The organism is Streptomyces roseochromogenus subsp. oscitans DS 12.976, from assembly GCF_000497445.1.
Classification (GTDB): domain Bacteria; phylum Actinomycetota; class Actinomycetes; order Streptomycetales; family Streptomycetaceae; genus Streptomyces; species Streptomyces oscitans.
Genome location: NZ_CM002285.1, coordinates 6,536,459 through 6,590,615, shown reverse-complemented (window position 1 = coordinate 6,590,615; position 54,157 = coordinate 6,536,459). Strand labels below are relative to the sequence as shown.

66 protein-coding genes, 1 tRNA gene and 1 pseudogene (1 of these 68 only partly in view) are annotated in these 54,157 nt (G+C 69.2%); 8 read left to right on the top strand and 60 right to left on the bottom strand.

The window, feature by feature from the left end:
• Positions 1-517, bottom strand: the 5' portion of a protein-coding gene (gene hrcA / locus M878_RS78270; protein ID WP_023550890.1) for a heat-inducible transcriptional repressor HrcA. It extends 500 nt beyond the left edge of the window; the window shows 517 of its 1,017 coding nt (coding positions 1-517); the start codon lies at positions 515-517; the stop codon falls past the left edge of the window.
• 170 nt (positions 518-687) lie between these two features.
• Here hrcA and M878_RS78265 point away from each other — a divergent pair, with 170 nt between their 5' ends.
• Positions 688-1,410: an MBL fold metallo-hydrolase gene (locus M878_RS78265; RefSeq protein ID WP_023550889.1), complete on the top strand. Its 723-nt coding sequence runs from the start codon at positions 688-690 to the stop codon at positions 1,408-1,410.
• Between the two features lie 34 nt (positions 1,411-1,444).
• Positions 1,445-2,257 (top strand): DUF3097 domain-containing protein, encoded by an 813-nt coding sequence (locus tag M878_RS78260; RefSeq protein WP_023550888.1) that lies wholly within the window; start codon positions 1,445-1,447, stop codon positions 2,255-2,257.
• Here the strand turns inward: M878_RS78260 and M878_RS78255 are convergent.
• From M878_RS78255 to lepA, 5 genes are all read right to left on the bottom strand, one after another.
• Complete coding sequence (locus M878_RS78255; RefSeq protein ID WP_023550887.1) at positions 2,235-2,813, bottom strand: Uma2 family endonuclease; 579 nt, start codon at positions 2,811-2,813, stop codon at positions 2,235-2,237. The two genes, M878_RS78260 and M878_RS78255, sit on opposite strands and share 23 nt — an antisense overlap.
• A gap of 99 nt (positions 2,814-2,912) precedes the next feature.
• Positions 2,913-4,145: a radical SAM family heme chaperone HemW gene (gene hemW, locus M878_RS78250; protein ID WP_023550886.1), complete on the bottom strand. Its 1,233-nt coding sequence runs from the start codon at positions 4,143-4,145 to the stop codon at positions 2,913-2,915.
• A gap of 27 nt (positions 4,146-4,172) precedes the next feature.
• Positions 4,173-5,996 (bottom strand): ATP-binding SpoIIE family protein phosphatase, encoded by a 1,824-nt coding sequence (locus M878_RS78245; RefSeq protein ID WP_023550885.1) that lies wholly within the window; start codon positions 5,994-5,996, stop codon positions 4,173-4,175.
• Positions 5,997-6,178: 182 nt separating this feature from the next.
• Positions 6,179-8,053 (bottom strand): AMP-dependent synthetase/ligase, encoded by a 1,875-nt coding sequence (locus M878_RS78240; RefSeq protein ID WP_031226110.1) that lies wholly within the window; start codon positions 8,051-8,053, stop codon positions 6,179-6,181.
• Positions 8,054-8,336: 283 nt separating this feature from the next.
• Positions 8,337-10,211 (bottom strand): translation elongation factor 4, encoded by a 1,875-nt coding sequence (gene lepA / locus M878_RS78235; protein WP_031226109.1) that lies wholly within the window; start codon positions 10,209-10,211, stop codon positions 8,337-8,339.
• Between the two features lie 232 nt (positions 10,212-10,443).
• Here lepA and rpsT point away from each other — a divergent pair, with 232 nt between their 5' ends.
• Positions 10,444-10,710, top strand: a complete 267-nt coding sequence (rpsT, locus tag M878_RS78230) for a 30S ribosomal protein S20 (protein WP_023550882.1) — start codon at positions 10,444-10,446, stop codon at positions 10,708-10,710.
• 409 nt (positions 10,711-11,119) lie between these two features.
• Here rpsT and holA read toward each other — a convergent pair whose 3' ends face one another.
• The 16 genes and pseudogenes from holA to M878_RS78155 all read right to left on the bottom strand — a co-directional run bounded on the left by holA (position 11,120) and on the right by M878_RS78155 (position 23,974).
• Positions 11,120-12,109 carry a DNA polymerase III subunit delta gene (holA, locus tag M878_RS78225; protein WP_031226107.1) on the bottom strand — a complete coding sequence of 330 codons (990 nt, stop codon included), beginning with the start codon at positions 12,107-12,109 and terminating at the stop codon, positions 11,120-11,122.
• Between the two features lie 155 nt (positions 12,110-12,264).
• The gene (locus M878_RS78220) at positions 12,265-12,510 is read right to left on the bottom strand and encodes a hypothetical protein (RefSeq protein WP_037730210.1); all 246 of its coding nucleotides are present in this window, start codon (positions 12,508-12,510) and stop codon (positions 12,265-12,267) included.
• Positions 12,511-12,660: 150 nt separating this feature from the next.
• On the bottom strand, positions 12,661-13,497 hold the full coding sequence (locus tag M878_RS78215) for an arylamine N-acetyltransferase family protein (protein ID WP_023550879.1): 837 nt from the start codon (positions 13,495-13,497) through the stop codon (positions 12,661-12,663).
• A gap of 28 nt (positions 13,498-13,525) precedes the next feature.
• Positions 13,526-13,747, bottom strand: a pseudogene (locus M878_RS96740) (hypothetical protein); the annotation flags it as partial.
• Positions 13,748-13,968: 221 nt separating this feature from the next.
• On the bottom strand, positions 13,969-14,823 hold the full coding sequence (locus M878_RS78210) for a hypothetical protein (RefSeq protein WP_023550877.1): 855 nt from the start codon (positions 14,821-14,823) through the stop codon (positions 13,969-13,971).
• Entirely contained in the window at positions 14,810-15,166 is a 357-nt protein-coding gene (locus M878_RS78205) for a hypothetical protein (RefSeq protein WP_023550876.1), read from the bottom strand. Before M878_RS78205 ends, M878_RS78210 begins: the two co-directional genes overlap by 14 nt.
• A gap of 70 nt (positions 15,167-15,236) precedes the next feature.
• On the bottom strand, positions 15,237-16,250 hold the full coding sequence (locus M878_RS78200; protein ID WP_023550875.1) for an NAD(P)H-dependent glycerol-3-phosphate dehydrogenase: 1,014 nt from the start codon (positions 16,248-16,250) through the stop codon (positions 15,237-15,239).
• Entirely contained in the window at positions 16,247-17,125 is an 879-nt protein-coding gene (locus tag M878_RS78195; RefSeq protein WP_023550874.1) for a class I SAM-dependent methyltransferase, read from the bottom strand. Before M878_RS78195 ends, M878_RS78200 begins: the two co-directional genes overlap by 4 nt.
• Positions 17,122-18,231, bottom strand: a complete 1,110-nt coding sequence (locus tag M878_RS78190) for a YcaO-like family protein (protein ID WP_051430309.1) — start codon at positions 18,229-18,231, stop codon at positions 17,122-17,124. Before M878_RS78190 ends, M878_RS78195 begins: the two co-directional genes overlap by 4 nt.
• Before the next feature lie 25 nt (positions 18,232-18,256).
• Entirely contained in the window at positions 18,257-19,510 is a 1,254-nt protein-coding gene (locus tag M878_RS78185) for a TfuA-like protein (RefSeq protein WP_023550872.1), read from the bottom strand.
• Positions 19,511-19,940: 430 nt separating this feature from the next.
• Entirely contained in the window at positions 19,941-20,609 is a 669-nt protein-coding gene (locus M878_RS78180; RefSeq protein ID WP_023550870.1) for a hypothetical protein, read from the bottom strand.
• Positions 20,606-21,076 carry a hypothetical protein gene (locus M878_RS78175; RefSeq protein ID WP_023550869.1) on the bottom strand — a complete coding sequence of 157 codons (471 nt, stop codon included), beginning with the start codon at positions 21,074-21,076 and terminating at the stop codon, positions 20,606-20,608. Before M878_RS78175 ends, M878_RS78180 begins: the two co-directional genes overlap by 4 nt.
• The gene (locus M878_RS78170; protein ID WP_023550868.1) at positions 21,073-21,435 is read right to left on the bottom strand and encodes a hypothetical protein; all 363 of its coding nucleotides are present in this window, start codon (positions 21,433-21,435) and stop codon (positions 21,073-21,075) included. Before M878_RS78170 ends, M878_RS78175 begins: the two co-directional genes overlap by 4 nt.
• Before the next feature lie 311 nt (positions 21,436-21,746).
• Entirely contained in the window at positions 21,747-21,944 is a 198-nt protein-coding gene (locus M878_RS78165; RefSeq protein ID WP_023550867.1) for a hypothetical protein, read from the bottom strand.
• 95 nt (positions 21,945-22,039) lie between these two features.
• Positions 22,040-23,227 carry a helix-turn-helix domain-containing protein gene (locus M878_RS78160; protein ID WP_031226099.1) on the bottom strand — a complete coding sequence of 396 codons (1,188 nt, stop codon included), beginning with the start codon at positions 23,225-23,227 and terminating at the stop codon, positions 22,040-22,042.
• 105 nt (positions 23,228-23,332) lie between these two features.
• A complete protein-coding gene (locus tag M878_RS78155) occupies positions 23,333-23,974 on the bottom strand; it encodes an HAD family hydrolase (protein WP_023550865.1) in 642 nt (213 codons plus the stop codon).
• 65 nt (positions 23,975-24,039) lie between these two features.
• On the opposite strand from M878_RS78155, the gene M878_RS78150 reads away from it, so the two are divergent.
• Positions 24,040-24,246 (top strand): hypothetical protein, encoded by a 207-nt coding sequence (locus M878_RS78150; protein ID WP_023550864.1) that lies wholly within the window; start codon positions 24,040-24,042, stop codon positions 24,244-24,246.
• Positions 24,227-24,661 (top strand): DUF6233 domain-containing protein, encoded by a 435-nt coding sequence (locus M878_RS78145; protein WP_031226097.1) that lies wholly within the window; start codon positions 24,227-24,229, stop codon positions 24,659-24,661. Before M878_RS78150 ends, M878_RS78145 begins: the two co-directional genes overlap by 20 nt.
• A gap of 282 nt (positions 24,662-24,943) precedes the next feature.
• On the opposite strand, the gene M878_RS78140 is transcribed toward M878_RS78145, so the two are convergent.
• The 6 genes from M878_RS78140 to M878_RS78125 are packed head-to-tail and all read right to left on the bottom strand — an operon-like array spanning position 24,944 to position 27,769.
• Positions 24,944-25,213 (bottom strand): hypothetical protein, encoded by a 270-nt coding sequence (locus M878_RS78140; RefSeq protein ID WP_023550862.1) that lies wholly within the window; start codon positions 25,211-25,213, stop codon positions 24,944-24,946.
• The gene (locus M878_RS49210; RefSeq protein ID WP_023550861.1) at positions 25,210-25,479 is read right to left on the bottom strand and encodes a hypothetical protein; all 270 of its coding nucleotides are present in this window, start codon (positions 25,477-25,479) and stop codon (positions 25,210-25,212) included. The genes M878_RS78140 and M878_RS49210 overlap by 4 nt, the downstream gene beginning before the upstream one ends.
• Complete coding sequence (locus M878_RS49205) at positions 25,479-26,906, bottom strand: hypothetical protein (RefSeq protein WP_023550860.1); 1,428 nt, start codon at positions 26,904-26,906, stop codon at positions 25,479-25,481. The genes M878_RS49210 and M878_RS49205 overlap by 1 nt, the downstream gene beginning before the upstream one ends.
• A gap of 10 nt (positions 26,907-26,916) precedes the next feature.
• Complete coding sequence (locus M878_RS78135) at positions 26,917-27,144, bottom strand: hypothetical protein (protein ID WP_023550859.1); 228 nt, start codon at positions 27,142-27,144, stop codon at positions 26,917-26,919.
• The gene (locus M878_RS78130) at positions 27,141-27,326 is read right to left on the bottom strand and encodes a hypothetical protein (protein ID WP_023550858.1); all 186 of its coding nucleotides are present in this window, start codon (positions 27,324-27,326) and stop codon (positions 27,141-27,143) included. Before M878_RS78130 ends, M878_RS78135 begins: the two co-directional genes overlap by 4 nt.
• On the bottom strand, positions 27,326-27,769 hold the full coding sequence (locus M878_RS78125) for a hypothetical protein (RefSeq protein ID WP_023550857.1): 444 nt from the start codon (positions 27,767-27,769) through the stop codon (positions 27,326-27,328). Before M878_RS78125 ends, M878_RS78130 begins: the two co-directional genes overlap by 1 nt.
• Before the next feature lie 876 nt (positions 27,770-28,645).
• Here M878_RS78125 and M878_RS78120 point away from each other — a divergent pair.
• A complete protein-coding gene (locus M878_RS78120; protein ID WP_158692797.1) occupies positions 28,646-29,062 on the top strand; it encodes a hypothetical protein in 417 nt (138 codons plus the stop codon).
• On the opposite strand, the gene M878_RS92490 is transcribed toward M878_RS78120, so the two are convergent.
• From M878_RS92490 to M878_RS78080, 10 genes are read right to left on the bottom strand one after another with little or no spacing between them, the layout of a single operon-like run.
• Positions 29,059-29,619: a hypothetical protein gene (locus tag M878_RS92490; protein ID WP_023550854.1), complete on the bottom strand. Its 561-nt coding sequence runs from the start codon at positions 29,617-29,619 to the stop codon at positions 29,059-29,061. The two genes, M878_RS78120 and M878_RS92490, sit on opposite strands and share 4 nt — an antisense overlap.
• A 13-nt stretch (positions 29,620-29,632) precedes the next feature.
• Positions 29,633-32,557: a hypothetical protein gene (locus M878_RS78115; RefSeq protein ID WP_023550853.1), complete on the bottom strand. Its 2,925-nt coding sequence runs from the start codon at positions 32,555-32,557 to the stop codon at positions 29,633-29,635.
• 15 nt (positions 32,558-32,572) lie between these two features.
• A complete protein-coding gene (locus M878_RS78110; protein WP_023550852.1) occupies positions 32,573-35,158 on the bottom strand; it encodes a phage tail tape measure protein in 2,586 nt (861 codons plus the stop codon).
• Positions 35,159-35,203: 45 nt separating this feature from the next.
• Positions 35,204-35,674, bottom strand: coding sequence for a hypothetical protein (locus M878_RS78105; protein WP_023550851.1), 471 nt, complete (start codon positions 35,672-35,674; stop codon positions 35,204-35,206).
• Entirely contained in the window at positions 35,667-35,822 is a 156-nt protein-coding gene (locus tag M878_RS98495; protein WP_023550850.1) for a hypothetical protein, read from the bottom strand. Before M878_RS98495 ends, M878_RS78105 begins: the two co-directional genes overlap by 8 nt.
• A gap of 41 nt (positions 35,823-35,863) precedes the next feature.
• The gene (locus M878_RS78100; protein ID WP_023550849.1) at positions 35,864-36,313 is read right to left on the bottom strand and encodes a hypothetical protein; all 450 of its coding nucleotides are present in this window, start codon (positions 36,311-36,313) and stop codon (positions 35,864-35,866) included.
• Complete coding sequence (locus M878_RS78095) at positions 36,310-37,272, bottom strand: phage tail tube protein (RefSeq protein WP_023550848.1); 963 nt, start codon at positions 37,270-37,272, stop codon at positions 36,310-36,312. The genes M878_RS78100 and M878_RS78095 overlap by 4 nt, the downstream gene beginning before the upstream one ends.
• The gene (locus M878_RS78090) at positions 37,265-37,516 is read right to left on the bottom strand and encodes a hypothetical protein (protein ID WP_023550847.1); all 252 of its coding nucleotides are present in this window, start codon (positions 37,514-37,516) and stop codon (positions 37,265-37,267) included. Before M878_RS78090 ends, M878_RS78095 begins: the two co-directional genes overlap by 8 nt.
• 11 nt (positions 37,517-37,527) lie before the next feature.
• A complete protein-coding gene (locus M878_RS78085) occupies positions 37,528-38,004 on the bottom strand; it encodes a hypothetical protein (RefSeq protein WP_023550846.1) in 477 nt (158 codons plus the stop codon).
• Positions 38,004-38,900 (bottom strand): phage gp6-like head-tail connector protein, encoded by an 897-nt coding sequence (locus tag M878_RS78080; protein ID WP_023550845.1) that lies wholly within the window; start codon positions 38,898-38,900, stop codon positions 38,004-38,006. Before M878_RS78080 ends, M878_RS78085 begins: the two co-directional genes overlap by 1 nt.
• A 138-nt stretch (positions 38,901-39,038) precedes the next feature.
• On the opposite strand from M878_RS78080, the gene M878_RS99010 reads away from it, so the two are divergent.
• On the top strand, positions 39,039-39,569 hold the full coding sequence (locus M878_RS99010) for a hypothetical protein (protein WP_158692796.1): 531 nt from the start codon (positions 39,039-39,041) through the stop codon (positions 39,567-39,569).
• Here the strand turns inward: M878_RS99010 and M878_RS78070 are convergent.
• The 10 genes from M878_RS78070 to M878_RS78025 form a co-directional block, all read right to left on the bottom strand.
• On the bottom strand, positions 39,544-39,864 hold the full coding sequence (locus M878_RS78070; RefSeq protein WP_023550843.1) for a hypothetical protein: 321 nt from the start codon (positions 39,862-39,864) through the stop codon (positions 39,544-39,546). The genes M878_RS99010 and M878_RS78070 overlap by 26 nt on opposite strands.
• A 4-nt stretch (positions 39,865-39,868) precedes the next feature.
• A complete protein-coding gene (locus M878_RS78065) occupies positions 39,869-40,177 on the bottom strand; it encodes a hypothetical protein (protein ID WP_023550842.1) in 309 nt (102 codons plus the stop codon).
• 67 nt (positions 40,178-40,244) lie between these two features.
• Positions 40,245-41,615 carry a phage major capsid protein gene (locus tag M878_RS78060; protein ID WP_023550841.1) on the bottom strand — a complete coding sequence of 457 codons (1,371 nt, stop codon included), beginning with the start codon at positions 41,613-41,615 and terminating at the stop codon, positions 40,245-40,247.
• A 248-nt stretch (positions 41,616-41,863) separates the two neighbouring features.
• Positions 41,864-42,766, bottom strand: a complete 903-nt coding sequence (locus tag M878_RS78055) for an HK97 family phage prohead protease (protein ID WP_023550840.1) — start codon at positions 42,764-42,766, stop codon at positions 41,864-41,866.
• Complete coding sequence (locus M878_RS78050; protein ID WP_023550839.1) at positions 42,767-44,038, bottom strand: phage portal protein; 1,272 nt, start codon at positions 44,036-44,038, stop codon at positions 42,767-42,769. It lies immediately after the preceding gene.
• Positions 44,035-44,217, bottom strand: a complete 183-nt coding sequence (locus M878_RS78045) for a hypothetical protein (protein WP_023550838.1) — start codon at positions 44,215-44,217, stop codon at positions 44,035-44,037. The genes M878_RS78050 and M878_RS78045 overlap by 4 nt, the downstream gene beginning before the upstream one ends.
• Positions 44,218-44,228: 11 nt before the next feature.
• Complete coding sequence (locus tag M878_RS78040) at positions 44,229-45,764, bottom strand: terminase large subunit domain-containing protein (protein ID WP_023550837.1); 1,536 nt, start codon at positions 45,762-45,764, stop codon at positions 44,229-44,231.
• Entirely contained in the window at positions 45,751-45,954 is a 204-nt protein-coding gene (locus tag M878_RS78035; RefSeq protein WP_023550836.1) for a hypothetical protein, read from the bottom strand. Before M878_RS78035 ends, M878_RS78040 begins: the two co-directional genes overlap by 14 nt.
• Positions 45,951-46,349, bottom strand: coding sequence for a phage terminase small subunit P27 family (locus M878_RS78030; protein ID WP_023550835.1), 399 nt, complete (start codon positions 46,347-46,349; stop codon positions 45,951-45,953). Before M878_RS78030 ends, M878_RS78035 begins: the two co-directional genes overlap by 4 nt.
• Positions 46,350-46,636: 287 nt before the next feature.
• Complete coding sequence (locus M878_RS78025) at positions 46,637-46,987, bottom strand: HNH endonuclease signature motif containing protein (RefSeq protein ID WP_023550834.1); 351 nt, start codon at positions 46,985-46,987, stop codon at positions 46,637-46,639.
• A gap of 314 nt (positions 46,988-47,301) precedes the next feature.
• On the opposite strand from M878_RS78025, the gene M878_RS78020 reads away from it, so the two are divergent.
• Positions 47,302-47,673, top strand: a complete 372-nt coding sequence (locus M878_RS78020; protein WP_023550833.1) for a hypothetical protein — start codon at positions 47,302-47,304, stop codon at positions 47,671-47,673.
• A gap of 127 nt (positions 47,674-47,800) precedes the next feature.
• On the opposite strand, the gene M878_RS78015 is transcribed toward M878_RS78020, so the two are convergent.
• The 12 genes from M878_RS78015 to M878_RS77980 all read right to left on the bottom strand — a co-directional run bounded on the left by M878_RS78015 (position 47,801) and on the right by M878_RS77980 (position 54,135).
• Positions 47,801-48,115, bottom strand: a complete 315-nt coding sequence (locus tag M878_RS78015) for a hypothetical protein (protein ID WP_023550832.1) — start codon at positions 48,113-48,115, stop codon at positions 47,801-47,803.
• 117 nt (positions 48,116-48,232) lie between these two features.
• On the bottom strand, positions 48,233-48,976 hold the full coding sequence (locus M878_RS92485; protein ID WP_023550831.1) for a hypothetical protein: 744 nt from the start codon (positions 48,974-48,976) through the stop codon (positions 48,233-48,235).
• Positions 48,977-49,041: 65 nt separating this feature from the next.
• Complete coding sequence (locus M878_RS92480) at positions 49,042-49,803, bottom strand: hypothetical protein (protein ID WP_158692795.1); 762 nt, start codon at positions 49,801-49,803, stop codon at positions 49,042-49,044.
• Between the two features lie 109 nt (positions 49,804-49,912).
• Positions 49,913-50,308, bottom strand: a complete 396-nt coding sequence (locus M878_RS78010) for a hypothetical protein (RefSeq protein WP_023550829.1) — start codon at positions 50,306-50,308, stop codon at positions 49,913-49,915.
• Between the two features lie 162 nt (positions 50,309-50,470).
• Complete coding sequence (locus M878_RS78005) at positions 50,471-50,866, bottom strand: hypothetical protein (protein WP_023550828.1); 396 nt, start codon at positions 50,864-50,866, stop codon at positions 50,471-50,473.
• A 157-nt stretch (positions 50,867-51,023) separates the two neighbouring features.
• Positions 51,024-51,401, bottom strand: coding sequence for a hypothetical protein (locus M878_RS78000; RefSeq protein WP_023550827.1), 378 nt, complete (start codon positions 51,399-51,401; stop codon positions 51,024-51,026).
• A 152-nt stretch (positions 51,402-51,553) separates the two neighbouring features.
• On the bottom strand, positions 51,554-52,414 hold the full coding sequence (locus M878_RS000000100270) for a hypothetical protein (protein WP_245238235.1): 861 nt from the start codon (positions 52,412-52,414) through the stop codon (positions 51,554-51,556).
• A gap of 2 nt (positions 52,415-52,416) precedes the next feature.
• On the bottom strand, positions 52,417-52,830 hold the full coding sequence (locus tag M878_RS77995) for an HTH domain-containing protein (RefSeq protein ID WP_158692794.1): 414 nt from the start codon (positions 52,828-52,830) through the stop codon (positions 52,417-52,419).
• Positions 52,827-53,366, bottom strand: coding sequence for a hypothetical protein (locus M878_RS77990; protein WP_023550824.1), 540 nt, complete (start codon positions 53,364-53,366; stop codon positions 52,827-52,829). Before M878_RS77990 ends, M878_RS77995 begins: the two co-directional genes overlap by 4 nt.
• On the bottom strand, positions 53,363-53,554 hold the full coding sequence (locus M878_RS77985) for a hypothetical protein (protein ID WP_023550823.1): 192 nt from the start codon (positions 53,552-53,554) through the stop codon (positions 53,363-53,365). Before M878_RS77985 ends, M878_RS77990 begins: the two co-directional genes overlap by 4 nt.
• Positions 53,555-53,637: 83 nt before the next feature.
• Complete coding sequence (locus M878_RS93060; protein WP_023550822.1) at positions 53,638-54,060, bottom strand: group I intron-associated PD-(D/E)XK endonuclease; 423 nt, start codon at positions 54,058-54,060, stop codon at positions 53,638-53,640.
• Between the two features lies 1 nt (position 54,061).
• Positions 54,062-54,135 (bottom strand) — tRNA-Tyr (locus M878_RS77980).
• Positions 54,136-54,157: the final 22 nt, after the last annotated feature.

Below are 54,157 nucleotides of genomic sequence, written 5' to 3'. Positions count from 1 at the left end.
GGGAGGACTCGCCGAACGGCGCCGGGCAGTCGACCATCCGCTGCTCGACCCGGCCGGTGTCCGTGATCAGCACGAGCATCACGCGCGCCGGGGCGAGCGAGAGCAGCTCCACATGCCGCACGGTGGACCGGGTCAGGGACGGATACTGCACGACGGCGACCTGCCGGGTGAGCTGCGCGAGCAGCCGCACGGTCCGCGCCACCACGTCGTCGAGATCGACGGCGCCCTCCAGGAAGTTCTGGATCGCCCGCCGCTCGGGCGCGGTCATCGGCTTGACGCCCGCCAGCTTGTCCACGAACAGCCGGTAGCCCTTGTCGGTGGGGATGCGCCCGGCACTGGTGTGCGGCTGGGCGATGAACCCCTCGTCCTCCAGGGCCGCCATGTCGTTGCGGACGGTGGCCGGGGAGACCCCGAGGTTGTGCCGCTCGGTCAGGGCCTTCGACCCGACCGGCTCCTCGGTGCCGACGTAGTCCTGGACGATGGCGCGCAGCACCTGAAGCCTGCGTTCACTCAGCATTCGCGCGCACCTCCAGCACGTCGTCCCCTCTGTCCCGTCCGTCCCGCCGTCCGTCCGCTTGGCACTCTTCGCATGCGAGTGCCAGCGTTCTGGGGCCCAGTGTACGGCTGTCGGGTACACCCGGGGCAAGGTCGTGCGGTCGCGGCGGCTTGTGCAGCTAGCGTCGCGGTATGACGGTGACTTGGGAAGAGCTGGGGTGGGAACGGCTGGCCGCCGGCGTCGGACGCCGCCGCCTCCCCGGCTGTGACTGCACGGTCGGGCTGGTCCTCGGGGAGGGTACGGCGCTGATGGTGGACGCCGGATCCAGCCTGGCCGAGGGCGCGCGGCTGCGGGCACAGGCCGAGGAACTGGCCGACGGCCGTGTGACCCATCTCGCGCTGACGCATCCCCACTTCGACCATGTCCTCGGGGCGGCGGCGTTCGCGGGGACGGAGATCTACGCGGCCGTGGGCGTCGACGCGGTCTTCGCCTACGAGCGCGCGGAACTGCGCTTGGACGCCGTGCGCAACGGGCTCCCGGTGGCCGACGCCGACGAGGCGGTGGACGCGCTGGTGCCGCCCGGCCATCTGGTCTCCGGCGAGTGGACGCTGGACCTGGGCGCGGGCCGCCAGGCGCTGCTGGCGAACGTGGGTCCGGGACACACGGCCCACGATCTCGCGGTGCTGATCCCCGGCTCCCCGGAGGTGGTCTTCTGCGGCGACCTGGTCGAGCAGTCCGGCGAGCCCCAGGCGGGTCCGGACGCGGTCCCGTCCCGCTGGCCGGACGCCCTGGACCGGCTGCTGTCCCTGGGCGGCGAGGACGCGCTGTACGTACCCGGTCACGGAGCGGTGGTGGACGCGGCGTTCGTACGACGTCAACGCGACGAGCTGGCAACGCGCTTCGGCGTGTCGTGAGCGCCGACGTGAGGCTTCTCCTATCGTCATCCGAATGCGCCAGTACTCCGCCGATCTGACTCCACCGTGGAAGAGGCCGAAGCCCACGCCGGAGGTACCGGCGGAGCCGGGCCTGGTGGTGGAGGAGCCCGGTACCGGCTTCTGTGGCGCGGTGATCCGCTGCGAGGCCGGCACGGTGACACTGGAGGACCGCTTCGGCAAGCACCGGGTGTTCCCGCTGGAGCCGCGGGGCTTCCTGCTGGAGGGCCGGGTGGTGACGCTGGTGAGGCCTGCGGCCGGTCCGGTACGACCCACCCGTACCGCCTCCGGCTCGGTCGCCGTCCCCGGCGCCCGCGCCCGCGTGGCCCGCGCCGGCCGCATCTATGTCGAGGGCCGGCACGACGCCGAGCTGGTCGAGAAGGTCTGGGGCGACGACCTGCGCATCGAGGGCGTGGTGGTCGAGTACCTGGAGGGTGTGGACGACCTGCCGTCGATCGTGTCGTCCTTCGCACCGGGTCCGGACGCACGGCTGGGCGTCCTCGTGGACCACTTGGTGCCGGGCACGAAGGAGTGGCACATCGCCGAGTCGGTGACCAGCGAACACGCACTGGTGGTCGGGCACCCCTACATCGACATCTGGGAGGCGGTGAAGCCCGCCGCGCTGGGGATCGAGGCCTGGCCGAGGGTGCCGCGCGGCCAGGACTGGAAGACAGGGGTGTGCCGGGCGCTGGGCTGGCCTTCGGAGAACACCGGGGCGGTGTGGCAGGCGATTCTGCGGCGGGTCGGGTCCTACAAGGACCTGGAGCCGGAGTTGCTGGGGCGGGTGGAGGAGCTGATCGACTTCGTTACGGGTAGCGGTGGGGCTTGACGTCGGGGAAGGTACCGAACTCGCTGGTTTTCAGCTCGACACCCAGGACATCCAGCATCAGCGGCCGGCCGAACTTTTCGATGTACTGCGCCCGGTAGTTGGCGTCCTCGCCCTTTCCCTCGGGCTTTGTGAACAGAACGCACTGCGCCATGATCGGATCGATGACGAGATAGGCGGGCACGTTGCCTGCGGCATAGATCGAACGCTTGACGGCGTAGTCGCGGTGCACACTGTCCTTGGAAACGACCTCGACGACCATCGTGATCAGTTGGCACGGCAGCAGACGCCCCGAATCGGGCAGGACGTCACGCGCCACGACCACGAGGTCCGGAACCGGCTCACTCGCCTCGTCGACGAGGTCCACGTCCTGGGTCTGAAGCGGATACCAGCGATCCAACGGAATCTGCCGCTCCGTCAGCAGCACGATCAGGTTGTGCACCAGATCAGGGCTGGCCATCATCACGATTTCCCCCCGCAGAAGCTCCGCTTTGAGCCCGTCAGGCGGCTCAAAGCCCTCGAAGAACTCTGCGACTCCACGTTCGTCCACAGCGGTCATCTCCGTGGCCTCTACATTCGCCGCATACTGTCAGCGGCAGCCTACGAACCAGGTTAGGGACCGAACCGGCGTTCCGGAGGGATTCACTCGCCAGAGTGATCAGTCCACCAGATCCCGCACCACCGCATCCGCCAGCAACCGCCCCCGCAGAGTCAATACGGCCCGCCCCTCCCCGTACGGCCCTTCCTGCAGCAGCCCCTCCCCCAACGCCCGCCGGGAAGCCGCCAGCCCCGCCTCCTTCAGCAAGGACAGCGGCACCCCCTCCCGCAGCCGCAGCTCCAGCAGAATCCGTTCGACCCGCCGGTCCTCCTCCGACAGCAGCTCACGCCCGGCCCCCGGCGACCGTCCCGATGCCAGCGCCGCCGCGTACGCCCCCGGATGCTTCACGTTCCACCAACGCACCCCGCCCACGTGCGAGTGCGCCCCGGGACCCGCCCCCCACCAGTCGGCGCCGCGCCAGTACAGCTCGTTGTGCAGGCAGCGGCCCGCCTCCGAGGTGGCCCAGTTGGAGACCTCGTACCAGTCGAAGCCCGCCGCCGACAGGGTTTCCTCGGCGATCAGATAGCGGTCGGCGTGGACGTCGTCGTCCGTCATCGGGACATCGCCCCGGCGGATGCGGCGGGCGAGCTGGGTGCCCTCCTCGACGATCAGCGCGTACGCGCTGATGTGGTCCGGCCCGGCGCCGATCGCCGCGTCCAGCGAGGCCCGCCAGTCGTCGTCGCTCTCGCCGGGGGTGCCGTAGATCAGGTCCAGGTTCACGTGCTCGAAGCCCGCCGCCCGGGCCTCCGCCACGCAGGCCTCGGGGCGGCCCGGCGTATGGGTGCGGTCGAGCACGCGCAGCACATGCTGCCTCGCGCTCTGCATGCCGAAGGAGATCCGGTTGAAGCCGCCTTCCCGGAGCGTGGCGAGGTAGGCCGGGTCCACCGACTCGGGGTTCGCCTCCGTGGTGATCTCCGCGTCCGGTGCCAGGCCGAACTCGTCCCTGATCGCCCCCAGCATCCGTACGAGATCGTCCGCGGCCAGCAGTGTGGGCGTACCGCCGCCGACGAACACCGTACGGACCGCGCGCGGGTCGTCGCCGAGCACCTTCCGGGCGAGCCGGATCTCGTCCGTCAGCGTGTCCGCGTAGTTGTCGCGGGACGCCAGCACACCGCCCGTGCCGCGCAGCTCGGTCGCGGTGTAGGTGTTGAAGTCGCAGTAGCCGCAGCGGGTCGCGCAGTACGGGACGTGCAGGTAGAAGCCGAGCGGGCGCTCTGCGGCCCCGGCGAGCGCGTGCGCGGGCAGCGCGCCGTCGGCGGGGACGGGCTCGCCGTCGGGGAGTGCGGAAGGCATGTCTTCCATTGTCCAGCACAGGCGGGGCTACTCCGCTTGCAGCACCAGCAGTGCGAGATCGTCCTCGGGCAGGCCGCCGCCGAAGTCGTGCACCATGCGGCGGATCCTTTCGGCGATCAGCTCGGCGCTCAGGCCCGCGCAGCCGGACAGGGCCTGCGCCAGCCCGTCGCCGTCGTCGAACTGGCGGGAGCCGGAGCGGCGCTCGGTCACTCCGTCGGTGACGCACAGCAGGCTGTCGCCGGGCCGCAGGTCGATGCTCTCGCTGGTGTAGGTCTCGTCCTCGACCACGCCGAGCAGGGTCTGCGGGCGGGCGGCGGTGCGCACGGTGCCGTCGGGGCTGAGGACGAGCGGCAGCGGGTGCCCGGCGGAGGCGAGGGTGCAACGGACGCCGCCGTCGTACGGGGTCAGCTCGCCGTAGAGGAGGGACAGGAAGCGGGTCTGCGGGCCGTCTCCGGGGGCCACCGGGCGGCCACCGGCGGCGACCAGGGCGCGGGCGGCCGCGTCGGCGGCCTCGGTGGCGTCGTCCAGGAGGAGCTGGTTGAGCCGGTCCAGGACGTCGGCGACCCGGTAGCCCTCGCGGGCGAGGAGGCGGAGCCAGGGGCGGGCGAGCCCGATCACGACCGCCGCCTCCGGGCCCTTGCCCTGGACGTCGCCGACGGCGAAGCACCAGCGGCCGTCGCCCGCCGGGAACAGGTCGTAGAAGTCGCCGCTGGGGCCGCCCTTGTCGCAGGGCTCGTACACGAGCGCGCTGCTCAGGCCGGGGATCTGGGCGACCGCGCCGGGCAGCAGGCCGCGCTGCAGGACGGCGCTGATGGTGGCCTGGCGGGCGTACTGGCGCGCGGCCCCGATGGCGAGCGCCACCCGGCGGCTGAGGTCCTCGACGAGCCCGGTGACCTCATCGGGAAAGCAGGCGAGCCCGCACCGGCCGATGACCAGCGTGCCGAGCGGCCGGCCGCCCGCGATCAGCCGGTACGACAGCGCCGTGCCGTCGGCGCCCTCCGCGCCGAGCACATGGCCGGGCCACGGGTACGGCTCGGGACCGGAGCGCAGCCCGTCGGGCGGGCAGGGCGGCTCCTTCTCCAGGGCGCACCGCAGTTCCTCGATGCGGTTCTCGCTGGCGTGCCAGACCCGGTCGGGGCCCCCGCCGGCGCCGCCGCGCACGCTCGCCTCGTCCTCCAGCCACACCGCGCACCAGTCGGCGAGCCGGGGCACGAGGAGCTGGCCGGTCAGGGCGGTCACCAGGTTCTCGTCCAGCTGTCCGGCGAGCAGGTCGGAGGCCTCGGCGAGGAAGGACAGCGCACCTCGGCCGAGCCAGTCCCGGTCGCCCACGGCGCGGTGCGGCTGCGGGGCCAGATCCTCGGCGACCTCCAGGGCCACGTCCGGTGCGGGCGCGTCCGGGTCCTCGACGCCGCCCGGGGGCAGCCGCGCCCAGACCGTCTTGGCGCCGGTGCGGTAGGTGACGCCCCAGGACTCGGCGAGCGTGGTGACCAGCCGCAGGCCGCGCCCGTACTCGGGGGTGTCGTACGCCCCCTCGCCGCCGAGGGCATCGCGCGGCGCGCGGGAGGGATGCCGGTCGCAGACCTCCACGACGAACGCGCCGTCCTCCTCCAGCCGCCAGTCGACCTCGACGTCCGTACCGACGTGCACGACGGCATTGGTGACCAGCTCGCTGACGACGGCCATGGCGTCGTCAGCGAGCCGGGCCGAGACGTCGGGCGCCTCGGCCAGCGCGGCCCGCACCAGCGCACGGGCCGACCCGGGCGCGACGGGGCTCCCGGGCAGCGTGGTCCGCCCCCGTACCTCCCGGGCCCGGGCCGCCTCGCTCTCCCGCTGCGTGGGTATGGCCGCCATGTCCATGCGGCAAGGGTGACAGGCCGGGGGCATCTATAAGCGCTGAGTCACTGAAGTGACCAGAAGACGGCCACTTTCGAGCGCCGCTGAGCACAAATCCCCAAGGGGCGCGGGGAACTGCGCGCACAACCACGACGAACCCGCAGCCGCCGACAGTCCCCTGCCACCCCTTCGAAACCGCGTCAGGCCTCCCGCGTCCCGGCGTACATCTCATCGATGAGGTGCTTGTACTCCCGCTCAACCACGGGCCGCTTCAGCTTCAGGCTCGGCGTGATCTCGCCGTGCTCCACATCGAGATCCCTGGGCAGCAGCCGGAACTTCTTGATCGTCTGCCATTTCTGGAGCCCGGCGTTGAGCTGCTGGACGTATCCGTCGACCATCTCGACGGTCTGCGGCGCGGCGACGATCTCCGCGTAGGGCTTGCCCTCCAGCCCGTTCTCCTTCGCCCAGTCCTGGAGCGCGATCTCGTCCAGGGCGATGAGCGCGGTGCAGTAGTTCCGGTCGGCGCCGTGCACCAGGATGTTGGAGACGTACGGGCACACCCCCTTGAACTGGCCCTCGACCTCGGCCGGAGCGACGTACTTGCCGCCGGAGGTCTTGATGAGGTCCTTCTTGCGGTCGGTGATGCGCAGATAGCCGTCGGGCGACAGCTCGCCGATGTCGCCGGTGTGGAACCAGCCGTCGGACTCCAGCACCTCGGCGGTCTTCTCGGACAGCCCGTGGTAGCCCTCCATGATGCCGGGGCCGCGCAGCAGGATCTCGCCGTCCTCGGCGATGCGCACCTCCGTGCCGGGCAGCGGCTTGCCGACCGTGCCGGTGCGGTAGGCCTCGCCGGGGTTGACGAAGGAGGCCGCGGAGGACTCGGTGAGGCCGTAGCCCTCCAGGATGTGGATGCCGGCGCCGGCGAAGAAGTAGCCGATCTCGGGCGCGAGCGCGGAGGCGCCCGAGACACAGGCGCGCAGCCGGCCGCCGAAGGCGTGGCGGAGCTTGGCGTAGACGAGGGTGTCGGCGACCTTGTGCTTGGCGGCCAGGCCGAAGGGCACGGCGTGGGTGCCGGTGCGCCGGAAGTTGTCCTGGGAGACCTTGGCGTACTCGCGGGCGACTTCGGCGGCCCACTGGAAGATCTTGTACTTGGCCGGGCCGCCCTCGCGGGCCTTGGCGGCGACGCCGTTGTAGACCTTCTCGAAGATGCGCGGCACGGCGGCCATGTACGTCGGCTGCACCACCGGAAGGTTCTCGATGATCTTGTCGACGCGGCCGTCGACGGCGGTGACGTGCCCGACCTCGATCTGCCCGGAGGTGAGGACCTTGCCGAAGACGTGCGCGAGCGGCAGCCACAGGTACTGCACGTCCTCGGCGGTGATCAGGCCGGTCGCGGCGATCGCCTTCGCCATGTACGCCCAGTTGTCGTGCGGCAGGCGCACGCCCTTGGGGCGGCCGGTGGTGCCGGAGGTGTAGATGAGGGTGGCGAGCTGCTCCCGGGTGATCGCGCCGACCCGCTCCTTGATCAGCTCGGGGTGCTTCTCCAGGTAGGCGGCGCCGCGCTGCTCCAGCTCGGCGAGGGTGGTCACCCAGTCGTTCGTCTCCACGCCGGCCGGGTCGATGGCGACGACCTTGGTCAGCTCGGGCAGCTCGGCGCGCTTCTCGACGGCCTTGGCGACCTGGGCCGCGTCCTCGGCGATCAGCACGTGGCTCTCCGAGTCGGAGAGGATGAAGGCCGACTCGTCCTCGTTGGTCTGCGGGTAGATGGTGGTCGTCGCACCGCCGGCGCACATGATGCCGAGGTCGGCGAGGAGCCACTCGACGCGGGTGGAGGAGGCGAGCGCCACCCGCTGCTCCGGCTGCACGCCCAGTTCGACGAGCCCGGCCGCGATCGCGTACACCCGCCCGGCCGCCTGCGCCCAGCTGAGCGACTTCCAGTCGTCCGGGCCCTGGCCCGAGGCTGGCGGCACTGGATAGCGGTAGGCCTCGGCGTCCGGTGTGGCCGCCACGCGTTCCAGGAAGAGGGCCGCCACGGACGGCGGACGGTTCTCGATCAGGGTCTGTGTGTCGCTCACGACATCCTCCGGGCCCGCGACGGTGCGGCTGTACTCGGTGCGGCTGGGTTCACTCACGGTGGGGGGTTCGCGCTGCTGTCTCACTGTTGTTTAACTCGCGAGTAACTATCGAGCAGGGATCAGAGTAAGCCGCGACCGGCCGCTGCGTAAGGGGCATCGGCCTGTCTGTTTCTTCGCGTGTTCCACGGAGAGCGACGCTACGCACGCGTAGGGGCCTGCCGCGCTTTCACACGACAGGCCCCTGTGTGTCCGGTTTACGGACGCCACCCGTTGTTACCGTTGGTTACTTCTTGCCTTTGGCCGACCCCGCGCTGTCATCGCTGGACAGCACGGCGATGAAGGCTTCCTGCGGAACCTCCACGGAACCCACCATCTTCATCCGCTTCTTGCCTTCCTTCTGCTTCTCCAGCAGCTTCCGCTTACGGGAGATGTCACCGCCGTAGCACTTGGCGAGGACGTCCTTGCGGATGGCGCGGATGGTCTCGCGGGCGATCACCCGGGAGCCGATGGCGGCCTGCACCGGCACCTCGAAGGCCTGCCGCGGGATCAGCTCCTTGAGCTTCGCGACGAGCCGTACGCCGTACGCGTACGCCTGGTCCCTGTGGGTGATCGCGGAGAACGCGTCCACCTTGTCGCCGTGCAGCAGGATGTCGACCTTGACCAGGGAGCTGGTCTGCTCGCCGGTGGGCTCGTAGTCCAGCGAGGCGTAGCCGCGGGTCTTGGACTTCAGCTGGTCGAAGAAGTCGAAGACGATCTCCGCGAGCGGCAGCGTGTAGCGGATCTCGACGCGGTCCTCCGAGAGGTAGTCCATGCCGAGCAGGGTGCCGCGCCGGGTCTGGCACAGCTCCATGATCGAGCCGATGAACTCGGTGGGCGCGAGGATGGTGGCCCGCACGACCGGCTCGAAGACCTCGTTGATCTTGCCCTCGGGGAACTCGCTCGGGTTGGTGACCGTGTGCTCGCTGCCGTCCTCCATGACCACGCGGTAGACCACGTTGGGGGCGGTGGCGATCAGGTCGAGGCCGAACTCGCGCTCCAGCCGCTCCCGGATCACGTCCAGGTGCAGCAGGCCGAGGAAGCCGACGCGGAAGCCGAAGCCGAGGGCGGCGGAGGTCTCCGGCTCGTAGACGAGCGCGGCGTCGTTGAGCTGCAGCTTGTCGAGGGCCTCGCGCAGCTCCGGGTAGTCGGAGCCGTCGAGCGGATACAGGCCGGAGAAGACCATGGGCTTCGGGTCCTTGTACCCGCCCAGCGCCTCCGTGGCCCCCTTGCTCTGGCTGGTGACGGTGTCACCGACCTTGGACTGGCGGACGTCCTTCACACCGGTGATGAGATAGCCCACCTCGCCGACGCCGAGGCCGTCGGCCGGCAGCATCTCGGGCGAGTTGACACCGATCTCCAGCAGCTCGTGCGTGGCGCCGGTGGACATCATCCTGATGCGCTCGCGCTTGTTGAGCTGGCCGTCGATGACACGGACGTACGTCACGACACCGCGGTAGGAGTCGTAGACCGAGTCGAAGATCATCGCGCGGGCGGGCGCGTCGGCGACCCCGACCGGGGCCGGGATCTCCTTGACGACCTTGTTCAGCAGCGCGTCGACGCCGAGACCGGTCTTCGCCGAGACCTTGAGAACGTCCTCCGGGTCGCAGCCGACCAGGTTCGCCAGCTCCTCGGCGAACTTCTCCGGCTGGGCGGCCGGCAGGTCGATCTTGTTCAGTACGGGGATGATCGTGAGGTCGTTCTCCATCGCCAGGTAGAGGTTGGCGAGCGTCTGCGCCTCGATGCCCTGGGCGGCGTCGACGAGGAGGATGGTCCCCTCACAGGCGGCGAGCGACCGCGAGACCTCGTAGGTGAAGTCGACGTGCCCCGGGGTGTCGATCATGTTGAGGATGTGAGTCGTGCCCTGGTCGGGGCCCTCGGTGGGGGCCCAGGGCAGACGCACCGCCTGGGACTTGATCGTGATGCCGCGCTCGCGCTCGATGTCCATCCGGTCGAGGTACTGAGCACGCATCTGCCGCTGCTCGACCACACCGGTCAGCTGGAGCATCCGGTCGGCGAGCGTGGACTTGCCGTGGTCGATGTGCGCGATGATGCAGAAATTGCGGATCAGAGCCGGGGCGGTACGGCTCGGCTCGGGCACATGGTTAGGGGTCGCGGGCACGCAGGGTCCTGATTCTTGAGGTATCCGCAGGTAACGGTCTCGGGTCGGATCGATACGTAGTCTCCATGGTCCCACGCGGAGGGACCGAGGACCGTTTTGGGCCGCTCGCAGGGCCACTGGTACTGTAGATGGCTGTGCCTCATGCCCTCTCAGCGCGAGGCACGTCAGAGAAATTTTGGATCACCGGTACGGGACCTTCGCGGCCCCGGCCAGAACCTGAAAAGGCTCCTTCGTGGCGAACATCAAGTCCCAGATCAAGCGGATCAAGACCAACGAGAAGGCTCGGCTGCGCAACAAGGCCGTCAAGTCCTCCCTGAAGACCGCGATCCGCAAGGCCCGCGAGGCCGTTGCCGCGGGTGACGTCGAGAAGGCCACCGTGGCGGTGCGCGAGGCTTCGCGCAAGCTCGACAAGGCCGTCTCCAAGGGCGTCATCCACAAGAACCAGGCCGCCAACAAGAAGTCGGCGCTTGCTTCCAAGGTCACGTCCCTCAAGGGCTGAACTCTCCCTTTGATCTGACCGCCGGAAGGACCCAGAGCGGGCCCTCTCTCATCCGCTCCCATCCGGCACCCCGGATTCGCACGCGGCCTGCGTTCGCCACGCGGGTGCGAGTCCATCAGCTTGAACCGAAGGCCTCGGCGCTCCCCCTTCCCCAGGGCGGACGCCGGGGCCTTTGGTATGGGGCGGTGTGATGCTGTGCGCCGCTTTTCAAGCGACAGATTCGGGGGTGGATAGGCGAGCGGGGTCCGGGGCTGAGCGCCGGCGGCCTTGTCGGCTGGCTGGAGGCCTTCCCGGCCGACCGAGCCCATGACTCCGTGACGGAAGCTTCCCGGCGGACCGAGGCAGGTGGGTGTGGCCGGAATCCAGGGGCGGGGCCCCTGACGGGGTCTCGGGCGGAGCCCAGGGACACCTATCCGCGCCCCCGGGACCGGGCAGCCCGAGCGATGATCACAACCGCCTTCTCCAGGGCGTACTCAGGATCATCGCCCCCGCCCTTCACCCCGGCATCGGCCTCGGCGACAGCCCTGAGCGCCGCCGCAACCCCGTCCGGCGTCCACCCCCGCATCTGCTGCCGCACGCGGTCGATCTTCCACGGCGGCATCCCCAACTCCCGCGCCAGATCAGCCGGCCGCCCGCCCCGAGCCGACGACAACTTCCCGATGGCCCGCACGCCCTGCGCCAGCGCACTGGTGATCATCACCGGCGCCACCCCGGTCGCCAGCGACCAGCGCAACGCCTCCAGTGCCTCCGCCGTACGCCCCTCCACGGCCCGGTCGGCGACCGTGAAGCTGGAGGCCTCCGCCCGCCCCGTGTAGTACCGCCCGACGACCGCCTCGTCGATCGTCCCCTCCACGTCGGCGACCAGCTGGGAGACCGCCGAGGCCAGCTCCCGCAGATCGCTGCCGATGGCATCGCACAGCGCCTGGCACGCCTCGGGCGCGGCCGACCGCCCGAACGAGCGGAACTCCTCCCGCACAAAGGCCAGCCGGTCCGCGGGCTTGGTCATCTTCGGGCAGGCCACCTCCCGCGCTCCCGCCTTGCGCGCGGCGTCCAGCAGCCCCTTGCCCTTGGCCCCGCCCGCGTGCAGCAGCACGAGCGTGATCTCCTCGGCGGGCGCCCCGACATACGCCTTCACGTCCTTGACCGTGTCGGCGGACAGGTCCTGCGCATTGCGTACGACCACGACTTTCCGCTCGGCGAAGAGCGAAGGACTGGTGAGCTCGGCGAGCGTGCCGGGCTGCACCTGGTCCGGGGTGAGGTCGCGTACGTCCGTGTCGGCGTCGGCGGCCTTGGCGGCGGCCACCACCTCCCGCACGGCACGGTCGAGCAGGAGGTCCTCCTGGCCCACGGCAAGCGTCACCGGAGCGAGAGGGTCGTCATTCGCAGTCTTCCTGGCCATCCCTCAAAGCATCCCACGCACCACTGACAATGGGCTCACGCTGCTGCGAGGGCTCGCGCAGCCGCGGGCTCCGACCTAGCTGCGGGGCCCACTTGGCCGCGGGCAGTCGCGCCTCCCCCGGTGCCCGGACACCGGTCACTGCTCAGCCGGCAGGATCACGGCTCCTCCCGCCACCCGTCCCACTCCCCCACGAACTCATCCAGCTCCGCCGGATCCAGCCGCTCGTCCTCGTCCCGCAGGACCACCAGCCACTGCGCGTCCTCGGCATCGTCCTCGCCGGCCAGCGCGTCGCGGACCAGCCGGGGCTCCTCGTCCAGGCCGAACCGCTCCCCGAGCGCCTCGGCCGCCTCCTCGGCGGCATCCCGGTCGGGCAGCACCAGCACATGTCTCACATCGCTCACGGCCCCATTCTCCGGCACCGCACATGCACCGAACCCCCAGGTCAGCCCTTGAGCACGAGCTGCACCTCACCTGGTACGGCGTACAGCCCTCAGCCAGGCAACACACCCCACATCAAGGGGATCCAGCATATTTGCGGAGACTGAGCCGGATTATGAGTAAAAACTCCGGCTTCGCACAGTCGGCACACAGTCCAGCTCGATCCCGAACCGCTCCCGGTACACCGCCAGCACCTCCTCGTCCGTCCCCAACTCCCGTGTCCCGCGCTTCCCGTCGGCGTCCGTCGTCGTCAGCGACCGCCCGCTGAGCGTGACCCTCCCTCCGTCCTCGGTGGCCCTGGAGCAGACCAGCGACCGGGTGAAGTGCGACACCGGCGAGGTGCTGTGCCACCAGGCCGCGGCCACGAAGTCCCCGAGCACCCGGGGCCGCGCCTCCAGCCGGTACTGCGGCCTGCCGTTCCGTACGACGTCCAGGTCCCCGGCCCCGCCCGAGCCGCCACCGCGCACCCCGGCCGCGTCGGGCCCGGCCTCCACCACCCGGAACACCCCGCCGGGGTCGGCTTGCTCCCCGCGTTCCGCGTAGGCCAGCGGGTAGTGGCTGTGCGCCCCGAACCCGACGTCCGCGAGCCAGGTGTCCCCCTCCACCGTCCGCACCCGCAGGGCGAGATGGTCGTACGGGATACCGAGCCGTCCCTCGTCGCCGTAGACGCGTCCGGCGAGCAGCTCGACCTCATAGCCGAGCGCGGCGAGCAACGCGCCGAACGCGCCGTTCAGTTCGTAGCAGAAACCACCTCGCCGCCGTCCGGTCACCTTGACCAGCAGCCGCTCCTCCTCCAGCACGATCTCCTCACCGAAGTGGATCGACAGATTCTCGAAGGGGACGGTCTGCAGATGGCGCAGATGCAGCTCGCGCAGCGCCGGGCCGGTGGGCCGCTGTGGGCGCTCGGCCCGGATCCTGCGGAGATAGGCATCGGCCTGGCTCGGATTCATGGACCCAGTCTGAGCGAACACCGCGTCCTCAGTCCCTCGTCACCATCACCTTCCCTCCCGCCCCGCCCGTCCCGCCGACCGCGAGCTCTCCGTCCCGGTCGGTGCGCAGCACCAGCGCCCCGCCCGCCCGCAGCGCGGCGACGGTCGCCGGTGCCGGGTGGCCATAGGGGTTGTCGGCGCCGCAGGAGATGAGCGCCACCCGGGGAGCCGCGAGCCGTATCAGCTCCGGATCTTGATAAGCCGAGCCGTGGAATTGCCTTAGTTCTTGGTAGAGCTGTGACCTGCGCAAATATTGAGCGGAAGCAGTCAGGACCCCTCACGTCCGGTGGAGAACCGGGACTGAAGGGCCGGAGACCCGCCCCGCCAGCGTCTTGCGGGACACCGGCGGGGCGGTGCAACTACGGTGCCGGAGACCTGAAGACAGGTCGATTACCTCCCAGGTAATGCGCAGACCGGGACCGAGCGCGCGTGTTAGGCCAGGAAGGCTAGATAAGTGCCGACTGTGAGGCCTGAGAAGGTGAGGAGCTGGCGGGGCTTGAGACAGGTGAACGCGGCGTGCATCCCCGCACCGGCGACTACGGCATAGGGCGTCGTCTGCGGGATGAGCAGCGTAGGGGGCAGCGCGATCTCCATGGCGATGACCGTGGTCGCGATCAGTCGCCACAGGCGGACGTCCCGATCAGCCAGGTTGCCCATGTGACGGCGGACAAAGCCGGGGATCGCGTACTGGCCGCCGTAGGGCAGTTGATCCCTGACCTGAGCGTAGACGTGCATCCACTGGGCGAGGTAGAGGCCGGTGCGGAACTGAGGCGAGCGGATCTTCTGCCAGGCGCTGTTCCAGTAGATGTCCGTGGTGATGAGCACAAGTAGGCACTGCGCCCAGGTGTTCGCCTCGCTCAGGCCATGCTCGACGTGCAGGCCGTGGCCGAGGTCTCCGGCGAGCAGGAGGCAGGTGCCGGTCAGCAGGATGTAGCGGATGGCGTTGGGGCTCTTGAGGTACAGCAGCTCCATCGCGGCTCCGGGAAGGACCACCAACAGCGCGAGGCGGGGGCCAGGGCCTAGCGCCAGAGCGAGGGCGGCGGCCGTACGGACAATCAGGGCGGGCCGGTAGACGGTCACCAGAAGACGAGTTCGGACGGCGCCGAAGCGCTGCTCGGCGAGGTGGGCGCTGAGCGAGGCGGAGGCGAAGCGGTCCCAGCCACCTTGGCCGAAGGCGAGGGCGAACCGCAGGGTGAGCACGGTGCCGAAGATGATCCGGAACCACTGGAGGCGTCCCGGGTCGGTGGTGTGCTGGAATCCGGAGGTGAAGGCGTCAAAGAACCACACGGCCGTCCCTCACCTCCACAGGCTGCTCACCCCGAGCGGACAGGACGCGGCCATGTCCGTCGATCCGGTCGTACCGGCCGCTGCCGGTGAGGTGGTCGAGGATCGTCTGGAGCTGGGGCGGGCCGAGAATAAAGCTCCCCGGGGAGAGGTAGTCGTACACATTCACGGGCTCGGTGCACCCGTCCTTGGTGGTGCCGGTGAGCGAGATGATCGTGAAGGTGGCGCGGCAGAACATCTTCCAGCGCAGCCAGCGGCCGGGCAGGCGGGTGAAGCCAGTGATCATCCACGCCACCAAGCCGAGGGTGACGGCGATCTGGACAGCAGACAGCACAGACATGTGCATGGGCAGGAACCTCCGGGCGGGGAGGGTGAAGGTGAAGAGGAGCGGCCCGCGCAGGCGGGGCGCCAGGGGGTCAGCGCTCGGGCTTGGGGGGCCGCTGCATCAGCGCGGCCGCAGCCTGGGCGAGGGTGACCTTCTCGTGCAGCAGGGTGGAGATCACTTCCGTGATCGGCATCTCGATGTCGTGGGCGTGGGCCAGGGCGAGGATCGCCTCCGCGGACTTGACGCCCTCGGTGGTCTGCCGGGTGGCGGCTGCGGCCTGCTCGACGCTCAGGCCCCGGCCGAGGTGAGTTCCGAAGGTGCGGTTACGGGAGAGCGGGGAGGAGCAGGTGGCCACCAGGTCGCCCATGCCGGACAGGCCGGCGAGGGTGGCCGGGTGGGCGCCCAAGGCCATGGCCAGCCGGGTGGTCTCCGCCAGGCCGCGGGTGATGAGCATGGCCGTGGCGTTGTCTCCCAGGCCCATGCCGGAGGCGATGCCGACCGCGAGGGCGATGACGTTCTTCACCGCGCCGCCCAGCTCGCATCCGGCCACGTCGGTGCTGGTGTAGGGCCGGAAGTAGGGGGTGTGGCACGCCTGCTGGAAGCGGCGGGCGGCGTCCTCGTCGGGGCAGGCGACGGTGGCGGCGGCAGGCCGACCATCCATGATCTCGCGCGCCAGGTTCGGGCCGGACAGCACGGCGACCCGGTCCGCGCTCAGGCCGGTCACCTCGGTGATGATCTGGCTGGCCCGCAGGTGGCTGCTCTGCTCGATGCCCTTCATCAGCGACACGATCACGGTGTCATCTCCGATGTGCGGTGCCCACGCGGCGAGGTTGGTCCGCAGGGTCTGCGCGGGGATGGAGAGCACCAGGAAGTCCGGGCCATCCAGCGCGGTGGCCGGGTCGGTCGTCGCAGTCAGGGCAGCAGGCAGCTCGATGTCCGGGAAGTAGCCGGGGTTGCGGTGATGCGTGTTGATCGCGTCGGCGATCTCGCTGCGGCGGGCGTGCACGATGACGTCGGTGCCGGCGTCGGCCAGGATCTTGGCGACGGCCGTGCCCCAGGACCCGGCCGAGAACACCGCCGCGCGGGCGGGGCGGTTCTGGCTCACTGCGGGGTCCTCTCGGTGGACACGGATCCCCCACCCTGGGGGCGGCTGGGCTGGGTCATCGTACCGGCCGCGTCGGGCACGGACGGTGACGTGCTGGCGCGTCGCAGGGTCAACAGGACGGCGCGGCGGCCGGGAAGGACGGGCAGCATCCGGTGCGCCTCAATCAGCATGTTCTGCGCGGGGAGGTCGCCGAGTTCGCACCGCAGTTCCTCGGCGTGCGCGATCCACAGCCGGTAGAGGCGTTCCCACATGACGGGCTCGGCGGGACGCTCGTCCACGGACTCCAGGATCAGCCCGGCGGCGCGCGCCTGTTTCTCCCACGTTGGTGTCACGCCGGGCCTCAGGCCGCGGGTGGCGAGGAGCCGGCCGCCGGGTGCCAGGAGTCGGCCGAGTTCGCGCAGTGCGGCTGTTCTGTCGGCGGCGCCGCTGAGGGCGTCCACGCACACCGCGCCGTGGGCGCAGCCGTCAGGCAGGCCGCTGGCTTCCAACCGCGCAACGCGGAAGGCCGCGCGCTCTGCAGAGACGAAGCCAGGGCGGCGGGCGGTAGCCTGCGCGACGGCGACAGGAGAGACGTCGAACCCCACCAGACGGGTGGCCAGGGCGCGGGCCAGCCACAGCCCGATGCCGCCGCTGCCGCAGCCAGCGTCCACCAGAAGCTGACCGGGCCGCATCCGCAGTCGCGCGGTCATCAGCCCCAGCAGGGGCCAGTCACAAGAGCTGGAGGCGTTGACCTCCAGGGGGTAGTCCTCGCCCATCGCCTCGGCGTACAGGCGGGCAACCAGGGGCGTGCGTGCCCGCGCGGCGTGCAGCGCGTCGTATTGGGCCGCGAGCTGTTGAGACTGGGGAGCGGCTGGGGTGACGGAGTGGAGCGTCATCGTGGCATCGCCCTTCTGATCCGTGACCGGGTGCCAGGACAGACGACCTGGACCGCGTAGACGGGGGCCCTGGCGTCCGACAGGTCCAGGGTCATCGGCTCGTATCCGGTGATGAGTTCGACCCGCCGCGCAACGTCACGTACCTGGTCGGCGAAGTCGCCCGGGCCCGAGGCGAAGTGGGTTGTTGCCTCCGGCCACACGGCAAGCCCTGTTCGCTGCGCCGGGCTAAGGGGCGGGGTGTCGAACCAAGCGAGATCGCTCGGGAGGTCATCCCGCGTGCCCGCGATGGCCGTCAGCCGCGATTGCGCCGCCTCGGTCAACGCCCGTGTCAACGCAATGACCGGACTGCTGTGGCACCCGCCACCCGCGAAGACGACCGGGAAGTCCTCGGACCACAGGTAGGCCAGGCACACCGGGATCCCGTACGGGCCGTCTACGAGGGACAGTTCCAGCGCCATCCCGGCGGAACTCAACCGGTCGATCACCTCCCGACCGTAGGGGTCATCGACTGTCGCTGGGTCGATCAGCGTCCGCCGCTGGCCACCGCACTGTCCGTCCTGGAACAGAACGTCCCGTTCAACAACCTCGAACAGTGCGTGCAGCAACGCCTCGTCGCGGGTGTTTCCGCACGCCAGGCCGGTGCTGGTGGCGCGCAGCAGATTCGGGCTCCACTCAGGCCGCTGCGCCCGGCGGCGGACCAGGGCGACCGGCAGCAGCACCTTCTCACCGCTCATGAGACCGGTGCCAGGGGTCCACTCCCACACCAGCCGGGTAAGAGTCTCCTCGGGGTACGGAACGATGAGCGGCAGCGCGGAGACGGGATAGTCAGGGGCGACCTCCACAGCCGAGCCGCGCACCGCGATAGGCAGCGGTTGCTCGACGTGCCACAGCTCGATCGCCTCCATCACGGCCGACAACTTCGCCAGCAGATCGGTCGCGCCCTTGCCCTGAGACGTGCTCAGGGTCATGGACGCCGGCCGGATCGCGGTCCAGACCGGCAGCCCGATGCAGTCCAACTCGGTGAGCCGTGCGACGCGGGTGATCCCGTACGACGGCAACAGCCCCGCGAGCGTCTGCCACGTCTCCTCGGGGGGCCGGGCTCGCATCGTGCCCGGCAAGACAACCAGATCGTCACTGGGCAGCACTGGTCGCCTCCATCCGCTCAGACTCGGCCAGATACCCAGGCACCAGCCGCTTCGCCGCCTCCACCGCCCGCGCCCCGCAGACCAGTCCGCGGGCAGAGGCTTCCTCATCGAACAGATGCTCAGAGCACCGCCACACGCGCAGCAACATCCGGCGAGCGAGGTCGTCGCGCACCGCCGCAGTCGAGAATCCGGGCCGGCTGCGGCGAACTGCGGCCAGGGTGTCGGCGTAGCGGGCGACCGCCGCGCGGTCCTCGCATGCCTCGCCAGCCAGCAGCAGAGCCACGGTTGCTTCGTCTCGCAGGTCCACTGTCGGGTGGAACACCTGATGAGCGGGCAGGGTGCCGCCGGTGACCTGGGCCGACCGCGTCTTCAGTGGCAGGCCGGGGCTCCCATCGGCGGGACGCAGGGATCGGTGTTCCAGGTAGGCCGTCCATGTCTCTCGGAAATCGGGGTCGAACACCTGCTGGTAGATGAGGCGGTCTTCCGTGGACAGGTCCAGTCCGTCAACGCGGGTGCGGGCGAAGGCGTTGGACCAGCGACGGAAGTACGGCGATTCCCACGAGTGTGGTGCTGGCCGGGCAGCCCCGGGCGGCGTGAAGCCGTCGAGTGCGGTACGTACGGCGGCGAGGGCATCGGCGCGCTTCAGGTCGCCGAAGTACTGGTCACGCTCGGTCTGCTCGGCCAGCCAGTCAGCGAACGCCGTCTGGCCCTGGCGGCGGCACACGGCCCGAACTGCGGCCCACGTGCGTTGCGGGTAGTGGACCGCACGGAGCGCCTCCAGCAGCCTGGCGGCCCGCTCCCCGTCGAGTATCTCTGCCGACCGCGCCAGGTCCAGGACGTGCCGGAGGTTGACCACCGGCCAGGTCAGAGCATCCCACTCCCCGTCAGGGGCCTGTCCGACCGCGACCTCGTCGTCGCCGTCGATGTCGCCCCGGGCGTATGCGGTGTAGATGCGGCCGACGCCAAGCATTCCGTACGGCGCCAGCTCGACAGCCCGTAGCGCGCCGATGCTCGCCGCCCCGATTACCCGGAGGCCTCGGCCCATCGCGGCCAGGATCTCCTTGTGGCGCAGCGCCGGAGCCTGGTGATACACCCCGTCGATGATCACGACGGTGTCACCGATACCAATCGCGGCGGCGAACAAGTCCCCGTGCCGCACCGGCGGCCGCACCCGCAACCCTGACACGGCGAGCAACGCTTCCGACCGGCGCAGCGTCGGGCCAACGAACACGTGAATCACTGAACACCTCAGCTCTACGAAGAAGAGAGGCGCCCCTCCCCAGGGCCCGGCGTGGCCGACAAGAAGGGAGGGGCGCCAGCTGGGAGTGGGACCTACTCCTCGTCCTCGACGTCAACGGCTACCACCACGGTCCCGGTGATCTCCTCGGCCTGCTCGGCCGACACCGCAGGGGCGACGCCTTCGGACTGGGAAACGGACGTCATGTGATTCCTCCTCGGGATTGCCTTTGTGGTTGAACCCCTCCCGCCGACGACTCGACATGCAGGACGCCGACGGGACGGGTGGCCCGTCTCGCCGGCTCTTGCGGAGGCCGACGAGACGGGGGTTTGGGATGCGACCCTGACCCTGCGGTCGCCATGGGGCCCTTTGTGCCAGGGCGGGCGCGGCGGCTACTGGCGCGGTCGGCGTCGCGGCCGGGAGCGGAGGCACGTCAGACCATCTCCGTGAACTCGCTGTCCTCGCAGAGGGCATCGAGATCGTTGACGGCCGTCACGCCCTCCAGGGTGACCAGGAGGCGGGAGGCGAGCACCCAGCGCAGGCGACGGGCGTCCATGAAGGAGACGCTGACGTCAGGCTCGGGCTCAAGCGTCTTCGGGCTGTACATGACGCCCTGGACCCCCCACACGGGCGTGTACGAGACGAGCGCTGCGGCCCACCCCCGGCGAAGGCGCGGGCAGTTCTCCACGGCGAGGCGAGCACACACCGGGTGCACAGGCGGCGAGGACGTGCGCTCACCCTCGCAGATGGGGTGCCCGCCCGCCGCTCCCATGAGGAAGAGCGTGCGCTCGTCGTCCCGGATGCCGACGGTGGGGCCACCGCACATCTGGCAAAGGAGTCGGCTCATGGCCTGCCGCTGCCGGAGAGCATGGACGGCCCGCAACTCGGGCTGCCCGGTGCGCACCGCTGGCATGCGCACCCACAGGGCGCCGTACTGGCGGTCAACGTGGATTTGCTCGTCAACGAAGCCGAGCCCGGTGCCACCGCGGCGGCAGACCTCGGCCACCGGCTGGGACGGCATGTGTTCCCCGGACCAGGCGGTGATGAAGGGGACCGGCGTCCCGTCCCTGTACAGGACCGGACGGACACCCGTGCTGCTCATCGGACGGCCGCCCTGGTCATCACGCACTGAGTGTGTGCGTAGCCCAGGTGGTCCTGGGACGTCCCTTCCCAGCGCACAGGCACCGTCATCTCGCCCACGTGGATGGGGTGGTGACAGCTGACACACTGCGGGGCCTCCTTGCCCGCGGCGGCGATGGTCACGTCGTGCACGGCGCGGAGGCCATAGCCGACGTGGCAGACACGCGCCTGCTGGCACGCCGTGGTGCAGCTGCTGACGTGGCGGTGCCAGTCGTACCAGGTGATGTACCAGGCGAGCCGAGCGCTGTAGCACCGCCCACAGCCCAGGCGCGGGACACTGGTCTGAAGGCGCGCGCGGTCTTCGCCGAGCGGTCCGCCGCACCACACGCAGGCCTTGCCCGCTGCAGCTGCCGTGGTCATGCCCGAGGGCATCTCCCAGGAGACGAGCCGATGCAGCCGCTCCATCTCCTCGGTGCTCAGTACCGTCATCGGCCCAGCTCCAGGGCCGTCGTGGCGGGCTCTTCCTGCGCGCGCAGCTGGCGGCGGCCGCGCAGGATGAAGTCGAAGACGGCCTCGCGCTGACAGAGGTCGTGGCGGTTACGGGGCGGCCTGACCCAGTACGAGCCGGGCGGCTCGGTGACCTCGACGTCGGGCACGCCGAGGAAGCTGCCGGGGCCGAGCAGGGGCGTCTCAGCGGTCCCGGTCCAGGTGATGGCCGGCCAGTACGGTACGAGCGCCCAGTAGGTGGGGCCTGCCACCAGCACGTCGTAGATGACGGGGCCGCGCAGGTGATGTGCCACGGCGTCCGCGACGGCCTGCGGGTCGTCGCTGCCGACGGCCGCGTGCACGATAGTTCCGGGGATCCGGACCGCGCCCCACCCGGCGCCGAGCGGCAGTATCGCGAGCCCCTGCGTCTGCCATTCGCGGCGGGCCTGCTCGGTCGAGCGGTGAGCGCCTGCGAGCCAGGTCCGGATAGTCTCCGGCGAGTCGGGGCGCCTATCGCTCCGGACGGGCAATGGGAATTGCGGAGGAAGCGGAAGTAGCAGTGTCGCCCCTCTTTCCGGGGCGATACGGTGCGCCATGTCGACTCCTACTAGTCGGCCATCCCCCGGGGCCGTTCGCGCGGTCGCCGGGGTCTCGCGGTGGGTGGCTTTGGCGTTCACACGGCGTTCGCCTTGCTGCGGCATCCGCATGTGACGATCTGCCACACGCGGGTGCTGCCCCGGACGACGACGTGCCCAGCCTCGCGCAGGGTCTTGTTGACCGCTCCGCAGTCGAAGCAGGCCTCACCGTGCAGTCGGACGATGCTCACGCGGCCGTCGATGACCGTGGGCGCGAGCGAGAGTGTGTCAGGCATTCCCCGCTCCCATCTGCTGGTTCCTACGCGTGGAACAGATGGTGGGGGCTGTGGAAAGGCACAAGTACCCCAGCGAGGGGTAGAGGGGTAGTGGCTCAGGTGGCCGCGCACCACTCGGCGAAGTTGGAGAGGGTCTCAGCGTCCGCACGCTTGAGCCGCCGGAGCGTGCCCGCGTCTTCTCGCACCCATGGGTGCTCGCGGGTGTGCTGGGGCGCGATGTGCCGGGCGACCTTCAAGGACTCGAATGCGTCATCCGCGAGTCCAGACCACAGTTGGGCGCGGGCGAGTTCGATGTAGAAGCCGCTGCGACGTTCGGCAGGGAGGTCTCTCGGAGGCTTCCACTCGCCCGCGACGTCGAGCGCTCGGCTGACGTGCTCATCTCCCAGGCTGACGGAGACGGATACCTCGTGAATCCGAACTGAGTCGGGCCCGAAGGCCGTTCCGCAGTACACGTCCTCGGAGACTTGATCAGCCAGTGCTCGGGCTTCGTCCAGGTGCCCGGCGGCGGCCCCGGTGTCACGGGCGCGGCCGGCGATGACCGCTGCCCGCATGTGGAGGGCGCCTCGTGCCGCGATCTCGGGGGCCGTGGCAGGGGCTGGCACTGCGTCCAGAGCATGCTCAAGGGCCCGGAGCCCGGGAGTGTGCGCGCGGGCGGCGAAGAAGGTCTCTGTGCGTACGTATGCGACGGACGCGGCCAAGAGCGGATCATCGGCTGCGGGAGCTGCCCAACGCATGAGGTCGACCAGCCGTGCGGACAGGTCGCGGGCGCCGAACTTGTAGGCCACGGCGTCGGCTGCGCGGTAGGCCCTGACGAGGAGTCCAGCCAGTTCAGCTTGTTCCGCGGCCGGGGCCTGGTGGTAGCCGCGGGCGAGTTCAGCGAGCAGGTCTGGCAGCTCGCGGGCGATTCGCGTGTACCGCGCCGCGAGGCGCCAGCTGACAGCCGCATCGACCACCTCGCGAAGCTCGTGGAGGGGACGCACCGGTCCGTCATCGGGAACGTCGTATGCGGCGATTGCGGCGGACAGTACTGGTAGCGCGTCGTGGACCCGCGTTTGCACGGACTCTCGATCCGAGCAGAGCCGTGCGGGATCGATGCCCAGAGCGTCGGCGATGGCTTCGAGCGTGCTGTCGCTTACGCCGCGCTCGCCGCGCTCGATCTTCCGGATCGTGCCAAGGGCTACGCAGGAAGCCTCGGCGAGCTGCTGCTGTGTCAACTTCGGGCGCATGACGCTGCGGTAGTAGGCGATTCGGGCGCCTACCCCACCACGAGGGCGTGCGGGCATCTCGGCTCCAGTTCGGTGCAACCACTCCGAACAGTACCCACGTCGAGACTCGGTGTGCACACAAACGGCCCCACCAACTGCTCGGCTGGCAGGGCAAGTTACTGCTCAGCCATCGACGATGGCGACGAGCTGGGTGAGACTGTCGATTCGCCAGTCGGCAGCAGCTACGACATCAGCGTCCTGTGCCCACAGATGCCCCCACGGGCCACGACGGATATGTGCGGCGCGCATCCCAGCCGCTTTCGCCGGGACCACGTCGTTGGCGGGATGGTCACCGACGTACAGAGTCGCGCTCGGCGTAGAGTGCGCCACCTCCATTACCCGCTGAAAGAACTCCGGCTGAGGCTTCGCGAAACCCCACTCTCCGGAGGTGGCGATGAGGTCTGCCGGAAGATCGAGGCCGCGCAGCAGTTCACCTGCACGGGCCGTCTGGTTCCCCGCAATGATCACGCGCACGCCGTGATCCTTAAGGGCCGATAGCGCAGGCCGGACGTCGGGATACAGGTCGCTCTCGTCCAGTCCTTCACCGCGGCCGGCCGCCTCTCGGGCCTGATACTCGGCAAGGACGTCGATCCCCGGCCGCACGAGCCGGAGCGCTTCGGCATTGTCCCGGCCCTGCGCGACAACAGCTCCGACGAGGGCGGACAGCGTGTGTCTCGGGACATTGAGCCAGTCCGCCCACGAAGCCCAGTAGCGGTCGTCGCGAGTGATCGTCTCGCCGACGTCGAACACGATGGTCTCAATCACGCGGTGAGCCTACGGCTCGCACGCCAAGATGCGCAGAAAATCGAACACATGATTGAATCTGGGGCATGAGCCCGATCCCCGACGACCTCGCACGCGCCCAAGAGGAATGGCACGCCACCTACCGGCAGCTCGCCGTACGACCGCGCACCGCGCTCCGGCAGCAGCTCATCCACCTGTCGTCGGAGGTGCTGTTCCACCCGTACTGGCAGGGTCGGCGGTCAGCGGCCTGGGCGGCGCTGCACGGTGCCCCCTATGTCCGAGCTGCCTCCTAGCCCGCCGCTGCCGCCTGACGCCCACCGGCTCCGGGTGATCCTCGCGCACCTCGACGAGCGGCTCACCGAGAACGAGACCGTCCGCATCTACCTCCATCTCCAGCGGAAAGCAGTGCAGGCGGCACTCACCCAAGCCGAGGCCCCTCCCGCGAGACGCCCAAGTCGGCCGGTCAAGGGAGCCAAGGGGCTCCCTGCCCTGGCTCAGGCGCCGAACCGAATCGGGTTCGTGGTTCAACAGAAGCGCACCCCCATGGGGCCCGAACCAGCCCTGATCCACGTCAGCGACTGCACGAAGATCCAGGGCACGCCGCACCGGATCAGGGCCGACGAAGCGCGCGCCGCACTCACTGACCCGAACATCGAACCCTGCGGCTTCTGTCGGCCGGACACCGAGCTGGGCATCGACGTGGCGTGAGCACCGGGCCCGGATGGCGGGCGTGGAGCGGGCCGGGCAGGGGGACGACGATTGAGCCCCTACGGCTCGGCGAGCCGCAGGGGCTGGTGTCACCTCTTCCACCGGGGGGATGGCGAAGGGGGACAGCCCACCGCCCCCAGGAGAGCCGGATCTGGACGACTCCGGTGAGGCGGCGGGGCGACCACAATGCGCCACCATGACCGAAAGACGCAAGACTCCGAACATGCGAAAAATCCCCCTGCACGGCCCAACGGCCGTGCAGGGGGCGATGCGTTGCACAGATCAGCGCTGAAAGAGGGCGACGAGCCCGGCGATGGCTCCGCCGACTCCCGCCAGGGCGCCGATCGCGGGCAGCGGCCATCTATTGCGTTTCAGGGCCTCCACGTCGGCCCGTAGGTGCTGCACGTCTTCCTCGGTCAGGGCGGTTGCCTCCGCAGCACGCAGCCGGGTCTCGTGGTCGGCGATACCGGCCGTGGCAGCATCGAGCTTGGTCTCCAGCCGGGTGAGCACTACCAGGAGATCGACGGTTGTCGGCGGCTGCGGCGTGGTCATCCCGTCACCTTGGGCGCGTCAACGGGGGCGACCGCCGGCGGCTCGGGGGCAGGCGCCGCCCGCGACGTATGCGGAGCGAGCCAGCCAGCCAGGAACGTTGCGAGCGGCGGCACGTCCAGGGTGATCAGCGACTGGAGCCACGCGGGCACGGACCCCATCAGCTCGCTGTGCCCGGCCAGGGAGTTCGCGAGCGTCACCAGGACGCCGACGACCAGGCCGACCACAGTGGACGCCTGGACCTTCTTCTCTACGGGCGCGTTCATCATCAGGCGACCTTCCTTCCGGTGACGTAGGCGAGGAGCGGCACGGCGGAGCGGACGCGGACCTTGTCGACGCTGCCGTCCGTCGGGAGCGCGAGAACGAGCTTTCCGCCGGCCACGGTCGCGGTGTGGTCGGTGGGCTTGGCCCACTTGCCGCCCTGGTGGTAGGTCACGCTGACCTTGCCGTCGGCGCCCTGCGGGGCCAGGCCGATCCAGACGCCAGCGTTGCGTGCGCCGCCCTGCGGGGCCTGGGCGGTGCCGGCGGGCTCGACGGGGATGTCCATGTCGACGCTGGGCGGAATGGCGAAGGGGGTCATGTCGTCGTCCTCCGTGACGAGGTAGCTGGGCGCCGAGGGTGCAGGCTTCGGGTCGAGAACGGCGAGGATCGGGAAGGCGCCCGGGTCGCCGTGGTCGTTCTCGGGAACGTGCTGGTGGCCGCAGTGCCCGCGCCACGCTGACCAGGCGGCGGTGTCCATGCGGACACCGTTCGCCCCGTAGGACTGCGGGTACGGCAGCCACCGAAGACCGGAGGTGAGCGGGACGGCGTGGACGTCGTGCGCCCACCGGGCGAACGCGTGCAGGTCACGGAGCGCCCAGTCCGGCAGGTCGGGCATGTAGAGGTGGGCGATGCCCGACTTCGTCCAGGCGGCGTGCGTGGCCGGGTCGCACGTGCCCACGACCTCAACCTGCGCGCACTTCAACGTGTTGGTACCGATCTGCGTCTTGTCGTGGACCAGGGCGCGGGCGGAGGTGTCGAACGGGAAGTGCTGCCACCAGTCGAGCCGTTGGGCCGCCCAGTTCGGCACTGCCGTGAGCGTCGGCGCGATCGACCCGCCGGAGTAGTCCGGCAGCGCGAGCGTCTCCGTGCTGTGCCAGACGATCGTGTTGACCTGCATCTGTACGCCCGCGTTCGAGCCGGCGTTGTACCAGTGGCTCGTGTTCGCCCCAGGGTACGTCTCGGTGCTCGCGGGCTTCGGGTCCACGCCGGGCCAGTAGTCGGCCACCACGCTCCGGTCGTATCCGTTGGTGTCGCCCTGGTACTGCTTGGCAATCGCACCGGCCGGGACGGTCGGGTCGTTGTCGTACTGGGCGACCCAGTAGTTCGGCTCGGTCACCCCGGCCGACTTGAACGCTGCCCGGACGGCCGGCCATGTGCTCGTGTCGCAGTACACGGTCAGTTCGTGGTTCGAGGTGGCGGCCATCGTCTGCGTGCACCAGGCCACGGCCTGCGCCGGGGTGGCGTCACCGTTCTCGACGTCCATCACCTGCGCGCGAGTCGTCCACCGAACCGCGATGCTGACGACCGTGGCGTGCGGGAACCGGGCCTTCATGTCGGGGATGTTGGCGTACAGGCCATCCGCGTACCCGGCCACCATCGTCGCGCCCGCCGGGATGTTCCCCGGCGAGACGGAGTCGTACATGAACCGCGTCATCGTCGCCCCCTCAGCGCCAGATCCGGAACGCCAGGTGGAAGAGCAGCCAGAAGAGGAAGACGAGCAGCACGTAGTGCTGGACGCTCCATTGCGAGATCGACTGGCCGCGCATCACGCCGAACCAGCTCCACACCGTTTCGGACAGGGTGGCCCGCGGGTTGCGCAGCAGGCCGTAGGTTTCCGGCACGGCGAACCCGATCAGAAGCCAGGCCAGCCAGTACCAACGCCAGAAGCTCATGTCGACTGGCCCTCGCTCTCTTTCTGCTCGATCAGGTGGTGCAGGTGGCGCTGCTGCTCGTGCAGCGCGCGCAGGTGGCGGCAGGTCAGCCAGTGGTGGACGCCGACGACGGGCACCCACAGCACGTTCGCGGCCAGGTTCGGCCACACCTGGAGCCACGCGCCCCACAGCCAGGCGCCCATCAGGAGATGAGCCCCGGGACGTATAGCTGTGCCGTCCAGTCGGCGTGGGAGGCGGTGTGGGCGCCGCCGCGGCCCCTGTGGTGGAAGGCGCACAGCCAGCGGAACTCGCCGGGCGAGGATTCGAGCCAGTGCGCGATCTCCTCGGCGGTGGCGTCTTCGGCGATCTCCGGAAAGTCTCGGTGCAGGGCAGCCGGGTCGGCGGCGTTGGCCGTCGCGAACTCCAGGACGGCGTGATGCAGCTCCAGGCCGCCGGCGCAGGAGTCGTGTCCGGCGCGCTCGCCGACGTAGCAGACCGCGGTGTCTTTCGTGTGACGGCGGTACGCCTCGAAAGCCCGGTAGTGCGGGTCGTGCTCGCGCGGAGCGTGCTCCGGGAAGTGGACGGTGTACCGGTGTGTCTCGGCCTGGTCGTGGGCCGCCACCATGTGCGGCGTGTCTGCGGTCATCGTGTCCTCGGATTGGGCGTGGGCATGAAGAAGCCCCCGACGCTGCGGGGGCGGCAGGGAGCAGGCGGCCAGGTCAGCTGAAGACGGGCTGGGCCTGCGTCAGGTCGGTGGAGTACGAATGGATCTCCGTGGTGGCCTTGTACGCGGTGACCTGCGCGGTGACGCCCGCCGGCCACGTCACCTCGCGGAGGGTCTCAGGCCAGGCTGAGGACGAAGGCGTCGGTGATGGCGCTGGAGTAGAAGCTGAGGCTGCCGCCGTCGTCGCCTGCGGACACACTAATCGTGAACTACGTCTGGCTGCTGCTCTGCTGCGTCGAGCACTCGAACGGGGGCGGTGAGGCGAGGAGCGCGTACCCAAAATGCGAAATCTGTTGCGTGGGCTTACTCTTAGACAAGAGTGCACGCTCCGATAGGCCATTGATGTCAATCAGAGCCCGGGTTGGAGTGGACATGTTTCTGGCGACAGCCTGGCAAGACTTCCTTAAATGGAGCACCCTCGTTGCGGGGATCCTCGGCCTTATTGGTGCCTCTGCATTCATCGTGATTGTCTATTTAAATGCTGTTGAGGACAGGGACATCGCGCGACTTCGCGCGAGTTTCGAGAAGTTGGTTCCGGCGCACGATGGAAAGATGGCGACAACGCGTCGGAGCCCGGCAAAGGTTGCGGGATACGTCGTTTTTGGTGCTGTGCTCGCAGCCGTGCTACAAGTCCCCAATGGGAGTGACGTGGCCATCCCCCAGGCCTTGGTTGTAGGGGCTGGCTGGCCGTCGATAGTGGCTCAGTTGAGGGGTCAGGGTTCGCAGGTTGCAAGCCTGGCTGATCATTTGCAGAATCCTGGCTCCTCCACACCTGGATCGTGAAGGCGAGGTGTGGCAATGGTTTCTTACAAGGAAGTGGCAGACCTTCCAGTAAAAGATCTGATTTCCGCTGAGGATACGCCTGTCGAGGTCACGCCTGAAACTTCAGTTGTCGAAGCGGCTAAGAGCATCGGGGCAAGTCACCAGACCATGGCCATCGTAGAGATGCATGGAGAGAGGCACAGTATTGCCCTCCATGCGTTGGAGACAGCTATCGAGCAGATGGGAGGCACCGCTCAAGACGCTAACGTTGAGGACGTGCTCGGGAAAGCGGACCCGGTGAGAACGGTTCCCGCAGACACGCCGCTTAAAGAATTGACCGCGCAAGGTGTCCCCTCCGAAACACTCCTTGTCGTCGACCCGCAAACCGACCAACCGCAAGCGATGATCAGTCGCACTGAGTTGGCCGAGCGCGTTCGGGGCCTTTCCCGCTAGACGTGAGAGAAGCGGACATAGAGGCCGCTGGACAGGTCGGTACCGGCGATGGTGGTGAGCTGGACCCCGCTGTTCTGGAGGGCCTGCACCTCGACGTAGTCGCCTGCGTTGAGGAAGACGTCGCGGGTCGGGGTGGGGATCGCCGGTGAAACGCTGGTGGTTGTGGGCGCCTGGAGCATGGTGCACATGCCCTGAACCTGGGTGCCGTTCTTGGCGATGCGCACACCGCGCTCGCCGGTCGTGCTGGTGGTGCTGAACGTGGCGCAGCCGTTGATCGTGTACCAGCCGGCGACCTGAGCGACGTACCGGCTGGGGTTGGTCGTGAGGGAGTGGCCGCCGTAGGTGTCCTGGTAGATACCGGCGGAGTCCTTGAAGGTCAGCGACGTCCACGAGATGCCACTGGTCAGCGTGTCCGTCGTGCTGGCCTGCACCGCGTTAAAGATGGGCTTGTTGAAGGCGAACGTGAGCGGGTTGTAGACCTGGCTCGTCAGGTACGACTGGCTGATCGGGAAGCCAGTGACTGGGGCCGCCAGGCTGGGAACGGGCAGGTTGGACATGGGCCTCCTCGGGTCAGAAGCCGATCAGGGGCATCGTGCCGCCGGTCAGGGATGCGGCGTCGAAACAGGTGGGGTAGCTGCCCGCCGGAGGAAGGGCCACGTTCCCGGGCTTGGGGTCGCACAGGTAGTCGTTTGCGTTGTGGGCGTTGGCCGTGGGCGCGGTGAACGTGATCTGCACCGTGCTGTATCCGGGCGAGACGGCCTGGACCGACTGGACGGTGACGGTCTCCGCCGCGGCGGTGCCGTAGCCGAGCGTCATCTGGTAGCTGGCGCCGCCCGGGATGACGTACTGGGCGGCGATCAGATTGCTTCCGGAGATTGGACCGACCGTGATGGTGGAGACGCCGGCCGCGTAGGACGACTGCAGCTGAGCCCAGGCCGCCCCGATGATCCCGTACTGGTACTGGGAGGCCGGGGACATCTGCATGCGCAGCGTCAGCGCGCCCTGGTCGGTTCCGCTCCACTCCATCTGTTCGATGAAGCAGTCCAGGGTCTTCATCGGCGCCTCGGCCGGCCGCTTGTTGACCCTCACCCGGTCGGCGAAGGAGAGCAGCACCACCTGCGGTAGCAGGGACGGGTTGGACGCCAGGTCGACCGTGATCTCCTGAATGCGGGTGTGCGGGTCCTTGTACTGCGACAAGAGGTAGTTGGCGATGTTCAGGCCGCCCTGGACCGTCTGCGGGTTGAGGGTCCGGGCCAGGGTCTGCGGGAAGTAGGCCGTCTGAGAGGTGGCGTCCTGGGCCTCCTGCAGTGCATTGGTGTTGGTCAGGTCCTGGGCGCCGTCGACCGTGATCTGCACGTCGTTGTACAGCCTGGAAGGGTCCTGTTCGAAGACGACGTCGCCGAGGTAGGGGATCTCTCCAGACCCGGCGTTCTCGCCGAAGGTGACCCGGGGCTGGGTCTGGATCCACCGCCACAGCTGCCCGTAGAGGGTGGGCACGCCGTTGCGGTCGACGGTGAACTGCCCGACCTCGGTGTCGGCGCACTCCTGCATGACGTCCAGCGGTGAGCGGCCGTTGATGGAGGCGCCGCCCACGTACACGTCGGAGCCGACGATGCGGTAGCCGCTGTAGGCGCCGGGCTGGAAGTTCGCCAGGGTCATGATCCGTCCCAGGCGCGTGCCGTTGGCGTCGCCGCTCCAGCCGTTGGCGAACCCGTTCGTCAGGTCGAGCTGGGTGGAGACCGACAGTTCGGTGTTCCACTGGGCGACCCACGCCAGATCCCCGGCGAAGGGCTGGGTGTTGACCCCGCCGTCGGCGAGGAGCGTGCCGATGGCGTCCTGGGTGTAGGTGCTCGACCCGACGCTGCTCGCCGCGGTGCCGAAGAACCAGGTCCCGTCGACGGTCAGATGCAGGGTGAGGCCGTCCGCCGACAGCGACAGGATCGCGCAGTGCCAGTTGTTGTCGCACACGTACACGGAGCTGTTGACGCGGGCGAGGCTGGTGCCAGCGCTGTTCTGGATGTTGCAGCCGACGTATCCGGAGCTGTTGATGTAAAGGTAGGCGCCGGACTGGTCCCCGGTGCCAGAGGCGAAGCCGGCGGCCGTGGCCGCCCACAGCGACGCCAGGGTGTACGTGCTGCCCGAGCCCGGGAGGTGCCCGTTTCGGAAGCAGATCATGCGGGTCCAGCCAGCGGAGGGCAGCGCCACCGTCTTCCCGCTGGACTTGGCCCACTGCAGATAGCTGGCGCCGGAGGCGTTGCCCAGGCTGGCCGCCTGGTTGTTGGACAGGGTGATGACCGGGCCGGGAGTGTTCCACAGCGTGCCGAGCGGGCTGGTGCTGGAGATGCTGACCCCGGTGGTGATCGCACCGCCGACCAGGTCCAGGCCGACCCCGCTGCCGCCCAGGTCGAGGAAGGCGCTGCCGGTGGGGCTGTCCGGCTGGGATCCGGTCGCGGCCAGGTCGAACCGGTACTGCGGGTTCTGCTGGGCCACGAAGGAGGCCATCGCGCTCGCGATGGTGGACTGCGACAGCGGCGCCAGGCCGTCGACCGCGGTCACGTTCACCAGGCCGTACTTGCCGTTCTGGGTGTAGGTCTGCGGCCAGCGCTCGACGAAGCCCTGCCAGATCTCAGCCCACGTGCCCGGGCTGACCCAGGAGGTGGGCGCGGCGGCCTGCTCCAGCTGCCAGCCGGTGGTCTGCACGGTGGTGGCCGCCGTGGTGCTGGCGCTCGTCGAGATGGACACCAGCGCCCACGCCGCGTTGCTCGGGGCCGTGGCCGACACCGTCAGCCGCGTCCACGAAGTGGTGACGGACTGGACGGTGCCCAGCGTGCGCGTGATCAGCGTCCCGGACAGGCTGTAGAAGGCCAGGCGCGCCTTCAGCTGCAGGCTGGTCATGCCGCCGGCCGCCAGGGACACGTCGATCCCGAAGGAGTAGGTCAGGCCGGGTGTGACCGTGGTGCCGTCGCAGTCGGTGGTGGACCAGTTCGCGCCCGCGTCCCCGTTGAGTCCGAACGCAACGCCGGAGCTGGAGCCGTTGGGGATGGCCCAGGTCTGGGCCGTGGTCAGGCCGGACCCGGACGCGGGCAGCCCGGTGGCGGTCCCGGTCGTGCCGACCGTCGCGTTCATGCTCAGGGTGCTCGTGCCCGCGGCGACCCACGGGTACAGCAGGTTCCGGGTGGGGTTGACCTGGAGGACCAGGCGGCACCGCCGGTAGGGCACCACGTAGGGGTAGAAGAACGAGCTGGTGTTGTCGGGGTCGAACGCGCCGTCCAGGTTGTCCAGGCTGAAGTCGACCTTCCCGGACTGGACGGCGTCCAGCTCGTACTGGCGGCCCGCCAGCTGCGCCTTCCAGTTGCCGCGCAGGCGGCCGCCGAGGTTGTACCACCAGTTCGGCGAGGTGCTGTTCCCGCCGGCGTTCCAGGCCACTTCGAGCAGGACGCGCGGCCAGGAAGCGATGAGGGGGCCGTCGGGCGCGTATCCGGGCGGTGTCGTCACGACGTCCCCCTTCTCTCAGCCGCGGGCCAGCGACATGCCGTTGGTCAGGTTGCGGCGGTTGTACTGCAGCGTGGAACGCTGCTGGACCTTGAACAGGACGTCCTTGTCGACCTGTGCGATGACGGTGATCTCAGCGACTGGCGCCTGCCCGGAGCCGCCCCCGGCGGCGTAGCCGGCCGCCGAGAACCCGCCGGCGGTGCCGATGCTCACGGTCTGAGCGGACAGGGACCCGGCGAGCGCGCCGACCGCCCGGTGGGCAAGGTGGGCATGGTCGGTGACGCCCTTGGCGATGCCCTCGGGGATCGCCATACCGACGTGATCGGCGAACACCCGGCTCGGCGAGTTGATGCCGAGGAAGCTCTTCGCCGAGGACAGAGCATCGCTAGCCAGGTTCTTCAGGCTGTCGAACAGGGCGCCGCCCATGTTCTCGACGCCGTTGATGATGCCCTCGACGATCGACTTGCCGATCCCCAGGAACCAGGACCCGACGTTCTTCACGGCGTTCCAGGCGCCGTGCAGGCCGCTGCTGATGGCGCTGGCGATGTGGCCGACGGTGCTGGTGATCGAGTGCCACGCCGAGGTCAGCGGGTTGATCATCGCGGTCTTGATGGCGCTCCAGATCGCCGAGGCCGCCGACTCGATGCCGTGCCACGCCGAGGACAGCCAGCCAGAGACGGTGTGCCACAGCGATTTCAGCCAGCCCCACAGCGTCTCCATCGGCCGGACGATGACGACCTGGATGCCCTTCCAGGCATCCTCGGCAACCGTCTTGATGCCGTCCCAGACGACCTTGAGGAACGACTTGATCGCGTTCCACACGGTGTGGACCACGCTCATGATCTGCTTGTGGAAGTGGTTCCAGATCGCCATGATCAGCGCCACGAACGGCAGGAAGATCACCAGAAGCAGCGGCCACCACTTCTTGAAGAACCCGGTGATCGCGTTCCACACGGTCGTGGTGATGTTCGACAGCCAGTGCCAGGCGGACACGATCGGGTCGACCACCGCGTGCCAGGCCGAGGTGAAGAACCCGGCGATCGAGTGCCAGGCGGACACGACGTTCGAGCTGATCGAGTTCCAGATGTCCGTAACCGAACTGGCCAGCCAGTGCCAGAAGTCGACCAGGGCGTGGCCGACTGCCAGGCCGACCGCCTTGATGACGCCCCACACCTGCTTCCAGTGCATGACGAGCAGCAGGATCACCACGATGATCACGGTGATCGCGGCGACCCATGGGATCGCCTCCATCACGGCCGCCGAGGTGATCCACTCGTACATGGCCACCGTCGCCGCGACGATCGCAGCGACCAGCGCGGTGCCGATCAGGATCGCCAGGGCCTCCGCGACCTTCTTGTGCCTGGTCAGCCACGACACAACCTGGGCGATGATGCCCATCATGCGGGTGACCACCGGCAGCAGCGCTTGGCCGACCTGGATCGTCATCGCCTGCATCGACGCCTTGGCCTCGGCCACGCGCTGATTGAACGTCTTCTGGACGTCGGACCAGCCCTCGATGTTCTTCCCGCCGGCCTTGACGTGCTCGCTGATCGTCTCGGTGTTCTTCTGGAAGTCGGCCATGTGCGGGCCGGTCAACTGGAGCGCGGCCTGCATACTTTTCGTGCCGCCAACCATGGTGGCCAGCGCACCGATGTAGGTCTGCTGGGCCGGGGGCAGGTTCGCCAGCGCCTTCTGGAAGGTGTTGGACTGCTTCGCGGCCTTCTGGAGGTGCTCGATCAACACCGTCCCGGCCGGGCCCATCTTCGACTCGATCGCCGAGGTCAGCATGTTCAGCGTCGACGCCAGGCCATGCGTGCCCAGGTTCTGCGACACCTTGATGGCGCTCAGGCCGAGGCTCTGCATCTCCTGGGCGGCCTTGCCGCTGGGGTTGCTCAGCTGGCCGATGGTCTGTCGCAGATACGTTGCTGCGACGGCGGCCGGCGTGCCCTGAGCGGTCATCGTCGCCATCGCACCGAGCACCTCGTTCAGCCCGACGTGCGCGGCCGCCGACACCGGCAGGATGGACGACATCGAGCCCGCGAGGGCCTCCAAGTTCGTCTTACCGGCGCCCTCGGTGGCGATCAGCGCGTTCATCGCCTGCGTGGACTGGCTGGCGCTCATCTTGTACGCGTTCATCGCGGTGGTGACCGCGTCCGCCGTCGTACCGAGGTCCGCCGCGCCGACCTTGGCGCCCTGGGCCGCGGTCTTCAACACGGTCAGAGCGTTCGCACCGTGGAAGCCGGCCGACTCCACCAAGTACAGGCCGGAGGTGAGCTGCTGGGTGGACTGGCCGACCTGCCCGGCCATCGCCAGGACCCCGTCGCCGACCATCTTCATGTTCCCGGCGGTCTCACCGGCGCCGGTCCGGACCCGGGTCATCTGGGTCTGGAAATCCGCGGCCATCTTCACCGCGCCGACCGCGGCGCCAGCAGCCGCGATGCCGATACCGGCGAGCGCCGCGCCGCCCACGCGGCCAAACTTGGAGAACGAGGTCTCGCCCTCGGCCGCCGTGGCGCCCAACTCGGCTTTGATGTCCCGCATCGCGGTCTTGACGCCGGTGGATTTCCCGAGAAATTCGACGAACACCGGGGGCAGCGAAGCCACGGCCGCTCACCCCCTGCCCTGGTGTGGTGAAAACGGCTGGTCAGATCAGTGGTGAACGGCCTTGTCCCAGGCCTTCTCCCAGATCTCCGGCATCTTCGTCTCGGCCCGTTTGATGCCGGGCGCGACGTAGGGAAAGAGGCCCTCGGTGCGCTTCTTGTAGAGGTTCCGGACGCCGCCGCCGACGCCGACGCCACCCTGGTAGCCCTCAGGCGTCTTCTTCGGCTTCCGCACGCCGCCGACGCCCTTGTAGAGCTTTCCGGTCAGCCGGCCGGGGCCGCCGCCCTTGGTGACGTGGTGCGGGTTCAAGCCCAGGCTGACGGCCTCGCCGGTCCGCGCGGAGGCCCCGCGGTGGTCCCACCGGGGCCGTCCGCGCATCCCGGACCGGATGGTCTTCTTGGCCAGGTTCTGGCTCGCCTTGAGAGCTGCCACGGTCGCCACGTCGATCTCCTTCGACATAGCGTCCAGGGCGGCCTGGACCTCTCGCCAGCCCTCGATTCGGATCTGCACGTCAGCCATTGGCCGCCTCCCGCTCCTTGTTGGCGCGGGCCTCGGCCACGGCGGTGTCGACGGCGAGCGCCCAGTCGAGTTCGTCGGCCGGCAGGTCCATCCACGTGTTCGGTGGCCCGACGACCTGGCACAGCCGCCAGAACCGGTACTGCTCCATCGGCAGTTGGTCGGCGCGGTAGTCGAATCGGCCCTCTAGCGCTACGCGGAGGCGGTAGAGGGCACGGTAGGGCTGTCCTCGTCCTGGGACGGCCCGAAGTCGGTGCCCTGAAGGGCGCCCTCGGCGCACAGTTGCTTGAGCCGGTCGTAGGCCGGTCCGGGCAGGTCGAGCAGGGCGGCCATGCTCACCGGTGCGTCATAGGACCAGCCGACGACCCGGGCCATGATGGCGCGGTCGTTCAGCTCGTCCAGCAGGCCGGCGGACTCGTCGCCCATCTGCGCGACCATCTGCGCGGCCTCGGACTCGGCCATGCCCTTGACGGCGGCGGCACCCTTCTTCGAGGCCTCGGCGACGACGCTGCCGAACGCGGGGTCCTTGGCCAGCTTGATCTGGATGGCGCGGATCGGGCGGCGGAGCCGCTCGGGCACCTCCGCCTGGTCACGCAGGTCGGCCCAGCCGCCGTCGGGCAGGTTCTCGCGGTAGATGCTCACTTGTACGTCCCACTCGGCATCGCGTTGGTCAGGGTCACCTTGATGGGGCTGTAGCCGCCGCTCGCCCCGATGTCGGTGGTGTTGCCGTAGGTCCTGAAGGACACCGGAAGCTCGATGTAGTCCTTGCCGTAGCTCTGCGTGCCCTCGGACCACACCGCGGTCGTGCAGTGCAGCTGCACGCCCGTCTGGGTCGCCCCCGAGCCTGCGAGGAACGACACGTCGAGGCTCTGAGCGGTCGAGTTCTGGAAGATCGTCTTTTGCGACGCGTCTTCCATGACCAGCGTCAGCTTCCCCTCCACGCTGACGTCGCCCGACCAGATCGCATACGGGTTCTGCGAGCCGTTGGCGCCGCGGATCGCGGTCACCGCCCGCTTGATGGTCAGCTCGCCGTCGATGACGAACATGGTCGTTCCGGCGATCTTCGTCAGGATCGTCCAGTTCGCGACCGGCTTCACGGCCGTGTTGGACACGGTCGGCGTCGTCCCGGGGACGTAGGTCCAGCCGGTGGCCTTCGAGCTGTACTCGAACAGCCCGTCGGCGTTCCACTTGAAGCCCAGCTCGGACAGCTGCTCGCCGGGGTACTGCCACGTTCCGAGCGGATCGAAGATGGTGTAGGTCTGGCCCGGAGGCTGGGTGTCGCCCGAGTTGAGCGTCGAGAACGTGGTGACGTACGGCGCAGCTGCACCGGTGACCGTGACGTCCGGCAGCAGCGACACCAGGGGGAACCCGATCGAGTCGGCGAACACGTCGCCGCCGAAGTCGAGCGTCGAGCCCTTCTGGCCCTGGACGATGCCGAACGACTCGACGGCAGCGCCACGCTGGCCCTTGTCGTCAATCAGCATCACGTCGTCCTTCGGCGTGAGCGTCCGCCAGGGGATCCACATCGTGGGCGCGGCGGCCGTGCCCCTGGTGGACTCCCTGGCGACGCCGAGCGCCGCGAGATGGGACGGCTTAGGCATCGCTGCCCTCCTTCTCCGGCGCGGCCGGGGTCGTCGTGGTCCTCTTGCTGGTCTTCGTGGGCGCCGGGCTGGCGGCCACGGGCGGCGCGGCCTCGGCGGCCGGCGGTTCCGGCTCCGGGTCGGGCGGCGTCCATCGGCCGTCGCCCGGGTTCTTCTCCAGCTCGTAGGCGGCGCCGGGCTCGGGGGTGAGGCCGAGCCGTGGGTAGTACCGGCCCTCGTCGCCGGTGTAGGTGTAGCTGGGCACGGGGCCGCTCCTTACAGGGACTTGAGGCAGGCAATGCCGATGGTGATCGCGGTCCGGCGGCCGGTATCAACCCAGTCGGTCTCGTGGGTGACCACGCTGGGGCGGGCTCGGTCAACGACCTGGCCGAGCGAGGGATCCGAACGGACCAGGGCCACCACCAGGTCGGCGAGGGTTCGGGCGCGGTTGAAGGTGACCGTCGAGTCGTCCGTGTTACGGGTGACCTGGATGTCGACGGTCACTGTGTAGTCCTCGTACAGCCAGTGCGAGCCGCCGGAGCCGACGTTCGCTTCGGGGTTGTAGTTCTGGTGGACGTCGCCGACCGACACGATGTCCTCGGGGATGTCGGTGCTCGGGCCGTCCATGCACACCAGCAGCGAGGCGTTGGCGTCGTTCGGGTCCGCCGTCACGAGCGTCTGCAACTGGGCGAGGAGATAGGCACGGGTCGCAGGGATCGAAGACGCGGGGATCTGGTTGATGGGCGTGGTCATCAGGCGATCCCCGGGGGTCGGCGATACGGAGACCACAGCTCGACCACGCGATCCGGCAGGGCGAAGCCCATCGGGACACCCATTGCTTCGCCATCCATGCCAGCGCCCTTCCAGGACCGGCCGGCCGCCTGCTGGGTCTGCTGCCACAGGTGCCGGATCAGCTCCAGCGCGCCGAGCCGCACCGTGTACGGCACGGCACCGGCCCGCCCGGCGGTGTACACGATCTTGACGTTTTTGGCGCCGATCGCGAACATCGCTGCCTGGCCGCCGAACGTCCTCCTGGTGACCTGCCCGGTGCTGTAGTCGACCGTGTAGGCGAAGGCGTTCATCTGGCTGCCGAGCTGCTGCTCGGTCAACGGGAACGCAGACAGCCCGTAGTACTCAGTAGCCGACTGGATGCTGGCGAGCGGCAACCAGTCCGGCGAGATGGTGCTGACCCCGCCGTTGAAGAACTGAGTGTGCTGCTCGGGCAGGAACGGCCCGCAGACGTCCCGGGCCTGGTCGGCGGCCGCAAGGATGAAGCCCTGCAACTCGTCGTCCTGCCGGGCGTCGGTCACGGTCATGTTCAGGTGTTTCTTCACCGAGGCCAGGTCCACCAGCTGCTCGACGCCCATTGCCCTGACCATGAACTGGCCCTCAGACGCCCAGCCGACGCCCGTGCCGGCCGCTGTCCACCGGTACAGCCAGATGCCGGCCGTGGCCACCGACGGCACGACCGCGGCGTACCCGCCGGAGCCGGTGGACGCCGTCGAGGGCGTCGTCACGGTGCCGTTCGGGTCGGTGACGGTCAGGGTGACCGTGAGCGTGCCGGTGGCGGGGTTGCCGTTGTCGTCGAGGACCGTCGCGGTGACGCCGACGTCCTGGCCGACGTAGTAGATCGTCTGGTTCTGCGCCACGGCCCACCCCCTTGCTGCTCAGCGGTAGCGGCGGTGGTGCCGGTGGTGGGCGCCGCGCCGGTGATGGTGGTGGCTGGCCCGGTGGTGATGGAGGTGGGCGAGCCGGTGATGGTGCGCGGTGTGCCGGTGTAGGTGGTGATGGCGGCGGTGGTGCAGGTGCGCGTGCGCGTGATGCCGGTGGTGGTGCAGGTGATGGTGGCGGTGGGCGCGCAGCGTGTGCCGGTGGTGAGCTTTGCGCCGGTGACGGGCCAGCCGACGGGCGTGGTGCAGGTGGTGCCGCGAGTGGTGGTGCCGCAGCGTGTGGAAGCCGCCGCCCAGGTGGTGCTTGCGGGTACGGAACCCGTGCGCCTGGTGGCGGCGGTGCACGATCCGGCGGGACAGCCGCTTCGCGTGCCGAAGGTGCTTGAGGTGCTTGCCCTTCGGGTGGTGCGCGATGTGCTTGAGGTGGTGCCCCCGCACGTGATGGTGGCGGTGGTGGTGGGCCCGCTTGTGATGGTGGTTGTGCGCAGCGTGGCGCCGCAGGTGGTGGGCGTGGTGGGCGCCGTGGCGGTGCGGCCGGTGCGCGCCGTGCTGCGAACGCACCCGCCGCAGATGCCGCCGCAGGTGGTCGTGGTGGGAATCCGCCACGTCTCTCCCCCTCGACTCAGGCTGCGGAGACGGAGAAGGTGAAGCTCGGGCCGGTGCCCGTGATCGTCCAGACGATCTGCATGTACGGGCCCTTCACCGACACCTGCCTGAGCACGTTGCCGGCGGCGGTGATGGCGGCGAACTGGTCCGGTGTGCCGTCGACCGGGGCGAAGTTCACCCCGTCAACCGACCACTGGACGGCCACCGTCATCGATGGCGACGTGCCGGATACCGCCGTGGTCTCGATCTCGATGTTCAGCGGGCTGTAGCCCACGACCAGCGGCCCCGAGTTGCCGCTGGCCGTTCGAGCCGCAGCCACGACCAGAGTGGCGGCCATCGGGCTACTTCACCGCGGTCTCGGGCGCGGCCGCTGCCTTCGTGGTCCGCTTCGCGCCGCCGTTGAGCACCTTGTCCAGGCGCTCGCCGACCTCATGGATGTCGGTGACGGCCTTCGTGGGCACCGTCGACCCGTCCGCGAGCCGGATGCTCTTCGGATCGACCAGGCCGCGCAGCTCGCCAATGGCTTCCCGGGCGTCGGGGGCGATCGCCTCCAGCTCGGCACGGACCTGAGCGGCCAGCTCCGTCGCACCGTTCCTGGTCGCGGTCTCCAGCTCGTCGAGCAGGCCCTTGGCGTAGTTGATGGGGTTCATGGGTTGGGCTCCTGTCTGGGGAGCGCCGTGCCCAGCCGTGGAGTCGTCAGCTGGGCACGGCTGGGGGTCAGAAGGTCGGCGTGACGGCGCCGGTGCCGGTGATGGTGGCGATCGCCTGCGTGTACCGACCGGCCTGGAAGCTGGCGTAGTTGTACAGGCGGCACAGGACCGACATGTTGCCGGCGTAGGTCTGCTCGAAGGTCTCCGCCCTCGGCGAGCCCTCCCACGCGTAGATGTCGGACATGCGGGCGACGATCACGACGTCCTGGTTGGTGCCCGCGCCAAGGTTGACCGGGATCTGCGCGTCCACGAAGACGGGCAGGCCCAGCATGCGACCGACCATGCCCTGGGACACCTGGTCGTCCAGGTTCGCCGCCACGTTGAACGGGCCGCCCGACTCAGGGACGACCAGGGGGCGGCCGTTGGAGTCGGACTGGGACTCGGCCCACGCCCACCGCCGGGGGTGCATGACGATGTGCGTCGGCGGCAGGAAGCGCGCGGTGTGGATCGACTGGATCGCGCTCGCGACCTTGGCGTAGAGGCCGCCAGCGCCGCCCAGAGCCGGGGTGGCCTGGGTCCACGTCACTGCGGTGGTGCCAGCCAGCGTGAGCATGCCGGTCACCTGGCCACTGGAGCCGCTGCCAGAGAGAACCTGGAGGTCCCACTTCGCCGCATAGTCGGCGGCCAGGTCCGCGAGGACCAGGTCGTCGATGTTCAGCGGCGACTGCTCGATCAACTGGAGGCTGACCGTCTGGCCGCCGGCGATGGTGACCACCGAGCTGGAGATCGAGCCTGTCGTGAGGTCGGTCTGCTGGATACCAGTGTTCTGGCCGTTCATCGGCGCGACGGCGGTACCGGTCAGCATCTTCGGGATGTTGATCGAGTCGGTGCCCGGCGGGACGTCGCCCTGGACGCACAGGTTCGCGGTGATGCGGCCCGGACGGACGTACTTGACCCACTCCTCCTCAAGCCAGAGGGGCGGCACGAACTCGCCGCCGGCGCCGTTCGTGGTAGAGATGGCGCGCTTCTCGGCCACCATCTTGTCGTTGCGGCGCAGCCGCTCGACGGCTTCCCGGTCGCCCTTCTGCCGGGCCAGCCACAGGTCCTTGAAGTAGGACCGTCCGCCCATGCCGGAGCGGTAGACCTCGGGCTCGGTCACCTCGGTACCGAGCGCGGCGCGGCGCTGCTCCGGCACTGCCGGGGCGTATCGCTTGGCGACCTCGGCCGCCTTGTCGTCGGCGACGATCTGCGCGTCCAGCTCGGCGATCCGCTCGTCGATCGCGCGGATCTCGGCCTCACCGGTGTCGAACTTGGTCTTCTCGTCCTCGGTCAGCGCGCTGCGCTTCTCGGTGTGGACGGTCTCCAGGATGCCGTCGAGGTTCTTCCTCAGCTCGGCACGCTGCTCCTGGAGGCCCTGGATGATTGCCCGCTTGTTCACGGGGGCCTCTTCTCTGTTCGTTGGGGTGGCGTGCCTGCCGTCGTGACGGGTGGTGGCCCGGGTGGTGCCCCTCGATGCGTGGGGTCCGGCGCGGGCTCCGGCGCGTGGCCGGGCAGGCGAAAGACCCGGGCGCCGCTGTGCGGCTCCGGGTGGTCTGTGGAGGCGGCGGCGCGGGCAGGGTGCGCACCCCTGCGCCGTCCGGACGCTGCATCGGCGCTTCCGCGCCGCCGCCGGTCTGGTGTGCGGCCCTACAGAGCCAGCAGGCGGCGCCGGAAGTCGTACAGCTCGGCGTTCGCGCTCTCTTGCTCCTGCTCCGCGGCCTCCGAGGTCTCTCCGGCCTGGTCGAGGACCTCGTCCGGATTCGGGACGCCGAGGACCTCGGCCAGGAGCGGCTGAGCGACGTCGACCGCGCCGTCCGCTGCGGAGACCAGCTGGAGGACCTGGGCGAGGGTCTTGGCGACCTCGGGCGAGGTGCCATCGGCGCGCAGCTGGCGCGCGCGTTCCATCGCCAGGGCCGGGAAGCCGCTGCGCGCGAGGTTCGCGGCCTGGCGCGCCCGCAGGTCGACCGTCCCGCCGGTGTGCGGGTTCGCCCCGTAGTTGACGATCGACACGTCCCCGTGATCGATGGCGACTTCGAGGATGTCCCGCTGCTCGTAGTCCGGGCTCCACTGCTGGCGCGTCACCCAGAAAGCGAACGACATCTCGTCGAGCTCGCCGCCCTCGATGCCGGAACGAACGATCTGCACGTCCGGCCGGGCCGGATCGAGGTCCGCCTCGCTGTACAGCCCCGTGTCGTCCTCCGATAGCCGCAGCGTGCCCGGCTTCGTACGGGCCATCGTCGGGCCGCCATGGTTCAGGAGGAAGGCCACGTCGGGCGATTCGCTGAGCGTCTTCTTGAAGGCGCCGGCGCGGACGACTTCCTGGAACGGGCCGAGCCAGTCCTGCATCTCGTAGGCCTGCTCCGTCACGCTGGCGTACCCGCTGAACAGCAGCCGGGTCCCGCCGGTACCGTCCGGCTTCTCGCGGATCTCCACGCCCTGGAACGGCATGTCGAGGGCGTGGACCTTGACGGCGTCCAGGTACAGCGCGCGGGCCGCCTGGTCGACGCCGTCGAGGAACCGCTGTTCGTGCTGGCTGAGGATGCCCTTCATCTACGGCTCCTGTCCTGACTCGGCGTCGCTCTTGGCGGAATGGGCGCCCGGGTCCTCGGTCGGGGTGTCGGTGTGCGCCGAGTTGAGCGGCGCGTACGGGTCGGCGCCCTTGCCGTCCGGCAGCGGACCGAGGTTCTCCAGCGCGCGGATCTCGTCGATCGTCATCAGCGCGGCGTTGCGGGCCTGCGTGTAGACCGCGTACCGGCCCGCGGTGTCGGTCCTCAACAAGGCGTCGACGTTGAAGCGTGCGACCTGAGGCCGCGGCAACATCGCACTCCAGGCGTCCTCGAAGCACCCGGTCCAGTCGGACACTGTGTACCGCAGGAACCCGAGGGACTGCTGCTCGATCCCGGTTCCCCAGCTGGTGGTTCGGTCGACCTGGCCGAGCATGTGCGGCGGCACTCCGAACAGCATCGCCACATCCAAGTTTTGGGCCTGCCTCGTCCCGAGGAACTGTGCGTCCTCCGGGGAGACCGAGATCGGCCGCCACTCGGCGCCACCGGACAGGATGCCCACGGTGTGGCTGTTCTGTAGGCCGCCGTGGCTCGCCGTGAAGCTCTCTTTGAGCTGGCGGGCCCTCTCCTTGTCGAGGTCGCCAGGCACCTGCACGATACCGGTCATGTGCGCGCCCTGGCCGAAGAAGCGGCTGCCGAACTCCTCGGCCGCCAAACCCAGCGCGATTGCGTTCCGGGCGTAGGTCAGGACGCTCATCCCTGTCGCCGACTCCGGGTAGCTCATGCCCATCAGGTGCACGATGTCCTCGGCGTCGACCCGTTGCCGGTTGATCTGGTACACCCGCTGGCCGGAGCCCTCGGGGTCCCACGTGCACCGCACGCGGTCCGGGTGAAGCACCATCAGCCGTGTCGGCCGCCCCAGGTAGTCCCGAGAGAGGATCAGGCCGTAGCCGTTGCCGCGGAGCAGCAGCGACACCATCAGCTGGTTGAAGCCGACCCGCTTCGTGGGGTACGCGGAGTTGTTCGCGCCCCCGAACGGGTCCGCAACGATCGTCGGCGGCGGCTCCAGCGTCTTACGCAGAGCCCCCTGCATCCGCACCGCGTCGAACGGCAGGTTCGCCACGACGTTGGACAAGATCCGCACGCACGCGGCGACCGCGAGCAGCTGCATCGCAGAGTCCTCGGTCACCGGCACACCGGCCGGCGTGTAGGCAGCCAACGAGCCGTTCGACGGGATCGCCCACGGGTCACCAGCGCCAGACGGGGCGTAGAACCGCTTCTCAGGGCGGCGGGCGACCGCGCGGCGGGTCAGGCTCATTCGCCCATCACCCACCCGATCAGCAGCAGCACCAGGCCGAGCACGACCAGGCCGACGATCGGCTGCCACCACCACGCCGCGCCGTCCAGGCAGCCCAGGCCGGCCACGTCGACGATGTCCGACGCCGCGCTACGGGGAATCCGCGGGATCCGGGGCTTCGGCAGCTTCGGCAGGCGCATCCGGCACCTCCTCACAGGTCGGCCCAGCTCCAGAACTGCGGCTCAGGCGGGCGCTCGGGGTCTTGAAGCGCGCGTTCCAGCGCCATCACGGCGGCCACCGCCAGGTCGATGCGCCGTGGGCTGCCCTTCGAGTCCTTTGACAGCCGGGAGCCGCGCGAGTCGGTCTTGATCACACAGTTCGCGAGGTGGCGGGCCAGCCGCGGGTCACCGGAGTGGGTCAGCTGCTGGTTCACCGTGGCCTCGTAGAAGCGCGTGGTGGCTGGGATCATCCGCGCGGGCGACTGGGGGAACTCGACGATCGGCAGGCCCTCGTCTTCGAGGACCTGGTACGTGCGAGCCCACCGGTAGGGGTCGCACACGATCTCCCGGACCTGCCAGCGGCGGCAGGCGGCCCGTACGGCGTTCTCGACGTCGACGATGGGCACCGTCCAGCCCTGATCGGCCTCCGGCGGCCGCTCCCAGGCCTCGACGACGTCCACGTGCGGCAGCTCGCCGTCGCCCTGCGGGCAGGACACGACCACCAGGGCCGTCGAGTCGCCGTTGAAGCTGCCGTCGAAGCCGAGACAGACTTCCGCGCCGGGCCCGATGGTCACCGCCTGGTCCTGGCAGGCCTCCCACGCGCCGGCCGGAAGCCACGCGGCGGCCGTGTTGACCCACTGGTTCAGCCGCTTCGTGCGGTACTCCGCTTCGGGAGTGCGCCGGACGGCGGCCTCGAAGTCCTCCGGGTCGATCAGATCGCCGTAGGCCGGGTTCGCCGCGGCCCATACTTTCGGGTCACGGTGGTTGGCGTCGTCCGGAGCGCCCCACCAGGCCATGAAGAAGCTGGGGTCGGTCTCCTCGCCGGAGGCGAGGCGCTGCCCGTACTGGAACAGGCGGTAACAGACGCTGTCCCGGCCCGTCGAGTCGGTCTTCACCCCGGCGGTCGTGATGGCGAACAGCATCGGGTCGATCCGCGCGCCGGCCGCGAGTGCCATGACGTTGAACAGCTCGTCGTTCGGCTGGACGTGAAGCTCGTCGAAGACGACCCGGGTCGGCGACAGGCCTTCCTTGGTGAAGGCCTCGGCGCTCAGGCAGCGGTACACCGAGCCCGTACCGATCACCTCGATGGCGTCCCGGTAGACCTTGCAGGCCTCGGCCAGGTCCGGGCTGTTCTCCACCATCCGGCGGGCGTCGCCGAAGACGATCCGGGCCTGTTCGCGGTCGCCGGCGCAGCTGTAGACCTCGGCGCCCGCGCACTCGAACAGGCCGTCCAGAGCCACCCCGGCGGCGAGCCCGGACTTGCCGTTCTTCCTGGGCTCGCCGACCAGCGCGACGCGGTGCCGGCGGCGGCCATCCTTGCGCCGGGCGAAGACGTGGCCCAGGAGCGTGCGCTGCCAGTCCCGCAGGACCAGCGGCGACCCGGACGGCCCGGCGAAGGTGTCCCGGGTGACCGTGCACAGCGTCTCGATGAACTCGGCGACCTGCTCGCCGTCGCCGCGGCGGACGTCGGCGGCCGGGACCGGCGTCAGGAACCGCGGCGGCCAGGACGACGACCTACGCGGAGCCATCGTCGACCGCGCGGCGGTACAGCGTGAGGCCTTTCGGCACGATGATGAGCGGAGCGTCCGGGCCAACCGCTTCGCGCCACCGCTCGGCCAACTCGTGGGCGACCGCGCGCGTCAGCGGCTCGTCGACCTCCAGGACGAAGATGTCCCCCGGCTCAACTCGGACGCGCTTCAGGTCCTCGATCTCGATCATCCCGCCCCCCTCTGCTGCCGTCGGGCGATCAGCTCGTCGAGCTTCGAGGCCCGCTTGACCTCCGCATAGCCCAGTCGGGCCCGGTCGGTCGGCGTGAAACCGCATAGCGACTCGTACTTCGTGATCTGCGCCTCGATCGCCCGGATCTCCGACAGCAACGGGTGCGCGCGCATCTGCCCCATCGAGCCCGCCACCATGTAGCCGTCCTGGGCCACCTGGTCCCGCATCGCCTCGCGCTCGTCGTGCGCCTCGCACAGCCGGGTCAGCACGTCCAGGTCCGTCGTCGGCGACAGCCACACCTGCCCGGCCGTCCAGACCCGCTCCCACACCGACCGGCCCGTCTCGCCGAGCGTCGCCGGCGCCGCCGGAATGCTCGCGACCGCCGCGAGTTGCACGACCGGCTCCGGCAGGGGGCGCTTCCCCGGATTTCCCGTGCGGCGCTTACGTTCCGTGGGCGTCGGCGGCCGTCCAGCGGGCATCGCGACCACCCCCAAAATCCCTGGTGATCAAAAACCGGCTCAATTTCGCGTCGGCGTGTGGGGGATTGGGGGCCGGGTCCGAAGACGATCACGCGCGCGAGATTTACCCACCCCCCGGTATGCGACGTGTACCGCTGGCGCGGTGACTCGCTGTAGCGATGGGGGCGTAGGGGTCACGCGGTGCGCGCGCGGGATTTTCCTGTTCACGCTGTGCGGTTGTGCTTCCTGCTGTTGCAGGAGCGGCACAGGATCTGAATGTTGGTGGGGTCGTCGGTGCCGCCGTGTGCTTTGGGCACGCGGTGGTCGGCGGTGAGGTCGGTGGCTGCGTGGGCTGGCACCTGCCAGCCGGGGCACCAGTTACCGTACTGGGCGCGGTGCTGGGTTACGGCTGCGGCTGCCGTCTTGCGCCAGGCTGTGTCGTAGCCGCGTTGGTGTGCGCTTCCTCGGATCTGGTCCTGGCGTTTCTGCCACTCGGCCTGGTGGACGTCGCAGCGCGAGGCGTTGCGTGTGAGCGTGCCGCATACCAGGCAGGGACGTTGGCGTCGGCGTGCCATGGTCGTCCTCCGTGATAGTGCTGCGAAGTCCAGGTCACCGGGTCATTCGGCGGGGTGGATGCGCCGGCCGCCGACGGCGGAGCGTTCGGGCTGTGGGCAGATGTTCAGTGACACGGGGGGCCGGGCTCTGTGTGCCAGCACTGGACTGGCGGGTCGTCTACGTCAGTTTTGGCGAGTTTCGCCCTTACTGCGCCCCTCGGCTCCTTAGTCACTATTTGAGCGTGCGCGTCACCTGGAGCGTGGCTCGTGCGTCAGCGCGGAGCGACTGGATGTGCACAGCTCACTGAAGGTACGACAGCAACGGGGGAGGACCCGTGTCCCATCGCATCACCACCTTGTTCATCCTGCCCATCGCCGCGCTCTTGGCCGTCACGGCAGGGGCATCGACGGCCGCAGCTGCGGGAGTCGCCCACGGCGACTTCATCTACATGAGCGGTAAAGACGTGCCCATCGGCCTGCGCAACGTACCGACAGACAAGTGCATCCCCCTGGTGATCTGGGGCGCCAAGAGCGGCACCAACGGGACGGACAAGACGGCGCACATCTATGCAACCAGCGACTGCCACCAGCAGTTGGTTGTCGCCGCTGCGGGAAAGCCCGGGCGGGGCACCGGGTGGAACACGCCAGACTACGAGCCCACCGCGCATTCGGTGTGGTTCGAATGCGATAAGCCCGACGTGTGCTGAGCCGAGACGAGAAAGCCCTGCTCTGCGTAGCGCACTGTCACGTAACTGGTACCTGCTCACGGCGGGAATCACCGCCCCGACCGCCAACTACCGCTCCGCCTGCACCCGCGCCCTCGGACGCCTCGTCTCATGGACCCCCCAGGTCATAAGAGGCGGCGGTGCTTGGGCGGCCGGGGCGAACCTTCGACGCTGCGATGACGGTGGGCAGGTGGAACAAGGGGCCTGCCTCGCTGTCGGGTAGCACCGGTTCGATCTTCTTGCGGGTCATCCAGACGCGGATCGTGTTGGGCTTCACTCCGGCGGCGCGGGCCGCTTCCCAGAGGTCGCCGAGCTGGTCGCCGTCGGCGAGCTGGGCGCCGTAGACGTCGATGCCGTCCGGGTTCGGGAAGGCGACCATGGCACCTCCCCGCAGGTACGCGAAGACCCTCACCGGTGCGGTCACGGTGAGGGTCTTCAGGGTTCTTGGGTCACGTGTTCCAGTGAACGATTTGGAGATTACAGAATCGGTGGATCACTCGGCAACCTGTTCCCGGATTGTCAAGGGGTGTGGCTTGCTGCTTCACGCGGCTGTGGTGAGTCCGGCCGTCGGCAGGAGTGCTTCGCGCTGGGCGCGGTGGAGCGCCTTCCACTCCTCGTTTCCGTCCCAGGTGGTCTGGCAGTTTGGGCAGCGCACGGTGAAGCTGCTGGTGGAGGCGGTGAGCTGTGCGGCGCAGCGCAGCTCGTTCTCGTCGTCCAGGACGACGGGGCACACGCCGATCTTGACGCGGCCGGGGCGCTGGTTCGGGTTGAGGGCGTTGCTGCACTCCGCGTGGATGCGGCGGATCTCCTCGATGTCCTGGTCGATCGATTCGTACGTCTCGCAGGCCCGCTGCAAGTTGATGATCAAGAACTCGATCTGACCGGCGACGGCGCGGCCCGGCGTGGTGCGCCAGGGGGCGAAGATGCGTACGCCATCGCTGGCAGGCTCGATGCGGCGGCCGAACGCCTTTCGCCAGGCGTCCTCGATCGCCTGGAGGCGGGTGGCGACTCCCCCGGCGCTCGCCAGGTTGAGGACGTCGATTCGAGGCGGGATGGCCGGCGTCGGGGAGCCGGACGTGCCCGCGCCGGCCGGGCGGGCTCCGCGCATGAGCTGCGCGGTGGTGTGGAGGCGGGCGAACAGGCCAGGGAGTTCGGTGAGCCGCTGGTGGGTGCGGTTCTCGCAGGGGCGGCAGGCGTATCGGCCTGTCTCGTCCTCCCAGAGGTCCTGATGGCAGGCGAGACAGGCGGGCCATTCGTAGTCGGCGAGGTCGGGGCTCTCGGACACACGGGCCTCCGGTGGTGCATGTGGGGTTGATGCATCCAGTGTGCCCGCTCGCACCGACCCGCTGCTCAGCTCCCTTTCGCGATCTTCTCGGCGTCCTTGTCGGCCTTCGCGAGTGCCGCAAGGCAGTCGGACGCGTCCTTGCGCGTGGCTGCATCGGGGGCGTCGGGGCTGAGTCCGTCCGAACCGAATTGAGTGATCGCCGCGTTGCCGTCTCCGTTGTCAGCCCGCCAGGCTTCCAGTAGATCCGTCGGTTCGTTGTCCGCGGTGAAGTAGGCGTCGGCCTTCTTGAACGCGTTCTGCTGCATGTCCAGGCCGACGACAGCCTTGTTGTACCAGGATGTGTACTGCGGCGTGCCGACCACGTCCTCGCCCTTGGCGAGGAAGTCGCGGAAGTCCTGGTCTTCCTTCTCCAGGATCGCCGCGGCCTTCTTGCGGGCGTCCGCGCTGGCCTGCTTTGGCGTGGGCGAGATGGTGGCGCTGGCCTGTACGGGCGCGGCGGTCTTGGCGGCCGGGGTGGGCTTCGCCGGTGCCGTGGTCTTGGCGGCCTGGGTGGGCGCGGCGCTGGTCTTCGTCGGGCTGGGGCTCGTCGAGGCGCCGGCGTTGCTGGACTTGTTGCCGCCGCCCATCGCCGCTCCGATGGCGGCGAGCAGGAAGAAGATGGCGACGGGCACGAGGCAGCCGAAGCCGACGAACTTGCCGACCTTGCGCTTCCGTGGCGGCTGGACGACTACCGTGTCGTCGCCGGGTCGCTGCGGGGCGGCCCAACTGGGCTGGTGGGGTTGTGGGTTCCGCGATCTCATAATCCCCCCGAGTTCAGTGGAGTACATGTGAAGGACTTGCGCAGGAGTCCCACGGTTGCACGGTTCGCGGGTAAAAGATGGGCGATCAGGCAACCTGAACAGCCGTTCCCGCGTCCGCTTCCACTGCCCTGGTGGGTCAGCTGTCAGCCTTCCGGTAGCCACGGCGCGTGGCGAGCGCCTGCGTGGCGGTGGCGCCGAACCAGCGGTTGGCGCCACCCTCGGTGTCGTCGGGTTTGGGCCAGCGGCCCCGAGTCAGGTCGGCGCGGATCGTTCCGGCCTTGATGCCGATCCCGGCGTCCTCCAGCTGCTGGGCGGTGTAGAGGCGACGGGGCTCCAGGGTGACGGCCTGGCGCTCGACGTGGTCGCGGACGAAGTCGGCGATGTCCCGGGCCGCGTACTCCTTGTAGCGGCCGCGCTTGTCGACGTGGTCGGGCCAGGCGGGATGCTGCGCCCAGGTCTTGGTGACGGTGTGGATACTTACGCCGTACTGTTCGGCGATTTCGGGAGCGATCAGGCGGGGTCGGTCTACCATGGTGGGGAATCTCCTTTGCGGAGTTTTCAACTGGTGGGGCCGGCGCTCTCTCACCCCCAGCGTGCTGGGGATACGGCGTCGGCCCCCGTTGTGTTCTTGGGGGCGAAGCTCCGGGAGGAGAGGGGCGCCCGCCCCGGCTGGCGGCCGGGGCGGGCGGGCGCATTACGACTCGTCGTCGTCCTGCTCGTCGTTCTCGATCACTTCGGCCCAGGTAACGAGCCGGTTGAGTGCGAACTCGACCACGTCGAGCCGCCAGGGCGCGGGACCAGCGACCCGCACGAGGGTGATGATCTCGTAGGCGGCGAACCAATCGAGCAACATGTGCTCGAAGGCCCTCCGGTGGTACTCCGAGATCGGCTCATCCTCTACGACCGCCCGCACCCGGTTGAGTGCAAGGAGGACGTCCGCCAGGTCCCCGCCTTCCTCGGCCACCTGGACGATGTCCGGGATGATGACGGGGATCGGGAGGTCCTCCAGGAGCGACGCGATGTACGCATACGCCCCGATGACGGCCTCGCCGAGCGCAAGGAACCGCTCCCTGCTGTCGTGATCTGCCACGACTTCTCCTCTCTGGAATTTTCAACTGGATCAGGTCCGGGGCTCTCACCCCCCGTCCTGACATCTCTAACTTTACAGCACTTGCTTCTATAATTGCAACACCCAGGGGTGTGGAACGAGGAAAGCCCCCCGGCTGGCGGCCGGGGGGCGGCGTGGATCAGTCGGCCTCGTTGATCACGAGCCAGAGGGCGAGGCTCTTCAGAGCCTCGTCGGCATAGACGAGGTTCGCGCCCGCCCCTTCAGCCCGGGTCTCCTCGAACCTCGTCACACACAGTGCGTAGAGGTCGATGGCGGCCAGGAGGTGGATGCAGCCGGTGAACAGCTGCGCTTCCTGGGTCTCGCCCATCGGCTGGTCCTTGGCGAGTGCGGCCACCCGCTGGATTGCGGGGACCGCGTCGGTTGCGGGGATGTGGCGGTCGGTCGGGAGACCGATCGGCACGGGGAGTGCCGCGCAAACGTCCACCAGGATCGAGTAGACCACCGAGATCGAGTGGGCCAGAGCCCGCATGATCTCGGTCTCTTCGCGGTCAGCCATGGTGACTGTCCTTCCTCTGTTGAGTTTTCAACTGGGTGTCAGTTCGGGCTCTCACCCCCTCCCTGACACTTCTAAGAATACAGCAGCAACTTCTAAGAATGCAACACCTTCGGGATCGGAAAAGGGGACGACGCAAGCCGTCCCCCACCTGATCAAGCGCGCTCGAACCGCACCAGTTCCCCCTCATCCCCAACAACGGCCACCAGCTCGGCACCCACAAGTTCGTCACGCTGGACGCCGGTCTCCCGGACCAGCCGCGCGACCGGCACGCGCTCCGGATCCATGTGGTCGCGATACGGGGTCGTGATCTCGGCCTGGTCGCCGAACAGCAGCAACACTCGGACGTTGACTCGTTCAGTGGTCATGGGGTCATCCTTCCTTGCTTGGTGGGTTTCGGTCCCGTCGCGCGGTACCACTTCATCCGGCTGGTGCCAGACGCGGTCGTCGCCGGGGCACCTGTAGACGCGTCGCTCAGTCGCATGGCGCTTCTGCCGCAACTCCTTGTTGATCAAGATGTTGACCAAGGCCTTCTGCGCCCAGGCTTCACTGGGAAACCGGCCCTTCTTCCCACACCGGCACTTCGAATCGGGACGGTGGCGCTTGGCCTTAGCCGGGAGTTGGCCGTGCTCGATGAAGTGTCCGACGGCCGTCGGGCTGGTGGCCAGCCAGTGGGGCGATCGCTTCGCCGAGGGGCGCAGCACGTACGCCCTCACCGGGCGGCCGATTGTGACGGTCACCATGACGGCGGCCCCGTTCGGGCCGAGCCCCTCGGCGCCCGCCCGTTCCTCGGTCGCCACGCTGCGGAACTTCCAGCCTGCGAGGTCGATGAGCAACTGGTACGGCTGCAACCGCTCCGTCAGCGGCCGGCCTGCTCGCGGCGGCACAGTGGCGGGCGGCGCCAGGTGCGCCCACACCGCGCGGACAGCGTCGCGCGCGGCGCGTTCCTCCGGGTTCAGGACAGCGTCCCGGGCCAAGGCCCGCCACAGGCCCGGGGGCGTCGGTATAGCGGGCATGCTCACCGGTCCCGCGCGTACTGCTGGGCTTCGAGGACGGTGTCCGCCAGGGCGCGGATCGCGGCGCGCGCGGCGGCCTCGTTCTGCTTCGGGGTGTCGGGGGCGCCGACCTTGGCGCGCAGTACGGCGAGGGCCTGGCGCAGCGGCTCGTCGATGATCAGAACGAGGCGGTTGCCTGTCGCATCACCGGCAGCGGCGTCCGGCGCATCCGGCGCGGTCTCCGGCTCATCGGCGGTCGGTTTCAGCGCGGTCTGGCTCTGGGCCTGGCGGATCGCGTCGAGGTCGCGGAGGACGGTGTCCTTGCTGACCCCGACCTGAGCTGCGATGTTCCTGGCGCTCAGTGTCGGATCGTCCGTGATGAGCTGGTGCACGCGCGTGCGCCGTACGGCGACGGTCATGGCGGGCGGCTGGCTCACTGGTCCGCTCGCACGCTGTCGCTTGTGGCGCGCGCCGTCGCATCGGCGTCCTTACGGAGCTGTGACGGGTACGGGTTGCCGCCCTTGTCGGGGTCGAGGTAGTCGGCTACCGCGCGCCACTGGTGGGCGTCCGGTGCGTCCGGAGCGGCGACCTCCAGGCGCACGTCCTTCACAGCCTCGGCGACGGCCCGGGCGCCGATGGTCTGCTGGTACCGCAGGTACACGTCCTCGGCGATGATGCGGCGCAGGTGCTGGTCGACCTCGGCCGGGGTCGCGTCGAACCGGGACGGCAGGGCGACGGCCGGGGCCGGCTCGCGGGTCTGCGCGGCCCGCGCCACCCAGGAGGCGACGACAGCGAACGTCGACCAGTCCCACATAGCCAGCCAGTCCACGATCGTGGTGTCGTACGCGCCCAACTCGACACCGGCCGCGTTGAGGACGTCCCGCAGGATGGCGATCTGCTCCTCGCGTGGGTGGAAGTCGACGGGGCCGGTCTGCACGGGGCCGGCGGGGATGCCGGCGGTGTCGATGCTCATGCTCCTTGTTCCTTCTGCGCGCGGTATGCGTCGCGCGCGTCGCAGGGCTGGGTGAGACGGGCCAGCAGCAAAGGCAGGGCCTCCAGGTCGCCGATCTGCCGGGCGTACGCGATGGCCTCGTTGATCTGCTGCTGGTCTTCGTCGGTGACCCAGTGGGCGATGACGTGGTGACAGGTGGTGTCGCTCATGGCGGGCTCCCGGGGCCTGGCGGCGGGAAGCGAGCCGATGCGCAGGCGCAGGTCGCGTCTCCTGCCGCTGGGCGGTCTGTGGGTCAGGTGACGGGGCGAAGCAGGTACGGCTCCGCCAGCCAGGTGCCGTAGACCTGGTTGTTCTTCGCCGGAGCGGTGCGGAGTCGGAACACGTTGCCCGTGCACACAGCGGCGGGGGCCCAATAGAAGGCGTGATTGCCAGGGTGGTAGGCGACGAACGCCTCGATTTGGCCGTCGTACCGGGTCTTACGGCCGGAGATCGGGTGGACGCTCACCGTGTTGAACTCGATGGTTCCGGCGTTGCGGCCGTCTCGCGCCGTCTTCACCTGGACGCGGTGCAACTGGCGGCCGTCGTCCACGATCATGTCGTAGCGACGGTTGTCGCCGAACGGCATCGAGACCGAGTAGCCGTACTCGATCAGCTTGGCGAGGACTATGGCCTCGGTCAGCTCGCCTCGCGCCTTGGGACTGAGTTTCTTCTCCACGTAGTGCTGACAGGACTCGAACCTGCGACACGACCCTTATAAGTGAGCCTGCTCTGCCAACTGAGCTACAGCACCTTGTGTGTTGAGTTGTGCGGGC

Excerpts from the sequence above, each read along its gene's own strand:
- M878_RS78265 (WP_023550889.1), top strand. The coding sequence starts at position 688 with ATGACGGTGACTTGGGAAGAGCTGGGGTGGGAACGGCTGGCCGCCGGC.
- M878_RS78260 (WP_023550888.1), top strand. The coding sequence starts at position 1,445 with ATGCGCCAGTACTCCGCCGATCTGACTCCACCGTGGAAGAGGCCGAAG.
- M878_RS78255 (WP_023550887.1), bottom strand. The coding sequence starts at position 2,813 with ATGACCGCTGTGGACGAACGTGGAGTCGCAGAGTTCTTCGAGGGCTTT.
- hemW (WP_023550886.1), bottom strand. The coding sequence starts at position 4,145 with ATGCCTTCCGCACTCCCCGACGGCGAGCCCGTCCCCGCCGACGGCGCG.
- M878_RS78245 (WP_023550885.1), bottom strand. The coding sequence starts at position 5,996 with ATGGCGGCCATACCCACGCAGCGGGAGAGCGAGGCGGCCCGGGCCCGG.
- holA (WP_031226107.1), bottom strand. The coding sequence starts at position 12,109 with ATGGCCAGGAAGACTGCGAATGACGACCCTCTCGCTCCGGTGACGCTT.
- M878_RS78215 (WP_023550879.1), bottom strand. The coding sequence starts at position 13,497 with ATGAATCCGAGCCAGGCCGATGCCTATCTCCGCAGGATCCGGGCCGAG.
- M878_RS78205 (WP_023550876.1), bottom strand. The coding sequence starts at position 15,166 with ATGCACATGTCTGTGCTGTCTGCTGTCCAGATCGCCGTCACCCTCGGC.
- M878_RS78195 (WP_023550874.1), bottom strand. The coding sequence starts at position 17,125 with ATGACGCTCCACTCCGTCACCCCAGCCGCTCCCCAGTCTCAACAGCTC.
- M878_RS78190 (WP_051430309.1), bottom strand. The coding sequence starts at position 18,231 with ATGCGAGCCCGGCCCCCCGAGGAGACGTGGCAGACGCTCGCGGGGCTG.
- M878_RS78180 (WP_023550870.1), bottom strand. The coding sequence starts at position 20,609 with ATGAGCAGCACGGGTGTCCGTCCGGTCCTGTACAGGGACGGGACGCCG.
- M878_RS78175 (WP_023550869.1), bottom strand. The coding sequence starts at position 21,076 with ATGACGGTACTGAGCACCGAGGAGATGGAGCGGCTGCATCGGCTCGTC.
- M878_RS78165 (WP_023550867.1), bottom strand. The coding sequence starts at position 21,944 with ATGCCTGACACACTCTCGCTCGCGCCCACGGTCATCGACGGCCGCGTG.
- M878_RS78160 (WP_031226099.1), bottom strand. The coding sequence starts at position 23,227 with ATGCCCGCACGCCCTCGTGGTGGGGTAGGCGCCCGAATCGCCTACTAC.
- M878_RS78150 (WP_023550864.1), top strand. The coding sequence starts at position 24,040 with ATGAGCCCGATCCCCGACGACCTCGCACGCGCCCAAGAGGAATGGCAC.
- M878_RS78145 (WP_031226097.1), top strand. The coding sequence starts at position 24,227 with ATGTCCGAGCTGCCTCCTAGCCCGCCGCTGCCGCCTGACGCCCACCGG.
- M878_RS78140 (WP_023550862.1), bottom strand. The coding sequence starts at position 25,213 with ATGACCACGCCGCAGCCGCCGACAACCGTCGATCTCCTGGTAGTGCTC.
- M878_RS49210 (WP_023550861.1), bottom strand. The coding sequence starts at position 25,479 with ATGATGAACGCGCCCGTAGAGAAGAAGGTCCAGGCGTCCACTGTGGTC.
- M878_RS49205 (WP_023550860.1), bottom strand. The coding sequence starts at position 26,906 with ATGACGCGGTTCATGTACGACTCCGTCTCGCCGGGGAACATCCCGGCG.
- M878_RS78135 (WP_023550859.1), bottom strand. The coding sequence starts at position 27,144 with ATGAGCTTCTGGCGTTGGTACTGGCTGGCCTGGCTTCTGATCGGGTTC.
- M878_RS78130 (WP_023550858.1), bottom strand. The coding sequence starts at position 27,326 with ATGGGCGCCTGGCTGTGGGGCGCGTGGCTCCAGGTGTGGCCGAACCTG.
- M878_RS78125 (WP_023550857.1), bottom strand. The coding sequence starts at position 27,769 with ATGACCGCAGACACGCCGCACATGGTGGCGGCCCACGACCAGGCCGAG.
- M878_RS78120 (WP_158692797.1), top strand. The coding sequence starts at position 28,646 with ATGGTTTCTTACAAGGAAGTGGCAGACCTTCCAGTAAAAGATCTGATT.
- M878_RS92490 (WP_023550854.1), bottom strand. The coding sequence starts at position 29,619 with ATGTCCAACCTGCCCGTTCCCAGCCTGGCGGCCCCAGTCACTGGCTTC.
- M878_RS78105 (WP_023550851.1), bottom strand. The coding sequence starts at position 35,674 with ATGGCTGACGTGCAGATCCGAATCGAGGGCTGGCGAGAGGTCCAGGCC.
- M878_RS98495 (WP_023550850.1), bottom strand. The coding sequence starts at position 35,822 with ATGGAGCAGTACCGGTTCTGGCGGCTGTGCCAGGTCGTCGGGCCACCG.
- M878_RS78095 (WP_023550848.1), bottom strand. The coding sequence starts at position 37,272 with ATGCCTAAGCCGTCCCATCTCGCGGCGCTCGGCGTCGCCAGGGAGTCC.
- M878_RS78085 (WP_023550846.1), bottom strand. The coding sequence starts at position 38,004 with ATGACCACGCCCATCAACCAGATCCCCGCGTCTTCGATCCCTGCGACC.
- M878_RS99010 (WP_158692796.1), top strand. The coding sequence starts at position 39,039 with ATGGCGGCGGTGGTGCAGGTGCGCGTGCGCGTGATGCCGGTGGTGGTG.
- M878_RS78070 (WP_023550843.1), bottom strand. The coding sequence starts at position 39,864 with ATGGCCGCCACTCTGGTCGTGGCTGCGGCTCGAACGGCCAGCGGCAAC.
- M878_RS78065 (WP_023550842.1), bottom strand. The coding sequence starts at position 40,177 with ATGAACCCCATCAACTACGCCAAGGGCCTGCTCGACGAGCTGGAGACC.
- M878_RS78055 (WP_023550840.1), bottom strand. The coding sequence starts at position 42,766 with ATGAAGGGCATCCTCAGCCAGCACGAACAGCGGTTCCTCGACGGCGTC.
- M878_RS78050 (WP_023550839.1), bottom strand. The coding sequence starts at position 44,038 with ATGAGCCTGACCCGCCGCGCGGTCGCCCGCCGCCCTGAGAAGCGGTTC.
- M878_RS78045 (WP_023550838.1), bottom strand. The coding sequence starts at position 44,217 with ATGCGCCTGCCGAAGCTGCCGAAGCCCCGGATCCCGCGGATTCCCCGT.
- M878_RS78040 (WP_023550837.1), bottom strand. The coding sequence starts at position 45,764 with ATGGCTCCGCGTAGGTCGTCGTCCTGGCCGCCGCGGTTCCTGACGCCG.
- M878_RS78035 (WP_023550836.1), bottom strand. The coding sequence starts at position 45,954 with ATGATCGAGATCGAGGACCTGAAGCGCGTCCGAGTTGAGCCGGGGGAC.
- M878_RS78025 (WP_023550834.1), bottom strand. The coding sequence starts at position 46,987 with ATGGCACGCCGACGCCAACGTCCCTGCCTGGTATGCGGCACGCTCACA.
- M878_RS92480 (WP_158692795.1), bottom strand. The coding sequence starts at position 49,803 with ATGTACTCCACTGAACTCGGGGGGATTATGAGATCGCGGAACCCACAA.
- M878_RS78010 (WP_023550829.1), bottom strand. The coding sequence starts at position 50,308 with ATGGTAGACCGACCCCGCCTGATCGCTCCCGAAATCGCCGAACAGTAC.
- M878_RS78000 (WP_023550827.1), bottom strand. The coding sequence starts at position 51,401 with ATGGCTGACCGCGAAGAGACCGAGATCATGCGGGCTCTGGCCCACTCG.
- M878_RS000000100270 (WP_245238235.1), bottom strand. The coding sequence starts at position 52,414 with ATGCCCGCTATACCGACGCCCCCGGGCCTGTGGCGGGCCTTGGCCCGG.
- M878_RS77990 (WP_023550824.1), bottom strand. The coding sequence starts at position 53,366 with ATGAGCATCGACACCGCCGGCATCCCCGCCGGCCCCGTGCAGACCGGC.
- M878_RS77985 (WP_023550823.1), bottom strand. The coding sequence starts at position 53,554 with ATGAGCGACACCACCTGTCACCACGTCATCGCCCACTGGGTCACCGAC.